This window comes from Rhodococcus sp. 1168 (assembly GCF_002091955.1).
Classification (GTDB): Bacteria; Actinomycetota; Actinomycetes; order Mycobacteriales; family Mycobacteriaceae; genus Rhodococcoides.
The window spans coordinates 57672-113277 of the sequence record NZ_MKKY01000025.1 but is presented as its reverse complement, the minus strand read 5'-3'; the positions used below and the strand labels follow the sequence as shown (position 1 = coordinate 113277).

General features: G+C 63.0%; 57 protein-coding genes (2 of these 57 only partly in view). 26 read left to right on the top strand and 31 right to left on the bottom strand.

The window, feature by feature from the left end; translation table 11 throughout:
- Together BJI47_RS02820 and BJI47_RS02815 are read right to left on the bottom strand one after the other, a co-directional pair.
- Nucleotides 1–332, bottom strand: partial view of an MFS transporter gene (locus BJI47_RS02820; RefSeq protein WP_176224641.1) — the start only. 1255 nt of this gene lie to the left of the window's left edge; the window shows 332 of its 1587 coding nt (coding positions 1–332); it begins with the start codon at nt 330–332; the stop codon falls past the left edge of the window.
- A gap of 44 nt (nt 333–376) precedes the next feature.
- Nucleotides 377–1177: a glutaminyl-peptide cyclotransferase gene (locus tag BJI47_RS02815; protein ID WP_088942322.1), complete on the bottom strand. Its 801-nt coding sequence runs from the start codon at nt 1175–1177 to the stop codon at nt 377–379.
- 44 nt (nt 1178–1221) lie between these two features.
- Between BJI47_RS02815 and BJI47_RS02810 the strand changes: the two genes are divergently transcribed.
- Genes BJI47_RS02810 through BJI47_RS02800 form a run of 3 tightly spaced genes read left to right on the top strand, consistent with a single transcriptional unit; the run spans nt 1222 to nt 5313 of the window.
- On the top strand, nt 1222–2082 hold the full coding sequence (locus tag BJI47_RS02810; protein ID WP_088942285.1) for a DUF3027 domain-containing protein: 861 nt from the start codon (nt 1222–1224) through the stop codon (nt 2080–2082).
- On the top strand, nt 2079–4787 hold the full coding sequence (locus BJI47_RS02805; protein WP_088942284.1) for a sacsin N-terminal ATP-binding-like domain-containing protein: 2709 nt from the start codon (nt 2079–2081) through the stop codon (nt 4785–4787). Before BJI47_RS02810 ends, BJI47_RS02805 begins: the two co-directional genes overlap by 4 nt.
- Nucleotides 4777–5313 (top strand): phosphatase PAP2 family protein, encoded by a 537-nt coding sequence (locus BJI47_RS02800; protein WP_088942283.1) that lies wholly within the window; start codon nt 4777–4779, stop codon nt 5311–5313. The genes BJI47_RS02805 and BJI47_RS02800 overlap by 11 nt, the downstream gene beginning before the upstream one ends.
- Before the next feature lie 238 nt (nt 5314–5551).
- Here the strand turns inward: BJI47_RS02800 and BJI47_RS02795 are convergent, their stop codons facing one another.
- Nucleotides 5552–5800, bottom strand: a complete 249-nt coding sequence (locus tag BJI47_RS02795) for a DUF2530 domain-containing protein (protein WP_088942282.1) — start codon at nt 5798–5800, stop codon at nt 5552–5554.
- Nucleotides 5801–5818: 18 nt separating this feature from the next.
- Here BJI47_RS02795 and BJI47_RS02790 point away from each other — a divergent pair, with 18 nt between their 5' ends.
- Genes BJI47_RS02790 through BJI47_RS02780 form a run of 3 tightly spaced genes read left to right on the top strand, consistent with a single transcriptional unit; the run spans nt 5819 to nt 9067 of the window.
- On the top strand, nt 5819–7270 hold the full coding sequence (locus BJI47_RS02790) for an NCS2 family permease (protein WP_088942281.1): 1452 nt from the start codon (nt 5819–5821) through the stop codon (nt 7268–7270).
- Between the two features lie 52 nt (nt 7271–7322).
- Complete coding sequence (locus BJI47_RS02785) at nt 7323–7751, top strand: MarR family winged helix-turn-helix transcriptional regulator (RefSeq protein WP_088942280.1); 429 nt, start codon at nt 7323–7325, stop codon at nt 7749–7751.
- Nucleotides 7752–7801: 50 nt separating this feature from the next.
- The gene (locus BJI47_RS02780) at nt 7802–9067 is read left to right on the top strand and encodes an MFS transporter (protein ID WP_176224644.1); all 1266 of its coding nucleotides are present in this window, start codon (nt 7802–7804) and stop codon (nt 9065–9067) included.
- On the opposite strand, the gene BJI47_RS02775 is transcribed toward BJI47_RS02780, so the two are convergent.
- Nucleotides 9048–10250 carry a GNAT family N-acetyltransferase gene (locus tag BJI47_RS02775; RefSeq protein ID WP_088942321.1) on the bottom strand — a complete coding sequence of 401 codons (1203 nt, stop codon included), beginning with the start codon at nt 10248–10250 and terminating at the stop codon, nt 9048–9050. The two genes, BJI47_RS02780 and BJI47_RS02775, sit on opposite strands and share 20 nt — an antisense overlap.
- 38 nt (nt 10251–10288) lie before the next feature.
- On the opposite strand from BJI47_RS02775, the gene BJI47_RS02770 reads away from it, so the two are divergent.
- Together BJI47_RS02770 and BJI47_RS02765 are read left to right on the top strand one after the other, a co-directional pair.
- Nucleotides 10289–11092, top strand: coding sequence for an RNA methyltransferase (locus BJI47_RS02770; protein WP_088942278.1), 804 nt, complete (start codon nt 10289–10291; stop codon nt 11090–11092).
- Complete coding sequence (locus tag BJI47_RS02765) at nt 11089–11358, top strand: DUF2537 domain-containing protein (protein ID WP_088942277.1); 270 nt, start codon at nt 11089–11091, stop codon at nt 11356–11358. Before BJI47_RS02770 ends, BJI47_RS02765 begins: the two co-directional genes overlap by 4 nt.
- Here BJI47_RS02765 and BJI47_RS02760 read toward each other — a convergent pair.
- From BJI47_RS02760 to BJI47_RS02745, 4 genes are all read right to left on the bottom strand, one after another.
- On the bottom strand, nt 11315–12007 hold the full coding sequence (locus BJI47_RS02760; RefSeq protein ID WP_368655868.1) for a hypothetical protein: 693 nt from the start codon (nt 12005–12007) through the stop codon (nt 11315–11317). The two genes, BJI47_RS02765 and BJI47_RS02760, sit on opposite strands and share 44 nt — an antisense overlap.
- A 98-nt stretch (nt 12008–12105) precedes the next feature.
- Complete coding sequence (gene sepH / locus BJI47_RS02755; protein ID WP_088942320.1) at nt 12106–12996, bottom strand: septation protein SepH; 891 nt, start codon at nt 12994–12996, stop codon at nt 12106–12108.
- A 297-nt stretch (nt 12997–13293) separates the two neighbouring features.
- On the bottom strand, nt 13294–14415 hold the full coding sequence (serC, locus tag BJI47_RS02750; RefSeq protein WP_088942275.1) for a phosphoserine transaminase: 1122 nt from the start codon (nt 14413–14415) through the stop codon (nt 13294–13296).
- Nucleotides 14416–14474: 59 nt separating this feature from the next.
- On the bottom strand, nt 14475–15593 hold the full coding sequence (locus tag BJI47_RS02745; RefSeq protein ID WP_088942274.1) for a citrate synthase 2: 1119 nt from the start codon (nt 15591–15593) through the stop codon (nt 14475–14477).
- A gap of 141 nt (nt 15594–15734) precedes the next feature.
- On the opposite strand from BJI47_RS02745, the gene pdxH reads away from it, so the two are divergent.
- The 4 genes from pdxH (at nt 15735) to BJI47_RS02725 (ending at nt 19652) form a co-directional block, all read left to right on the top strand.
- Nucleotides 15735–16352 carry a pyridoxamine 5'-phosphate oxidase gene (pdxH, locus tag BJI47_RS02740; RefSeq protein WP_088942319.1) on the top strand — a complete coding sequence of 206 codons (618 nt, stop codon included), beginning with the start codon at nt 15735–15737 and terminating at the stop codon, nt 16350–16352.
- Nucleotides 16353–16411: 59 nt separating this feature from the next.
- Entirely contained in the window at nt 16412–17347 is a 936-nt protein-coding gene (locus tag BJI47_RS02735) for an aldose 1-epimerase family protein (protein ID WP_088942273.1), read from the top strand.
- The gene (locus BJI47_RS02730; protein WP_176224639.1) at nt 17320–18282 is read left to right on the top strand and encodes a carbohydrate kinase; all 963 of its coding nucleotides are present in this window, start codon (nt 17320–17322) and stop codon (nt 18280–18282) included. The genes BJI47_RS02735 and BJI47_RS02730 overlap by 28 nt, the downstream gene beginning before the upstream one ends.
- 71 nt (nt 18283–18353) lie before the next feature.
- Nucleotides 18354–19652, top strand: a complete 1299-nt coding sequence (locus BJI47_RS02725) for a citrate synthase (RefSeq protein ID WP_088942272.1) — start codon at nt 18354–18356, stop codon at nt 19650–19652.
- A gap of 81 nt (nt 19653–19733) precedes the next feature.
- On the opposite strand, the gene BJI47_RS02720 is transcribed toward BJI47_RS02725, so the two are convergent.
- Complete coding sequence (locus BJI47_RS02720; RefSeq protein WP_088942271.1) at nt 19734–20528, bottom strand: carbon-nitrogen hydrolase family protein; 795 nt, start codon at nt 20526–20528, stop codon at nt 19734–19736.
- Between the two features lie 160 nt (nt 20529–20688).
- Between BJI47_RS02720 and BJI47_RS02715 the strand changes: the two genes are divergently transcribed.
- The gene (locus BJI47_RS02715; RefSeq protein ID WP_088942270.1) at nt 20689–21048 is read left to right on the top strand and encodes an FKBP-type peptidyl-prolyl cis-trans isomerase; all 360 of its coding nucleotides are present in this window, start codon (nt 20689–20691) and stop codon (nt 21046–21048) included.
- A 21-nt stretch (nt 21049–21069) separates the two neighbouring features.
- Here the strand turns inward: BJI47_RS02715 and BJI47_RS02710 are convergent, their stop codons facing one another.
- The 4 genes from BJI47_RS02710 to BJI47_RS02695 all read right to left on the bottom strand — a co-directional run bounded on the left by BJI47_RS02710 (nt 21070) and on the right by BJI47_RS02695 (nt 24529).
- Entirely contained in the window at nt 21070–22374 is a 1305-nt protein-coding gene (locus tag BJI47_RS02710; RefSeq protein WP_088942269.1) for a sensor histidine kinase KdpD, read from the bottom strand.
- Nucleotides 22371–23075 (bottom strand): response regulator transcription factor, encoded by a 705-nt coding sequence (locus BJI47_RS02705; protein WP_088942268.1) that lies wholly within the window; start codon nt 23073–23075, stop codon nt 22371–22373. Before BJI47_RS02705 ends, BJI47_RS02710 begins: the two co-directional genes overlap by 4 nt.
- Nucleotides 23076–23088: 13 nt before the next feature.
- Complete coding sequence (locus BJI47_RS02700; protein ID WP_088942267.1) at nt 23089–23295, bottom strand: hypothetical protein; 207 nt, start codon at nt 23293–23295, stop codon at nt 23089–23091.
- 76 nt (nt 23296–23371) lie between these two features.
- Nucleotides 23372–24529 carry a diguanylate cyclase gene (locus tag BJI47_RS02695; protein WP_088942266.1) on the bottom strand — a complete coding sequence of 386 codons (1158 nt, stop codon included), beginning with the start codon at nt 24527–24529 and terminating at the stop codon, nt 23372–23374.
- 105 nt (nt 24530–24634) lie between these two features.
- Here BJI47_RS02695 and BJI47_RS02690 point away from each other — a divergent pair, with 105 nt between their 5' ends.
- Nucleotides 24635–25957 (top strand): deoxyribodipyrimidine photo-lyase, encoded by a 1323-nt coding sequence (locus tag BJI47_RS02690; protein ID WP_088942265.1) that lies wholly within the window; start codon nt 24635–24637, stop codon nt 25955–25957.
- Here BJI47_RS02690 and BJI47_RS02685 read toward each other — a convergent pair.
- The gene (locus BJI47_RS02685; RefSeq protein WP_254900338.1) at nt 25944–26444 is read right to left on the bottom strand and encodes a DMT family transporter; all 501 of its coding nucleotides are present in this window, start codon (nt 26442–26444) and stop codon (nt 25944–25946) included. The two genes, BJI47_RS02690 and BJI47_RS02685, sit on opposite strands and share 14 nt — an antisense overlap.
- Before the next feature lie 107 nt (nt 26445–26551).
- Entirely contained in the window at nt 26552–28408 is a 1857-nt protein-coding gene (locus BJI47_RS02680) for a propionyl-CoA synthetase (protein ID WP_088942264.1), read from the bottom strand.
- Between the two features lie 208 nt (nt 28409–28616).
- Between BJI47_RS02680 and BJI47_RS02675 the strand changes: the two genes are divergently transcribed.
- Nucleotides 28617–29468, top strand: a complete 852-nt coding sequence (locus BJI47_RS02675; protein ID WP_088942317.1) for a DUF559 domain-containing protein — start codon at nt 28617–28619, stop codon at nt 29466–29468.
- Nucleotides 29469–29596: 128 nt separating this feature from the next.
- Here the strand turns inward: BJI47_RS02675 and BJI47_RS02670 are convergent, their stop codons facing one another.
- From BJI47_RS02670 to BJI47_RS02645, 6 genes are read right to left on the bottom strand one after another with little or no spacing between them, the layout of a single operon-like run.
- Entirely contained in the window at nt 29597–31102 is a 1506-nt protein-coding gene (locus BJI47_RS02670) for a carboxyl transferase domain-containing protein (protein WP_088942263.1), read from the bottom strand.
- A 10-nt stretch (nt 31103–31112) separates the two neighbouring features.
- Nucleotides 31113–32306, bottom strand: coding sequence for an ABC transporter permease (locus tag BJI47_RS02665; protein ID WP_088942262.1), 1194 nt, complete (start codon nt 32304–32306; stop codon nt 31113–31115).
- Nucleotides 32303–33196: an ABC transporter ATP-binding protein gene (locus tag BJI47_RS02660; protein WP_088942261.1), complete on the bottom strand. Its 894-nt coding sequence runs from the start codon at nt 33194–33196 to the stop codon at nt 32303–32305. The genes BJI47_RS02665 and BJI47_RS02660 overlap by 4 nt, the downstream gene beginning before the upstream one ends.
- 12 nt (nt 33197–33208) lie before the next feature.
- Entirely contained in the window at nt 33209–33745 is a 537-nt protein-coding gene (locus BJI47_RS02655) for a hypothetical protein (protein WP_088942260.1), read from the bottom strand.
- On the bottom strand, nt 33742–34014 hold the full coding sequence (locus BJI47_RS02650; RefSeq protein WP_088942259.1) for a helix-turn-helix transcriptional regulator: 273 nt from the start codon (nt 34012–34014) through the stop codon (nt 33742–33744). The genes BJI47_RS02655 and BJI47_RS02650 overlap by 4 nt, the downstream gene beginning before the upstream one ends.
- 38 nt (nt 34015–34052) lie before the next feature.
- A complete protein-coding gene (locus tag BJI47_RS02645; protein WP_088942258.1) occupies nt 34053–35687 on the bottom strand; it encodes an ABC-F family ATP-binding cassette domain-containing protein in 1635 nt (544 codons plus the stop codon).
- Nucleotides 35688–35864: 177 nt separating this feature from the next.
- Between BJI47_RS02645 and BJI47_RS02640 the strand changes: the two genes are divergently transcribed.
- From BJI47_RS02640 to BJI47_RS02630, 3 genes are read left to right on the top strand one after another with little or no spacing between them, the layout of a single operon-like run.
- Nucleotides 35865–36713 (top strand): aldo/keto reductase, encoded by an 849-nt coding sequence (locus BJI47_RS02640; RefSeq protein WP_088942257.1) that lies wholly within the window; start codon nt 35865–35867, stop codon nt 36711–36713.
- A 20-nt stretch (nt 36714–36733) separates the two neighbouring features.
- Nucleotides 36734–37576, top strand: coding sequence for a uroporphyrinogen-III synthase (locus BJI47_RS02635; RefSeq protein ID WP_088942256.1), 843 nt, complete (start codon nt 36734–36736; stop codon nt 37574–37576).
- 48 nt (nt 37577–37624) lie between these two features.
- On the top strand, nt 37625–38416 hold the full coding sequence (locus tag BJI47_RS02630) for a 2-keto-4-pentenoate hydratase (RefSeq protein WP_088942255.1): 792 nt from the start codon (nt 37625–37627) through the stop codon (nt 38414–38416).
- A 21-nt stretch (nt 38417–38437) separates the two neighbouring features.
- Here BJI47_RS02630 and BJI47_RS02625 read toward each other — a convergent pair whose 3' ends face one another.
- The 5 genes from BJI47_RS02625 to BJI47_RS02605 all read right to left on the bottom strand — a co-directional run bounded on the left by BJI47_RS02625 (nt 38438) and on the right by BJI47_RS02605 (nt 42534).
- Entirely contained in the window at nt 38438–39274 is an 837-nt protein-coding gene (locus tag BJI47_RS02625) for a mycofactocin-coupled SDR family oxidoreductase (RefSeq protein WP_088942254.1), read from the bottom strand.
- 45 nt (nt 39275–39319) lie between these two features.
- Nucleotides 39320–40063: an SDR family NAD(P)-dependent oxidoreductase gene (locus BJI47_RS02620; RefSeq protein WP_088942253.1), complete on the bottom strand. Its 744-nt coding sequence runs from the start codon at nt 40061–40063 to the stop codon at nt 39320–39322.
- Entirely contained in the window at nt 40060–41001 is a 942-nt protein-coding gene (locus BJI47_RS02615; protein ID WP_088942252.1) for a 3-oxoacyl-ACP reductase, read from the bottom strand. The genes BJI47_RS02620 and BJI47_RS02615 overlap by 4 nt, the downstream gene beginning before the upstream one ends.
- 160 nt (nt 41002–41161) lie before the next feature.
- Nucleotides 41162–41644, bottom strand: a complete 483-nt coding sequence (locus tag BJI47_RS02610; RefSeq protein WP_088942251.1) for a nuclear transport factor 2 family protein — start codon at nt 41642–41644, stop codon at nt 41162–41164.
- Nucleotides 41641–42534: a TIGR03619 family F420-dependent LLM class oxidoreductase gene (locus BJI47_RS02605; RefSeq protein WP_088942250.1), complete on the bottom strand. Its 894-nt coding sequence runs from the start codon at nt 42532–42534 to the stop codon at nt 41641–41643. Before BJI47_RS02605 ends, BJI47_RS02610 begins: the two co-directional genes overlap by 4 nt.
- Nucleotides 42535–42742: 208 nt before the next feature.
- Between BJI47_RS02605 and BJI47_RS02600 the strand changes: the two genes are divergently transcribed.
- Complete coding sequence (locus tag BJI47_RS02600) at nt 42743–43636, top strand: IclR family transcriptional regulator (RefSeq protein WP_254900337.1); 894 nt, start codon at nt 42743–42745, stop codon at nt 43634–43636.
- A 67-nt stretch (nt 43637–43703) separates the two neighbouring features.
- Here the strand turns inward: BJI47_RS02600 and BJI47_RS02595 are convergent, their stop codons facing one another.
- Complete coding sequence (locus tag BJI47_RS02595) at nt 43704–44240, bottom strand: flavin reductase family protein (protein WP_176224638.1); 537 nt, start codon at nt 44238–44240, stop codon at nt 43704–43706.
- Nucleotides 44241–44435: 195 nt separating this feature from the next.
- Between BJI47_RS02595 and BJI47_RS02590 the strand changes: the two genes are divergently transcribed.
- The 4 genes from BJI47_RS02590 to bphC all read left to right on the top strand — a co-directional run bounded on the left by BJI47_RS02590 (nt 44436) and on the right by bphC (nt 49281).
- Entirely contained in the window at nt 44436–45314 is an 879-nt protein-coding gene (locus tag BJI47_RS02590; protein WP_088942314.1) for an alpha/beta fold hydrolase, read from the top strand.
- On the top strand, nt 45311–47026 hold the full coding sequence (locus tag BJI47_RS02585; protein WP_088942249.1) for an FAD-binding protein: 1716 nt from the start codon (nt 45311–45313) through the stop codon (nt 47024–47026). The genes BJI47_RS02590 and BJI47_RS02585 overlap by 4 nt, the downstream gene beginning before the upstream one ends.
- Before the next feature lie 106 nt (nt 47027–47132).
- The gene (locus BJI47_RS02580) at nt 47133–48311 is read left to right on the top strand and encodes an acyl-CoA dehydrogenase family protein (RefSeq protein ID WP_088942248.1); all 1179 of its coding nucleotides are present in this window, start codon (nt 47133–47135) and stop codon (nt 48309–48311) included.
- A gap of 28 nt (nt 48312–48339) precedes the next feature.
- Nucleotides 48340–49281, top strand: a complete 942-nt coding sequence (bphC, locus tag BJI47_RS02575; RefSeq protein WP_088942247.1) for a biphenyl-2,3-diol 1,2-dioxygenase — start codon at nt 48340–48342, stop codon at nt 49279–49281.
- A gap of 80 nt (nt 49282–49361) precedes the next feature.
- On the opposite strand, the gene BJI47_RS02570 is transcribed toward bphC, so the two are convergent.
- Genes BJI47_RS02570 through BJI47_RS02560 form a run of 3 tightly spaced genes read right to left on the bottom strand, consistent with a single transcriptional unit; the run spans nt 49362 to nt 51577 of the window.
- Entirely contained in the window at nt 49362–50153 is a 792-nt protein-coding gene (locus BJI47_RS02570) for an SDR family oxidoreductase (RefSeq protein ID WP_088942246.1), read from the bottom strand.
- 22 nt (nt 50154–50175) lie between these two features.
- Nucleotides 50176–50436: a hypothetical protein gene (locus tag BJI47_RS02565; protein ID WP_088942245.1), complete on the bottom strand. Its 261-nt coding sequence runs from the start codon at nt 50434–50436 to the stop codon at nt 50176–50178.
- A complete protein-coding gene (locus BJI47_RS02560; protein WP_088942244.1) occupies nt 50414–51577 on the bottom strand; it encodes a Rieske 2Fe-2S domain-containing protein in 1164 nt (387 codons plus the stop codon). The genes BJI47_RS02565 and BJI47_RS02560 overlap by 23 nt, the downstream gene beginning before the upstream one ends.
- A 194-nt stretch (nt 51578–51771) precedes the next feature.
- Here BJI47_RS02560 and hsaA point away from each other — a divergent pair, with 194 nt between their 5' ends.
- The gene (hsaA, locus tag BJI47_RS02555; protein WP_088942243.1) at nt 51772–52938 is read left to right on the top strand and encodes a 3-hydroxy-9,10-secoandrosta-1,3,5(10)-triene-9,17-dione monooxygenase oxygenase subunit; all 1167 of its coding nucleotides are present in this window, start codon (nt 51772–51774) and stop codon (nt 52936–52938) included.
- On the opposite strand, the gene BJI47_RS02550 is transcribed toward hsaA, so the two are convergent.
- Nucleotides 52939–54465, bottom strand: a complete 1527-nt coding sequence (locus BJI47_RS02550; RefSeq protein WP_088942313.1) for an FAD-dependent oxidoreductase — start codon at nt 54463–54465, stop codon at nt 52939–52941.
- A gap of 232 nt (nt 54466–54697) precedes the next feature.
- Between BJI47_RS02550 and BJI47_RS02545 the strand changes: the two genes are divergently transcribed.
- A complete protein-coding gene (locus BJI47_RS02545; RefSeq protein WP_176224637.1) occupies nt 54698–55309 on the top strand; it encodes a TetR family transcriptional regulator in 612 nt (203 codons plus the stop codon).
- Between the two features lie 106 nt (nt 55310–55415).
- On the top strand, nt 55416–55606 hold the 5' portion of the coding sequence (locus tag BJI47_RS02540; RefSeq protein ID WP_088942242.1) for a steroid 3-ketoacyl-CoA thiolase. It continues 985 nt past the right edge of the window; only the first 191 of its 1176 coding nucleotides appear in the window; the start codon lies at nt 55416–55418; its stop codon lies off the right edge, out of view.

Genomic DNA, 55606 nt, shown 5'->3' with positions numbered 1-55606 from the left:
GCAGCGTCGGAGGCGAAGTTGGCCATCGTCGCGTACGTCAGCGCGGTGAGTCCCGATTTGTCGGCACCGTCTGCTTTCGCGGCCCGATGGAAAGTCGCGATGCCCTTGTTGGTGAGCTCGCGGCTGCGCATCGCAGCGACGCGAGTAACGGTCAACTTGCGGGGCATGGGCGGCGGCTTCGGACCACGCGGACGATCACCCGGCGGGGAAGTCGACGGGTGAAGAGGGGGCAGCGGGGTTCTGCGGCTGGCGGCGCGCGGAGCCGGCGGATAGTTCTCGAACCCCGGGTGGTCCTCTCCCGGCGGGGTGTCGGAGTCTCGAGGGTCTGTCACGTCGTCAATTCTGTCCTAAAACCGGAGGGTGTGAGTACACCGACTCACTGCACGGGTGTGAACTCCACCTCGAACATGCTCGGCCACAGCTTTCCCGTCACCAGAAAGCGGTCGGTGCCCGGTATCTGGGCGATTCCGTTGAGCACGTCGGCACCGTCGCGCTCACGCTCGGTCATCGAGTTCCACAGCGGTTCGGCGTCGATGATTTCCGACACCGTCCCGGTGGCAGGATCGATCTTCGCTATATCGAACGTGCGCCAGAGGTTGGCGTAGACCGATCCGTCGTCGGCGCATTCGAGTTCGTTCAACGATTCGAGCGGCGTTCCATCGAGCGTAACCTCGACGGTGCCGGTGGCCTCGAACGTGTCCGCATCTCGGAAGGACAGCATCGAGGACCCATCGCTCATCACCAAACCGTCCGCTGCTGCACACAATCCCCAGCCTTCACCGTCGTAGCCGACCTCGCGCTCGCCGGCCAGAGTGGCCTTGTCTCGGGCGAACGCGATTCCGTTCTGCCAGGTGATCTGCCAGACGGTATCGCCCGCGACGGTCAGGCCCTCGCCGAAGTAGTCGGCAGACAGATCCACCCGCCGCAGTTCTTTGCCGGTGTCCAACGACGACACGCGCACGTACGACGATCCCTTGCGGCCGGTGCTCTCGTAGAGCTGACCATCGTCGATCTCCAGGCCCTGGGTGAACGCGGAACGATCGTGCTCGAGTGTCCTGACCACGGAGACCGTCGACCTCGTTGCCGAAGAATCCGCGCTGACCTCGGGTTCCGTCCAGCACCCGGCAAGCAGAATCGGGACCGTGAGGACACCGAGCAGGCGGCGGAGCGAGGCGATCATCTGGCCCATCATGGCAGCCCGAACTGGGCACTCCAGAAGTGATGCGGCAAAATGAACATGTGAGTTTCGCATCTTTCCCAGAGCTCGACCAGATTCGTCCTGTCCTAGCGGAAGCCGCCGAGTTGGCGCGCCGTGCTTTGATCGACCTGGGTGAGGGCGGCGTCGGCGATTATCTCGGTGTCACCGCCGAGGACGACAGTGCAGCGACACATCGCTTCGTCGCCGACCTACCCGGCTATCGCGGATGGCAATGGGCCGTGGTCGTCGCAGCCCCCGCCGACGCAGACAACGCCACCATCAGCGAACTCGTCCTGCTACCGGGCCCCGATGCATTGGTGCCGCCGACCTGGCTGCCGTGGGATGAGCGAATCCGCGCCGGCGATCTGGGGCCGGGTGATCGGCTCCCACCGCGAGCGCACGATTCGCGTCTCGTCCCCGGGTACGTCGCCACCGGCGATCCCCAGATCGACGATGTCGCGTACGAGCTCGGCCTGGGCCGTCCCCTGGTGCCCAGCCGTGAAGGGCGTCTCGACGCGGCCGAGCGCTGGCACGACGGCGATTTCGGTCCGGATAGCGAGATGGCGAAAGTTGCACCGTCGACGTGCGGACTGTGCGGGTTCTATCTCCCGCTCGCTGGGTCGTTGTCGGCGGCGTTCGGCGTCTGCGGCAACGAGTATGCGGCTGACGGCCATGTAGTGCACGTCCAGTACGGCTGCGGAGCGCATTCCGATACCGAGCTTCCCACCGGCGCCGGGTCGCCTGCTTACGACCCGTTCGACGACGCCGCACTCGATGTAACCGCGCAAGCGCCGACTGTCACTACTCTGGCTCCCGAGCCCGAGAACACCTCCTCGTCGGACCATGCGTCCGAGCCGCTGCAGGACGCGCAATCGGACAGTTGAGAGATCCGTACGACACCGAGGCGTTGCGCGCCTCGACTCTGTCTGCCTGGACGGATTCGCCTACTCGGTTGCGCGAAGATGCTGCTACCGAAGCGGATCTGGTTCGCGGGGGATATCGCGACCGTCTGCTGACCGAACTCGCGCAGAATGCGGCCGATGCGGCAGCCCGAGCGGGAGTCGCGGGACGGATGCGGGTCTGGGTGTCCGGGCGTGATCTGCACGTTGCCAATACCGGTGCCCCACTGGATCTCGGCGGAGTCCACGCGCTGACGGCACTACGGGTGTCGGCCAAGACCTCCGGTGTCGGTCGATTCGGAGTGGGTTTCACCGCGGTCCGCTCCGTGAGCGAGGAGATCGAATTTCGTTCCACTGCAGGTGGAGTGCACTTCAGCGGTGCCAGGACCCGCAGCGTCCTCACCGATGCGGGCCTGGACGTACCCGATGCCGGAGTTCCGGTGTTGAGACTTGTCTGGCCTGCCGAAGAACCTCCGGCAGTTGGGTTTTCGTCGGAGATCATCCTGCGGGACGTCGAGGTGCCCGGGTTGCTCGACGCTATGCGCGCCGAGGCGATCGACTTGTTGCTCGAATTGGAATCACTGGTCTCGATCGAGATCGGTGAGGATCGGTTCGAGCGCACGATCGAGGGGGAGGGCCTCGAGACGGTGAAGGTCGGCGATCTCGAGTGGTGGCAGTTCCGCACTGCTCACGCCAGATGGCTCGTCCCTGTCTCCGACGGCGTACCGACGGTGGTGACATCGGATGTCCTTCGTGCTCCTACTCGTTCGGACGAGGAGTTGTCACTGCCTGTGCTCGTCGTCGCGGACGTGCAGATGCAGCCGGACCGGCGACGAGTACTTCCCGGTGCGCACCTGGAGCGCGTCGCCGGGGGGTACGGCGAGATGATCGCTTCTTTTCCCGCCCGGTTCAGAACTCGATTGGTTCCTGTCCCGGGCTTTCCGCGCAGCGAGGTCGACGGGATCTTGCGTGAGCAGGTTCTTCGGGAATCAGTCTCTGCCCGTTGGCTTCCCTCGGTGACCGGCGAGAATCTGATCCCCTCGCGGGCCATGGTGCTGCCTGGACTTACCGACGAGCTCGGTGAGCTTCTTGCCGATGTGTTTCCCGATCTGGTCAGGGCCGCGCTCTCGGGTCCGCGACACACAGGCGCGCTTGCTGCGGTCGACGTACACCGGATCGGCCTTGCCGGACTCGCCGAGATGCTGACGGGTATCGACCGTGAACCTCGTTGGTGGGGGCGGCTGTACGATGCGCTCACCCCGCTGGTCACCGACGGCGTGGCCGCGGAAGAGCTTGCAGCGCTGCCGGTTCCGCTGTCGGACGGTCGGACGATCACCGGTCCCCGTACTGCCGTTCTCGGAGCGGGCGTCAGTGGCGTCGGGTCGGTGCAGTGGGCTCGGCTGGTGCACCCGGATGCGGTGAGCCCACTGTTGTCGAGGTTGGGCGCGGTGGAGGCAACCGCAACCGATCTATTGTCCGACACTGCACTCGAAGCGCTACTCGAGGACCTCGACTGGGACGATTCCGACGCCGTCGGAGATACCGTGACTTCGGTGCTGGCGCTCGCCGCGTCCGCGGGGGAACTGCCTTCCTGGATAGGTTCCCTGCCGCTCGAGGATTCCGATGGTGAGCTTCGCGCCGCCGACGAATTGCTGCTGCCCGACGCCCCGCTTGCAGGCCTGTTGGTAGAGGACTCACCTTTCGGGTTGGTCGCGGATTCCGTCGTCGCGCACTATGGGCCTGCAGCATTGCGCGCGGTGGGAGTGGGCTGGGGATTCGGCACCGTGACCGACGACCTCCCGACTGGTCCGGATCACGATCTCGACGAAGAGGATTCGTGGTGGGCTTCGTTGGCGGAGGACCCGGCGGTGCTCACTGCCGTGCGCGACCTCGATCTGGTCGATGAGCAGCGGTGGCCGGATGCGTTGACGCAATTGATGTCCGATCCGGCGACCCGAGCGGCGGTGCAGGCGCGGGACGGGTATACGGCGTGGTGGCTGCGTACGCACGCCAGAATCGACGGTGAGCGGCTGGGAAGCTATCGAGCGCCCTCGGACTTCACGTTCGCCGGTCTGCTCGATCCACTCGATCACCCGAATGCCGACGATGTGGCGGCGGCTCTGGCACCTGGTTCGTGCGACAGCGCGTGGTTCACCGGCCTGGTTCTCTCGAGACTGGCAGATCCTTCGCGATCGCCGACGCCTGCGGTCATCACGCGAGCTCATCGACTCGTCGCCGACGCTGTCACTTCCGGGCGAGTGGAACTCGACGAGCTGGATGCGCCGACGAAAGTGCGTGCTGTTTCCGGCCGTCTCGTCGATCCGCCCGACGCGATCGTGCTCGACCGTCCATGGTGTGTGGCCGCGGTCCCCGCCGACATTGCGATTCTGTCGTCGATGGATACCGCGTCGTCGTTGGCGTCGATCTTGGACGTGCGCACCGCGTCGGAATCGATCGATGCAGAGGTGGTGGGAATGGGCCGAGTAAGTTCGTGGGACCGTGAGCCCGGAGCGGTACTCGCATGCGCAGAAATGGGCGTCGAGCTGCCGGTCGGGCAGGTAGTCGTGCACCGCGAACTAGTAGTGAGACTCTCCGGGGCGGTCGAGGGTGAGCATCACCTCGCCTGGTGGGTGGCCGTGGACGGAACGACGCATTGCGCGCAGAGTTGGGAGCGACCCCGTGGACGGTGACGTATTGGCGTGGATGGTCGAGCACCGGGTTGCGTGGCTGACCACTCTCTTCTGGATCGTCACTACGCTCGGAAACACAATGGCGATGCTTCTCTTGTCGATCACCGGATGTGCGGTCCTGCTGCGGGCCGGTCGTCGACCGGAAGCAGTCGTGGTGGGAGGCACCATGCTCACTGGCTGGGGGTTGATGAGCCTTCTCAAGCTGATCTTCGGGCGCGAGCGGCCACCGATACCGGAAAGGCTCGTCGAGATCTCGACGCACTCGTTTCCTTCGGGGCACGCGATGATGTCGGCGATCCTCGCCACGACGGTGACCGCGGTGTTGCTGCGGTCGACCGCGTTATGGCTCAGAAGTCCGGTGGTTCTCGCGTTACCAGCGGTTGCATCCCTGGCGATCGGCTTCTCGCGGATCTATCTCGGCGCGCATTGGACGACGGACGTCCTGGCGGGATGGTGCTTCGGTATCGCGTGGGGGTTGCTGTGGATCTATGCGCTCACCGTGCGAAGTCGCTCCGCTGTGCGATGACGAGGAGTTCATCGCGCATCGAAGGGCTGCTGACAGCGTGTGCGCGTGCGTAGAGGGCGCGTAGCGAGCGAGCGCGGGTACGACGATTGCGGTACTGCGTGACGAGCTTCATGACCTAGCCTTCGGGTAATTCATGGGATGAATCAACTGACATAACCCATACTCCCCGTAAACCAGGTGTTACTCAACCCTAATAAAGGTGAGTTTCCGCACGTCAGGCCGCTATGCGTGACTGCGGTTACGTGAGGCCGCGTTGAGCGGTCCTACTGCCGCGACGAGCGGCAGCTCTCTGTATGAGGAACAGTGCGAAACCGGCCACACCGACGGCGACGCCGGTCCAGCAGGTCGGCAGCGCATCCGCCCACCGATCACCACTGACGAGCACAACTACGGTAGCAACAAGCCAGGCGAGAATGCCGACCGCGATGACGGGCGCGGGATCTGTGAGCCGTACGCTCAGCGCGGGGGTTTCCGGCTTACTATCCACGAAATGTAGGTTACTCCCATGGCGTCGCCCAAAATTCTGGACAACTACTTCAAAATCACCGAACGTGGATCGACGGTAAGTTCGGAAGTGCGCGGCGGCGTCGTCACCTTCGTGGCGATGGCGTACATCGTCGTCCTCAATCCGCTGATCCTCGGCAGCTTCTCGGCGGACGACGCTGCGGCCAAGGCCGATGTCCTCGGTAATATCCTGCCCGTCGCGCAGGTCGCCGCGGTGACGGCGCTCGTTGCCGGGTTCATGAGCATCTTGTTCGGCATTGTTGCCAACTATCCCTTCGGTATCGCCGCCGGACTCGGGATCAACACGCTTCTCGCGGTCACGATCGCCCCACAGGTGACGTGGCCGGAGGCCATGGGGCTCGTCGTCATCGACGGCATCATCATCGTGTTGCTGGCGCTGACGGGCTTTCGTACTGCGGTGTTCAACGCTATTCCGTCCGAATTGAAAGCGGCGATCGCGGCTGGCATCGGTACGTTCATCGCCTTCATCGGACTCGTCGACGCCGGTTTCGTACGACGCATCCCCGACGCCGCAGGCACCTCGGTCCCGGTCGGCCTCGGTATCGACGGCTCCATCGCCTCGTGGCCGACGGCGATTTTCGTGTTCGGGCTGCTGTTGATGGGCGTTCTCGTGGTACGCAAGGTACGCGGAGGACTGCTGATCGGCATCGTCGTCACCACAGTGCTCGCGGCCGTCGTCGAAGCCTTCACCGACATCGGGCCGTCGAACGGAGTGGATCCGAAAGGCTGGAATCTCAGCGTTCCGATTCTGCCCGATCAGCTCATCCAGACACCGAACCTTTCCTTGGTCGGCGACGTAGACCTGTTCGGTGCGTTCACCCGGATCGGCGTCCTCGCAGCGAGTCTGCTGGTGTTCACACTCGTTCTGGCGAACTTCTTCGACGCGATGGGCACGATGACCGGGCTCGGTAAAGAAGGCGAGCTGATGGATGACAAGGATCAGCTCCCCGGGATCGGCAAAGCGCTCGTCGTCGAGGGGGCCGGCGCGATCGTTGGCGGCGGCGCATCGGCGTCGTCGAACACGGTGTTCGTCGAATCGGCCTCCGGAATCGCCGAGGGTGCGCGAACAGGTCTGGCCAATGTCGTGACCGGTCTACTCTTCCTGGCCGCCATGTTCCTGACGCCGCTCACCGCTATCGTTCCCATCGAGGCTGCTTCTCCGGCACTGGTCATCGTCGGTGCCTTGATGATCGGACAGGTTCGCGAGATCGACTTCTCCAAGTTCGAATTCGCGCTGCCTGCGTTCCTGACCATCGTTGTCATGCCGTTCACGTACTCGATCGCGAACGGCATCGGAGTCGGGTTCATCACCTGGGTGGTGCTCGCAGTGGGGCGTGGCAAGGCGAAGACGGTTCATCCCCTGCTTTGGGTCGTAGCCTTGATGTTCGTCCTATATTTCGTCGTCGGACCGATCACTGACGCGGTTACGTAGGCCATAACGCGCACCAGGGCGTAGTCTCTGCGCTGTGACGTCGGGAAACAGCGTGAAAGACAACCGTGAATTGGCAAGCGATCTATCGCTGGCCGTGGTGCGATTGACTCGCCACCTGAGGGGGAGACGTGTCGACTCGCAAGTGTCGCTGACTCAGCTGTCGGCCCTTGCGACCTTGAGCCGTGAGGGTGACATGACGCCGGGGGCACTGGCGGCCCGTGAACGAGTGCAGCCACCATCGATGACACGCGTGATCGCGTCGCTTGCGGAACTCGGACTCGTGGATCGCACTCCGCATCCCACCGATGGGCGGCAGGTGATCGTGTCGCTGTCCCCGTCCGGCCACACCCTGATCGCCGACGAGGCCAGTGCGCGTGAGGCATGGATGACCTCTCAGTTGGCCGGCTTGAACGAGACTCAGCTCGTAGTGCTCCGCGATGCGGTCGATATCATCGGCGCGCTGGTCAACGACTCCGATTAGGTAGTTCGTTACCTGAGGTTAGTATTTGTGGAGTGCCCGCTGCTTCCCCGATGTTCGCTGCATTGCGAACCCGCAACTACAGGTTGTGGGCGTCCGGACAGATAGTTTCACTGGTCGGAACGTGGATGCAGAGGGTGGCGCAGGACTGGCTCGTTCTGACACTGTCGGGCGGCAACGGCGTCGCTGTCGGCATCGTGATGGCCCTCCAGTTCGGACCGACACTGGTGCTGTCGGTGTGGGGCGGGGTCCTGGCAGATCGGTACGACAAACGAACACTGCTGATGATCACCCAGGCCTTCGCGGCGGTCTGCGGGCTCGTGCTCGGGCTCCTCGACGTCGGCAATCTCGTCGAACTGTGGCACGTGTACGTCATCGCGTTCGTTCTCGGGTGTTCTTCCGCCATCGATGCCCCGGTGCGTCAGTCCTTCACCATCGATATGGTCGGCAAACAGGCGCTGGCAAACGCAATTGCGTTGAACTCCATGACATTCAACATGGCACGCATCATCGGACCGGGTCTGTCGGGTGTACTCATCACGTTCATCGGTACCGGGTGGGTGTTCCTGATCAACGCCGCATCGTTCGCGGCGGTATTCGGCGCTCTCGTCGCGATGCGATCTGCCGACCTCTTCCACGTCGAACGAGCCGCCCGCGCGAAAGGTCAAGTGAGGGAAGGTTTCCGTTACGTGTGGGGGCGAGAGGACCTGCGCGTTCTCCTGGCAACGGTGTTCATGGTGTCCACGTTCGGATTGAACTTTCCGCTCAGCCTGGCAGTGTTGGCTCGCAACACCTTCGGCAGCGGTGCCGCCGCATACGGGTTACTGTCGACGACATTGGCCGTCGGAACGCTTGCAGGCGCGACCCTTGCGGCCCGCCGATCCGGCACGCCCCGCCTACGGTTGTTCATCGGTGCCGTCATCGCTTTCGGAGTGTTCGAAATACTCGTCGGACTGATGCCGAACTACACACTCGTTGCGATTTTGCTCGTCCCGACCGGAGCGCTGACTTTGACGTTCACCACCTCGGCGATGAACATTCTGCAGATGTCGGTGCCGTCGGAGATGCGAGGACGCGTCATGGGCATCTACATGCTCTGCTTCCTCGGCGGCACACCGATCGGTAGCCCCGTGTTGGGCTGGCTCGCCGATGTCCTCGACCCGAGAGCCCCATTGCTGTTCGGCGGCGCCGTGTCGCTGGTCTCGGGCGTCGGGGCGGCCGTCTACCTGATGAAGCACAACGATGTGCGCCTTCGGATCGACCCGTGGCGGCAAAACGAGAGTCGCCGCCACATGAGGTCTAGAACCCCCAGCCCATGACCGACGCACGGTCGGTCGAGAAGGCAAGATCCACCGTGTGCAACGCGTCCGAATCCCGGCTCCACAGGCGATTCGAGGCCGCGAATCTACTGGCACGGTGAGTGCCGAAGTACAGACTGCTCAGCACATCGAGCTTCATCGACGCGTCGGCGGGCGCATCGGTTCGAGTGACGGTGGCTCTTCCCGCACTGATCGTGACGTCGAAGGTTCCGCCGGCCCCGAGGAACGGATCGAAGACGTCGAGCACGAACTGCGCGTCGACGGCGTAGGTACGGGCTTCGAGGGCAGCTTCGACGTTCATGACACGGCTCCACAACGCGTCGTGATGACCGGTGCTCTTCGGTAGGCGATTGTTGGTCAGCAGGAACGGCAACGGCTCGTCCGGGGCCTGGCTGACCTCGATGGTGTCGACGAGATCGATCCCGACGAGCACCTGCCACATCTGGGCGTACGCGTCGTCGGTGACGGCAATGAACTCCTGGACGACGACCTTGGCGTCGCCGGATATGTTTCGGCGGTAGGCGACGTAACCGTCCGGATGAACCATGAAGAAGAGCGCGGTCAATCCTTCTCGACCGTTTTCGCGGTCGGCGAAGAAACGCTCCCAGCGGATCGGCGGCTTCGGTTGTGCACCTGCCGTTTTGCGCTGCCAGCGATGGTAGATCTCGGGAAGCAGAGTCGACGCCTCGGTGGACTCCACCAATCGGACGTCGGTCACCGCGGGTACATCTGGATGGAATTGCGCGAAGCGGCGATCGAGCACCACCCGGTGTTCCTCGGTGGCAGGCCCGTATCCGAAGCGTCGGTAGATCGTGGCCTCGCTCGCCGTCAGCAACGACAGGGGGGCGCCTGCCGCTTCGAGATTGCGATGCTGTTCGGTGAACATGCGCCGGAGGATTCCGCGTCGGCGATGTGTCGGTGCGACGGACACCCACGACACGCCCGACGCCTCCACCTGAGCGCCGCCCGGGACAGTCACGGACATGGGGAAGTGCATCGCCACCCCGACGGGCGTGCTTCCATCCCACGCCATAACGACGTGACGGGAACTGGTGAGAATCTGCGTCTCGGCAAGATCCTCGGCATTTTGGTGTTCACCGAATGCATGCGCGTCCAGAAGCGCCACGGCATCCCAGTCGTCGTCGGTTGCCGTCCTGACAGTGATCGTGCCCTCGGTATTCATCGCACTCGACCTTTCCATACAGATGCCAAGATGGACACGTGGTAAACGTAATCGACATCGACGACCCTGCCGATCCGCGACTCGACGACTTTCGCGATCTCAATTCCTCCGACCGTAGACCGGACCTCCCCGACGGGAAGGGGCTGGTGATTGCCGAGGGTGTTCTGGTGACCGAGCGGTTGTTGACCTCGCGGTTCCCCACGATCAGCCTGCTCGGCGTCGACCGCAGGCTCGTAGAACTGGGTTCACGCCTCGACGGGGTGGATGTGCCGTTCTATCGGACCAGTGCCGAGGTGATGGCCGAAGTCGTCGGATTTCACCTGAACCGTGGTGTGCTCTCCGTGGCGAGTCGGCCCCCGGAACTCGACATCGCCGACGTGGTCCGCGATGCCAGGACTGTCGTCGTGCTCGAGGGCGTCAACGACCACGAGAATCTCGGCGCTATGTTCCGTAACGCCGCAGGCCTCGGCGTGGACGCCGTGCTTTTTGGGGCGGCTTGCGCCGACCCCCTCTATCGTCGTTCCGTACGGGTGTCAATGGGACACGTACTTCGGGTTCCTTTCACGCGCGTTCCGGACTGGCCGCGGGGCTTGAAGATGCTGCGCGACAGCGGCTTTCAGATCATCTCGTTGACGCCGAATCCGTCGGCGATTCCTCTTGCCGAGGCGATGACGGGGGAGAAGGTGGCGTTGCTGCTCGGCGCCGAGGGGCCGGGGCTGACCGAACATGCGATGCGCGCTACCGACGTTCGCGCGAGAATTCCGATGGCGCCCGATACCGACTCGCTCAATGTGGCCACCGCCGCTGCGATGGCTTTCTACGAACGGGTGCGCGTGCAGTGACCGAGCACGTCGCCTATACCGGCGTTCCGGTTGCGCTCTTCGCAGCTGTTCTCGTCGGAGCCGCGCTGACAGCGTTCGGGCTCGAGCTCGCAGCCGTCAACGTCTTCTTGGCAGTGGGGATCAACTTGATCGTCGTCGGTGGAGCTGCGCCGACCGTGTTGCGCTTTCGGCACACGCCGCTGTGGCGCTGGCTCGTGTACGGAACCTGTGCCGGTGCCGTCCTCAGCTTCGTGGTTCTAGGGATTTCCGTTTCAACCACCGCATGAACGAGCGATCCGGCATCGGCTCGGGTGGCGTCGCTTCGGGTGGGGTCCGTTCGACCCGTCGGGGTTCCTGACCGGGCACATACATGGTGAAACCACACACCTGCAACGAGATCGGATCGAACTCGTCACCGCGTGGCGCGCCGGTGTAGCGGTAGCCAAGCCATTCGGAGTTGGCTGCTTCGGCAAATTCCTGTGGGTGGAACGGAAGCGAGAGTGGGTCCGGCATGACACCGGACGGATAGATCAACGGGTGCTCCCCGGCCCAGAACTCTCGCTCCCACACCAGCGGCAGACCGGAGTCCTCGTAGATGTAGATCGGAGTCGCGCTGAACGAACGTCGTAGTGTGCCGCGTTCCCAATATGCGAAGGCACCCCACGCCGTCTCCGGGTCCGTCATCACGAGATACGTGTGCTCGGACGCCAAAGGACGAATCCAGGGCTCGGGCAAAGACGACGGAGTGGCGACGGCCAAATCGGCCGAACAAACAACCGTAACGCCCGGATACGCCCCGATGTAGACCTCGTCGGGGCCGACCCCGGCCGCGGCCGACACCGGGGAAAGCTGGGTCGGAACGGCTACGCAATCGGGGAACAGGCGCCCGGCCAGCGCCGACGCAGTATCCCAGTCCGATGTCGTAGCGGATCTCAAGACTGCGATCGGGTCAGGAGTATCGACGTACCAGACAGTTGATGCTTTGGCCCCCACTCCTGGCACCCTTCTCGATCGAACGTCAACCCATCAACATGTCAATTGTGTCCGCTGCTGCGGACACCCAGCAGAACGTCCTCCCACGAGGGCATTGCGGGCTTACCCTTCTTGTCTTTCTTCGGCACAGGAGACTCGTGCTGCTTCGACTCGGCGACAGTGGGCACCGGGGGCTCGGCCACCTCTGATGCGGCGCGCTCCGGAACAGCGATCTCTTGCGCCGGGTTCTCCGGTGCGGGGTTCTCGATCTCACTGTCCGCGGTGGTGCCGTAGTACTCGTCGAAGGATTCCTCGGAAGTCTCTTCTTCGATTGCCAGCGAGCGCACCGGAGCGAGTCCGCGCAACTGCCGCCCGAAGTCCGGGTCGATCAGCTCCGCTGCCGCATCATCGAGTGCAGTGATGGTGCCACCGTGGCCGTCGGGAAGGTATTGCCAATGCGCCTTGTTGGTCGTCCGGCCCGCCTGCCACTTCAGCTGAGCTACCCACTTGTTGTCCTCGTCGCGCCACGCGTCCCACGTTGCTTCGCCGAGGTGGTGGCCGCGAGCGCGAAACGCGAGTGCGACGATCTCGGCCAGAGTTTGGACGGCAGGGCCGTCGTGACGAAGAGGGTGGCCGGCTTGCGCCATGCTGGATGCCTGGGACCGTTCGAGAAGTACCGGATGGGCGAAGACCTCTACCCGGCTCAATGCCATTCCCGATTCTTCTGCAACCTGCTCGACGGTAGCCCCGCCGCGGATACGAGCCTGGATCTCCCTGGGCCTGAGCACACTGTCCATTTGGATCTCAATCTGTCCTAGTCGAGCGATGTCGCCGCGAGAGGCCGCGCGGAGCTTGTCGTCGGCTGGAAGCCGGAATCTGTCGCCGGTGGTTGGATCTGCGCAAATGACGTGCTGACCGTCGGGTTCGAGACCGACCACACGTAGATCTCGCACCTTGACCTCCTCATCGCGCCGACTCGCGATATCGTCCAGTTCGACAGTAATCCAATCGTGATCGACGATGTGTCTCCGACACGCGTGCGGCATCACCGATGCTCGTGAGTCATGAGCGTAGTCATTGCATGGTCCTGCTGTGGTGCTTCGGCGAAGGGGCCATCAAAGGTGTTGGCGCCCTTGGCTATCGACTCTCGGTGAAACGCGCAACGGGCGCTCCCTCCGAGGTCGTTACGCTTGCGAAACGTATCCGCAAGCGCAAGCCTCTTCGGCAGCGCCCGAGCTGTGAGCGTTCTGCTAGCTCAGTGTGGAAACGACCCAATCGATGCTCTTGGTCAGTGCCGTGATGTCGTCCGGTTCGATGGCCGGGAACATCCCGACGCGCAACTGGTTGCGTCCGAGCTTGCGGTAAGGCTCGGTGTCGACGACGCCGTTGGCGCGAAGAACCTTGGCCACCTGAGCAGCGTCGACCTTTTCGTCGAAGTCGATGGTGCCCACGACCTGGCTTCGGTGTGCCGGGTTCGACACGAACGGAGTGGCGAAATCGCTCTTCTCGGCCCAGTCGTACAAGCGTGACGACGAGTCCGCTGTGCGCTTGGTTGCCCAGTCCAGACCACCCTGGCTGTTGAGCCACTCGATCTGATTGGCGAACATCAGGAGCGTCGCCACTGCCGGGGTGTTGTAGGTCTGGTCCTTGCTGCTGTTGTCGATCGCAATCGGCAACGACAGGAAGTCCGGAACCCAACGGCCCGAAGTCTGGATTTCACTGACGCGCTCGAGTGCAGCCGGGCTCATCAGGGCAACCCACAGGCCACCGTCGGCGGCGAAGCACTTCTGCGGAGCGAAGTAGTAGACGTCGGAGTCGGCAACGTTGACCGGCAGACCGCCCGCACCCGACGTCGCATCGATCGCGATGAGTGCATTCTCGGAACCGGCAGGCCGGCTCACCGGGATCGCGACGCCCGTCGACGTCTCGTTGTGCGCCCAGCCGATCAGGTCGACCGACGGATCCGACGTGGGCTCGGGAGCACTGCCTGGCTCTGCCTTGACGACGATCGGATCGCCGATGAACGGGTTGTTCTTGGCGACCGAGGCGAACTTCGAGCTGAACTCGCCGTTGGTGAGGTGCAGGGACTTCTCGCGGATGAGTCCGAAGGCCGCGGCATCCCAGAACGCGGTGGTGCCACCGTTGCCGAGAACTACCTCGTAGCCGTCGGGCAGCGTGAACAGGTCCCGCAGGCCACTACGCACCCGCGCAACGACGTCCTTGACGGGTTTCTGGCGGTGGCTGGTGCCGAAGACGGATGCGCCGACGTCGACCAAGGACTGCAGCTGCTCAGGGCGAACCTTGGAGGGTCCGCAACCGAACCGTCCGTCGGCGGGCAGAAGTTCGGTGGGAATGATCGGCAATTCGGCCATTGAGTAGCGCATCCTAGCGTCGAGGGGATATGGCACCTACAGGGTAGTCGGACCCGGTCTCAGGCGATTCGGCCCCACCCGTCGACGGATTCGGGGGTGCGGGGCGCAGGCCCGGTGTATATGGCGGCGGGGCGGACGAGCTTGCCGAGTCGTTTCTGTTCCATGATGTGTGCGCACCAGCCGGCGGTCCGGCCACAGGTGAACATCGCGGGCATCATGTGCGGGGGAACCTCGGCGAAATCGAGGATGACCGCGGCCCAGAACTCGACGTTGGTTTCGATTGCGCGGTCGGGGCGACGCTCACGCAGTTCGGCGAGTGCGGCCTGCTCCAGTGCGGCAGCGGCCTCGTAACGGGGTGCACCGAGTCGCTTCGCGGTCGCGCGCAGCACCCGGGCGCGGGGATCCTCGGCGCGGTAGACACGGTGTCCGAAGCCCATGAGCTTTTCTTTGCGATCGAGGATTCCCTTGACGAGTCCGCGGGGATCGTCGGACTTCTCGACCTCTTCGATCATCGGCAGTACTCGGGCCGGTGCGCCACCGTGCAACGGGCCGGACATGGCGCCGATCGCTCCGGAGAGGGCCGCGGCGACGTCGGCGCCGGTGGAGGCGATGACCCTCGCGGTGAACGTCGAAGCATTCATACCGTGCTCGGCCGCGGAGACCCAGTAGGCGTCGATAGCCTCGGTGTGTGCCGGGTCCGGGTCACCCTTCCAGCGAGTCATGAAGCGTGCAGTGACGGTTTCACACTGATCGATCTGTTTCTGCGGCACAGCAGGCTGGTGGATTCCGCGAGCGGACTGTGCAACGTAGGACAGTGCCATCACGGACGCGCGGGCGAGCTGGTCGCGGGCGGTGGCGTCGTCGATGTCCAGTAGCGGCTCATAGCCCCAGATCGGTGCGAGCATCGCAAGCCCTGCTTGGACGTCCACGCGGACGTCGCCGGTGTGGACCGGGAGCGGAAAAGGCTCGGCGGGCGGCAGCCCGGAGCCGAATGTGCCGTCGACGAGCAGTGCCCATACGTTGCCGAACGTCACACGCTTGGATACGAGGTCTTCGATATCGACGCCGCGATAACGCAGTGCACCACCGTCTTTGTCCGGTTCGGCGATGTCGGTGGTGAAGGCGACGACGCCCTCGAGGCCACTGACGAAATCTTCGGGGACCTGTTGAACAGCCATTGCCTGGACTCTCCTCGTAACCGTAATGCCCGGCTCCAGCCGGGCCGCGTCCGGGCTTTTCTCTCCAGGGAGAACTTTAGCCGGTCGTACTCGGGAGTAGCGTCTGGGTTCGTGCCGAACCGAGAACCACACCTTGCCGATTTGCGTGTCGACTACGGCACCGACACCGATCTGGACGTCGCCCGACTGCGCAGCGGTTGGCTGCCGGTGGCACAGGAGTGGTTGAGCGAGGCCATCGATGCCGACATTCCCGAACCGAACGCACTGGTCCTCGCCACCGTCGATGCCGCGGGGCATCCGTCGACGCGCACGGTCCTGTGCAAGGGCCTCGACGTGGACGGCGTCGTTTTCTATACCAATTACGACTCCGACAAAGGCAGGCAACTCACCCACACGCCCTACGCATCCGTGACGTTCCCGTGGATCGGTATCGGGCGTCAGCTGACCATTCGCGGCGCGGTCGAGCGGGTGCCCGCCGAGGACACGGCCGAGTACTTCGCATCACGGCCGCGAGGATCGCAGCTGGGTGCGTGGGCATCGCAACAGTCGCGCCCGGTGAGTTCGAGGGCAGAGCTCGAGCAGGCGCTCGAGGATGCGGACCGAAGGTTCGACGGCCAGGTGGTGCCCGTTCCTCCGCACTGGGGTGGGTTCCGAGTACTGCCCGATACCGTCGAGTTCTGGCAGGGGCGAACAAACCGTCTGCACAACCGAATTCGGTACACGGTCGCGACGTCGGGAGTCGAGCGACTACAGCCGTGACCTGCCTTCATTCGCTATAGAGTCGCCCAACAGGACTCCGAGCGTGGACAATGACACCCATGCCTGACGAACGAAGCGCCAGCAAGACCTACCGGCTGGTCAGTGGGAAGTATCGAGCCGAGATCGTATCCACGGGTGCAGGCCTGCGCATGCTCGAATTCGACGGCTCCCCGCTGACCGAGACCTATGCAGCGGGGAAGAAGCCCCCGCTGTCGGCCGGGCTGGTCCTCGCGCCCTGGCCCAACCGAGTCGCCGACGGCAAATTCACCTTCGGTGGCATCGAGCATCAGCTCGAGATCACCGAGCCCTCGCGCAACAACGCCAGTCACGGGTTCGTGCGACGCGTCGAGTGGACCGTGGTCGATCGGACGGACGCCCGCGTCGTACAGACGGTGGACATCGGTGAGCAGAAGGGGTGGCCGTATCCGTTGACGTTGACCGTTGCGCACGAGCTGACACCCGACGGACTGGTCATCACTGCCGCCGCGGAGAACGTCGGAAGCACTGCGGCACCGTTCGGTATGGGTTTTCACACCTTCGTTCGCGTCGGGGATGTTCCGTTGGACGAATGCACCCTCGAGTTCTCGGCGGGCACCAGATTACAGCTCGATCCGAAGCGGATGCTGCCCAACGGCCCTTCCGTGGAGACCGCCGGAACGGAATACGACTTTCGAACGCCGAAGTCGTTGAAGGGCGTCTGGCTGGATACCCCCTTCAGTGCCGAACTGCCCGACGTCGACAGCCACGCCCAGCACATTCTTCGGGCACCGGACGGGACCGCGACCGTGCTGTGGACCGACCGTGAATTCGACTGGGTGCAGGTCTTCACTGCTGATCCTGCGCACGATCAGGCATATCCGGATCGGGGTCGGGCATTGGCGATCGAGCCGATGACGTGCCCGCCCGACGCCTTGAACTCCGAGATCGATCTGCTGGTTCTGCAACCGGGACAGTCATGGTCCGGGACATGGGGAATGGAGCATCGGTCGGCGTGACGATTCTTGTCTGTGGCGAAGCGCTCGTCGACCTCGTGCCCGTGCACGAGGGCCCGTTGTTGTCGCCGAAGCTCGGCGGGGGACCGTTCAATGTCGCGGTCACTCTCGGTCGGCTCGGTTCCTCGGTCGCCTTTCTGTCACGGGTGTCGACCGATCCGTTCGGTGAGCAGATTCTCGGCAGCCTGCGCGACGCCGGTGTCGACACGTCCTGGGTGCAGCGAGGCGCGGAACCGACGACGTTGGCGATGACGACACTCGCCGACGACGGGAGTGCGCAGTACTCGTTCTATGCCGACGGCACGGCCGACCGTCTCGTGGTTGATCCTGGCCAACTCCCCGACGAGATCACCGCACTGTCTTTCGGCACGTTGTCGTTGCTGTACGAACCGGGGGCTTCGGTGTACGCCGGGTTGCTTCACCGGGCGCACACCGCCGGGAAGTTGACGATGCTCGACCCGAACATCAGGCCTGCGGCCATCGACAGTCCGAGCGGGGACATCACCGCCGACGGTTTCCGGTCGAGATTCAAAACGTGGCTGCCTGCCGTCGACATATTGAAGGTCTCGGAAGACGATTCCCACTGGCTGGGATCGGGTGCGGAGGGCACTTCGGTCGACGACTGGCTTGCGAGCGGTGTCACCGCGGTGGTGATGACTCGCGGCGGCGACGGCATATCGGTGTTCACCGCGAGTGGCGAGATCTGCGTGCCCGGCGTCGCAGTGGACGTAGTCGATACCATCGGCGCAGGTGACACCGTTCATGGAGCGTTACTCCGCTTCCTGGAAGAGGAGAACATTCTCACATCTCGCGCACTCGGTGAGATGATCGAGGAAGAGTGGGAGCGAGCATTGAGGTTCGCCGCACGGGCCGCAGCCATCACGGTTTCGCGTCCGGGTGCAGACCCTCCGTGGGCGTCCGAGGCGCCGAGAGACTAGTTTCTCTATCGACTGAAGATTATGTCCGATCTAAGTACTTGTCCGTTACCAGAGTTCGAGAGGGACCATTCGTGCCCGCTGAGAATGAAGCAAAAGCCACCCTCACCTATCCCGGTGGCGAACACGTCATGTCCATTGCCAAGGCAAGTGAGGGCAACGACGGGATCGAACTGGGAAAGTTGCTGGCTACCACCGGCTACACGACGCTCGACGGTGGTTTCGTCAACACTGCGTCGACGAAGTCGGCCATCACCTACATCGATGGTGACAAGGGAATCCTGCGTTATCGCGGGTACCCGATCGAACAGCTTGCCGGTAAGTCTTCGTTCATCGAGGTCAGCTACTTGCTGATCTACGGCGAGCTGCCCACGGATGATCAGCTCGAGATCTTCACCGACAAGATCCGTCGACACACGCTGCTGCACGAGGACCTCAAACGGTTCTTCGACGGTTTCCCGCGCAACGCGCACCCGATGCCGGTGTTGTCGAGTGCGGTCAACGCGCTGTCGGCGTACTACCAGGATTCGCTGGATCCCGACGACCCCGAGCAGGTCGAATTGTCGACGATCCGCTTGCTGGCCAAGCTGCCCACCATCGCGGCGTATGCCTACAAGAAGTCCGTCGGTCAGCCGTTCCTGTACCCGGACAACTCCAAGAGCCTCGTAGAGAACTTCCTGCGTATGACGTTCGGCTTCCCGGCCGAGCCGTACGAGGTCGATCCCGAAATCGTCAAGGCACTCGACATGCTTCTCATCCTGCATGCCGATCACGAGCAGAACTGTTCGACGTCGACGGTTCGTCTCGTCGGTTCCTCGGATGCGAATCTGTTCACGTCCATCTCCGGTGGCATCAACGCGCTGTGGGGCCCGCTGCACGGCGGCGCCAACCAGGCAGTCCTCGAGATGCTCGACAAGATCAAGGCCGAGGGCGGCGACGCAACCGACTTCGTCAATCGCGTCAAGAACAAGGAAGACGGCGTGAAGCTCATGGGCTTCGGGCATCGCGTCTACAAGAGCTTCGATCCGCGCGCGACGCTGGTCAAGGAAACTGCGCACACGATCCTTTCGAAGCTGGGTAACGGTGACGAACTCCTCGACATCGCGCTCAAGTTGGAAGAGACCGCTTTGACCGACGACTACTTCGTCGAGCGCAAGCTCTACCCGAACGTGGACTTCTACACCGGACTGATCTACCGCGCGATGGGCTTCCCGCCGCGCATGTTCACGGTGTTGTTCGCCATGGGCCGACTTCCCGGTTGGATTGCGCACTGGCGCGAAATGCACGAGGACCCGACCACCAAGATCGGACGTCCGCGTCAGATCTACACCGGTTACACCGAGCGGGACTACAAGGATCTCGGCTCCCGCTAGTCGGCAGAACCTTCGTGAAAGCCGCCGCCTCCGAAAGGAGTCGGCGGCTTTCGTCGTATCCGGCGAGGCAAGAGCCGAGGGCTAGAACTGCCGACGGTTCGCCAGTACCGGCAGCTTCGCGCGGATCGATGCTACGAGTGCGGCATCGATGTCGACGGTGAGCAGGCCAGGCGTCGCGTCGAGTTCACCGAGGATCTCACCGGTTGGGGAACTGACGACGCTGTGACCGACGCCCAGTGGGGCCGCACCCCCGTCGTTGTCGGGTTCGGCCTGATCGCAGGCGGCGACGAAGGCGGTGGAGTCGAGCGCCCGCGCTCGTGCCAGCAGCGACCATTGTTCGACCTTGCCAGGACCGGAACCCCAGGATGCGGGCACGACGATCAGTTCCGCACCCAGATCTCCAAGTCGCTGGAACAGTGCCGGGAACCGCAGGTCGTAGCAGGTAGCGAACCCGACGGCGACGTCGTCGATTGTGAGAACCAGTGGATCCGACCCTGGTGCGACGGTGTCGGATTCGGCGAAACCGAAGGCGTCGAACAGGTGGATCTTGTCGTAGTGCGCGTCCGTGCTGGGGCCGGTGATCAGCAGGGTGTTACCGACTCTGCCGTTGTCGGCCGGGGTGAACATCCCTGCCACGACAGTGATGCCGATCCGCTGCGCGATCTCGCGGACCGCGTCGGCCCACGGGCCGTCCAGGGGTTCGGCGACGCCTCGAATCGGGCCGGAGAAGCATCGCATCATGGCTTCGGGGAACACGACGAGCGATGATCCGGCTGCGGCTGCGGCGCGGGTCTGTGTCTCGATGATCTTCAGGTTGTCGGCCGGTTCGGTACCGCTGGTGACTTGCGCGAGGCTGATCCGGATTGTTCTGCTCATCTTCGATCTCCTGATTCTCGTATCTCGAGTGCTCTCCGCAATCGTATGCAATCGCGTTGTTGGCTTACCGTTATCCGACGCCAATCCGCTGACCTGCGAGAATAGAGCAAATCTCATACCTGCTCCGATCCGCTGACCTGCACAACGTAAAGTCGAGCGAATGACGAAACCAGTGATCGAGTTTCAGGCTGGACCTCCCCCCACCGATCTGGTCGTGGTGGACCTGGTCGAAGGTGACGGTGCGGAGGCTGTTGCAGGTGGCAATGTGGAAGTTCACTACATCGGCGTCGAGTTCGACTCCGGTGAAGAGTTCGACTCCTCGTGGAGTCGCGGAGAGTCGATTCAGTTCCCGCTGCGCGGACTGATCCAGGGCTGGCAGGACGGAATCCCCGGCATGAAGGTCGGCGGCCGACGTCAGCTGACCATCCCACCCGAGCTTGCATACGGTCCCGCAGGTGCAGGCCACCGCCTCTCCGGCAAGACCCTCGTGTTCGTGATCGACCTGCTCGACGTCAAATAGGCCTTTCGGGCCCGTCGACGTTCACGCCAGGGTCTGGTCTTCGAGTTCGAGAACCAACCTGGCGCCGCCCAGAGGGCTGTCGGTGAAGTAAGCGTGGCCACCGTGCAGCTCGGCCTGCTGCTCGACGAGCGCCAGGCCGAGTCCGGAACCACCCTTGGCTGCGGAAGCACCGCGGTAGAAGCGTTCGAAGACCGAACTCCGCTCCTCCTCCGGCAGGCCCGTTCCGTTGTCGTCGACGATGACGGTGACGCGGGTGCCGTCCCGTTCGATCGCGATCGTCACCGCGTCAGCGCCGCCGTGGCGAACCGCGTTGGTCAGTGCATTGCCCATCGCCAGCCGAACTCCGGTGGGGAGAGCGCGCATCGACACCGACGGTTCGGACTCGATGTGCACCGCCAATCCCGGATATTGCCGCATGGCGTCCTGGGCGGCGATGTCGCAGATCTCCACCACATCGGTCTCGACGCGGTCGCTGTCGCTGGACAACTCGCCCGAAGCCAGTCGTTCGAGTGCAGCGAGTGTAGTTTCCACCCGGCCCTGGGTGCGTTCGAGGTCGTTCAGGATCTCCTGGCGCTGAGCCGGTGCGAGATCGAGTGTGCTGAGCACCTCGATATCGGTGCGCATCGCGGTCAGCGGAGTACGTAGCTCGTGCGCAGATACGGCCGCGAAGTCGCGGGCTGTGGACAGTGCGGCATTCGTTCGGTCCTGGGCGTCGTTGACGCGTTGCAGCATTCCGCCGATGGCGACGGCGAGTTCGTCGGCTTCGCGTACCCCGGTCTTCGTGTCGGGTGGCATCGGTGGTTGTGCGCTGACCTGGCGGGTCAGCTCGACCAGCGGTCGGACCGCGCGTCCACCGAACAGCCATCCGAGTCCGGTCGAGACGGCGATCGCGCCGAGACCGACGAAGATGACTTGCTTCTGCTGCTCGTCGGTGACTTGCTGGGCTTCGATGGCGGGCACCCCGATAGCGATCGAGATATCCGGCAGGGACACAGTTTTGGTCGTGTAGACCCGAAATCGCTGACCGTTCACATCGACGGTGGCCGAGCCTTCGCCTAGATCTGGAAGTTGGATGGGTGTCGAGGCGCGAACGATATCGCCGGTTCGGATCGTCACGGCGAACGCCGCGGACAGTTGGTCGAGGAATGTTTCGAGTACAGCAGCATTGGGGATGAGCGCCTGAGACGCCGTCGTCAACCGCTCGTCGAGCTGATTGACGTTGTTGCGTGAAATGGCAACCGAGGTCACCACTGCGAGGGCTGCGACGACGAGGGTGGCGCCCAGTGCCGTTGCTGCGGCGACGCGCGCTCGCAAGGAGAACCTCATGAGGGCACCCGAAGAACGAAACCGACGCCGCGAACCGTGTGCAGCACCCGAGGCGCGCCTCCGACCTCCAGCTTGCGACGCAGGTATCCGACAAAGACGTCGACCACATTGGTGTCGGCCACGAAGTCGTAGCCCCATACGAGTTCGAGCAACCGCTCGCGCGTGAGCACTACCCCTTTGTTTCGAGCAAGAATGGCCAGCAACTCGAATTCCCTCTTGGTGAGGTCGAGTTCGCGGCCGCCACTGTGCGCGCGGTACCCGGGCAGATCGATGGACAGTGCACCGATCGAGATCTCCGACGTCGATGCAGGGGCGGGCGGGGGTGCACTGGCTCGTCTTCGCAACATGGCGTTGATGCGGGCGACGAGTTCGGCAAGGACGAAAGGTTTGGTCAGATAGTCATCGGCGCCGGATTCGAGACCGGATATTCGATCGTCGACCGACGCGCGCGCACTCAGCACGCAGATCGGCACATCGTTGCCCATCGCACGCAGGGCCTTCACGACACTCGCGCCGTCGAGAATCGGCATGTTGATGTCCAGGACGACGACGTCCGGCAACCGACTCGAGACCACGGTCAGGGCGGCCGCGCCGTCGGCGGCGGTGATCACCGTGAAGCCGGAGAGCTGAAGTCCTCGTTGGAGCGAGGACAGGACGTCGTCGTCGTCGTCGACTACTAGCACTGTCGCAGATTCGGGCACTGCCCCATTGTGCCTAGGCTGCCCAGCTGTCGACGGTCAACTGGCGGTCTTCGGGCGTTTTCGCGAAGAACTCCTCGAGCGCGCTTCGGCGGCCGAGGTCGTTGTCGAGCGACCACGCGACGGCGGGCGCCTGCGCGTACAGGGCCTGGTAGTACTTCTCGAAGGTGCAGGTGCTGTCGACCAAGGACTGTGCGCCGGGGAATCTCGGTGTAGTTCTCATAGAAGAGTTCCTCTCTTGGGGTATTTCCTAAGGTAGGAGGAGTTCTTTCAGCCTCTGTGAATATCGAGTGTGAGTTCTATGAGAATCGTTCGGCCAGGTCTGTGACGTCGACTACATTGCCTACGTGGGTTCGGTCGCCCCCCGCTTTCTTGGCGGTGTACATCGCTTCGTCTGCAGTGGCTATGAGCCGGTTCAACAACAGCGTCGGGTCGGTTGCGTGTGAGCTCGGCAACGGCACCGACAGCGATATCCCGACGCTTGCGGTCACCGGTGGCTGCGAGCTGACGCGCACGACCGTCCGGAGGAGTTCGGCTTGTCGAGTCAGGTCCAACGATCGCCCCGCGACCAGACGTTCCAGCACTACGAACTCCTCTCCGCCCACGCGGGCGACCGAGGCGTCGGGCATTGCCTCACTCAATGCCCGCGACACCGCCACCAGTACTGCGTCGCCGGCTTCGTGGCCGTGGGTATCGTTGACCGATTTGAACCCGTCCAAATCGAGAAGATAGACGACGACAATCGTGCCGTCCTCCGATCCCGGCCGTCGGATTTCACGATGAAGCCCGCGTCGGTTGAGCGTGCCGGTCAACGAATCGAATTCGGAGGCCTCGGCGTCGACGGTCAGGATGCCCATCAACATCAGAGTCATGACCGGTACCGTGCTGATCACGGCCAGGACGGTGGTGGCGATCGCGATTACTTGGATGAGCGCAGTGCCGTCGGTGATCTCTCGGACCGCGATGATCGTCACGACCGCGACGGCCGAGGCCATGGCAAATGCAAAGACGCGGGAACCGTGAAAGAACACGACATACCCGAGGATGGCTGCGTACGAGGAGCAGGCCGCCAACCCGAGAAGTGGGCCAGGCATCGTGAGCGCTGCCTCGCCCAGAAAGATGCAGCTGGTGGTGACGAAGCACAGCGACAGTCGAACGTCGAGCCAGGGCTGGGCCCGCCAGAGCAGAACGGCCCAGCCGGCGTCGACGGTGGCGATGACAATTGCCATCGCCATCAGATGCGGTTCGCTGGGGGCACTTTCCCCCAACCGGAACAGTAGGGGCTGCACGCCGATGACGAGCAACGTGACGACAACCGCGACCCGGGTGCTTCGCATGAGACCGCGGTCGACGAGGTAGTCGGTGAACATGTCGTATCGGTGCACCGTCCGCCAGATCCGAACCGACTCTGCGCGTGCCCGTGCGATCGGGGTGGCAGATCTGCGTCTCTCCGGCATGAAGATCGAAAGTCCATTCTCATCCAGCGGACCGGATGGTCGGTTACTCCAAGATTCTTCCACGATCCAGGATTGTGCGGAGCGGGGATGGGTAAGACTGAATTTATGACACTCGTGTGGTTCCGCCGTGACCTTCGACTGGGCGACCTGCCGACCATCACGGCCGCAGCGGACTCGGGTGATCCGGTGCTCGGGCTTTTCGTGCTGGACGATCGGTTGTTGAAAGCTTCCGGCGGGCCGCGTCGGGACTTTCTGTTCCGCAGCTTGGCCGCTCTCGACGAGCAGATGGGTGGCCGACTACTCGTCGTCCACGGCGATCCCGAGACCGTGGTGCCGAAAGTTGCCCACGCGATCGACGCCGAGTGTGTCCATGTCAGTGCCGACTACGGTCCCTACGGACGTGAGCGGGACGAACGCGTCGGGAAGCAGGTGTCGTTGGTGGCGACGGGATCGCCGTATGCGGTGTCACCCGGACGGGTTGTCAAGAGCGACGGCGAGCCGTACAAGGTCTTCACGCCATACTTTCGGCAATGGCTGGACCATGGCTGGCGAGGACCTGCAGATACCTCGACGTTCGACTGGATCGACCCCGCCGATGTATCGGGTCCGCGGAGGGTACAGATTCCCACCGAAGAGGACAGCTCGGATTTCGCTGCGGGTGAGAAGGCCGCGTCGACCCAGTGGAGTGAGTTCCTCGAGCAGGTGACGGGATACGACGACGATCGCAACCGTCCCGACCTCGATGCAACGAGTCGAATGTCGGTCTACCTCAAATACGGCAACATCCACCCGCGGACCATGTTGAAAGACCTGGGCGCACTACGCAGTGCGGGTTCGGCCGCGTATCGACGACAGATCGCATGGCGAGATTTCTACGCGGACATACTGTTTCAGCGACCCGACAGTGCGCGTGAGAACTATGTGAAGAAGTTCGACAAGATCGAACTCGACTCCGGAAAACAGGCCGACGAGGTGTTCGCGGCGTGGTGCGAAGGACGTACCGGATTCCCGATCGTCGACGCCGGTATGAGGCAGTTGAATTCCGAGAAGTGGATGCACAATCGCGTACGGATGATCGTCGCGTCGTTCCTCGTCAAGGACCTTCATCTTCCGTGGTGGAGAGGTGCACGCTACTTCATGAACACCCTGGTCGACGGCGATCTTGCCAGCAATCAGCACGGGTGGCAGTGGACCGCGGGAACAGGCACCGATGCCTCGCCGTACTTTCGGGTGTTCAACCCGGTCACTCAGGGCGAGAAGTTCGATCCGACCGGAGACTACGTACGGCGCTGGGTGCCTGAACTGCGTGGGGAGGAAGGGAAAGCCGTTCACACCTTGAAGTTCGGACGCCCAGCGGCTTACCCGGAACCGATCGTCGACCACAAGCACGAACGTGAGGTTGCCATCGCGCGGTTCAAGGCGCTCTAGCGTTGGAGGTGCTTCGACGTCGACGCGAGACACCGACCCCGACGAGGCAGATTGCCCCACCCACCACTGCGAGGTAGTGCGGATTCTCGCCGAGCAGAAGCCACGCCAACGCGATGGTGATCGGTGGTACCGCGTACCTGGTGACTCCGAGGTTGCCTGCGTCCATGCGGGTCAGCGCGTATGCCCAGGTGCTGAAGGCCAATGCCGTCGGTACCAACCCGAGATAGAGCAGACCGCCGACAGCGGCTCCCGACGCATCGGCGAGGTCGCCGATCAGCGCAGGCGCGAAGGGGAGTGTGCACAGAATTCCGATCGCGCAAGCCATCCACGTCACCTGCAGGCCAGGCACCGTGCGCAGTACCGGCTTCTGGCTCAGTACACCGATCGCATACGTCACTGCTGACACCAGACACAATGCGATGCCGAAGAACCCGGCGTCGGTCTTCGTCGTATCGCTCGTGGTGAGAGCGGTAGTGACCCCGACCATGACGGCACCCGTGAACGCAATGGCAGCACCGATGACGAGCCATCGGGGAAAGCCCTCGTCGAGGAGCAGGCCCGCAAACAGTGCAACCAGAATCGGTCACCTCGCCGTCAGTGTCGGAGGAGCTTCTCCAGCGCATCCAGTACCGCCGGATCCTCGATGGTCGAGGGCACGCCGTACTCGTCCCCGGCGACGATCTGACGCATCGTCTTACGCAGTATCTTTCCCGACCGTGTCTTCGGGAGCGCGCCGACAATGGTGACGTCACGGAATGTCGCGAGCGCCCCGATCTGCTCTCGCACCATGGCTACCAGTTCGGCGCGGAGTTGGTCCTCGGTGATCTGCTCGCCTGCTTTGAGGACTACGTAACCGCTCGGGCGTTGGCCTTTGAGGTCGTCGTGAATACCGATGACCGCGCACTCGGCGACCGCCGGATGCCCTGCGAGCACCGCCTCCATCGCGCCTGTCGACAACCGATGACCGGCCACATTGATGACGTCGTCACTGCGGCCGAGCACGTAGACGTACCCGTCGGAATCGATGTACCCGGAGTCTCCGGTGAGGTAGTACCCTGGGAACGTTTCGAGATACGAACGGCGGAAACGTGATTCGTCGTTCCACAACCCGACCAGGGTGCCCGGTGGTAACGGCAGTTCGATGACGATATTGCCTTCGTCCCCTGCCGCGACGGGGTTGCCGACGGCGTCGAGAATACCGACACGAAAGCCGGGCACCGGCACTGTCGGTGAACCGGACTTGATCGGAAGTGGTTCCAAGCCGAGCAGATTGGCGCAGATCGCCCACCCGGTCTCGGTCTGCCACCAATGGTCCACGACAGGAATGTTCAGGATGCGGCAGGCCCATTCGTACGTGTCCGGGTCGAGCCGCTCACCCGCGACAAACAACGTCTTCAACGAAGAGACGTCGTACTTGCTCAGCTCCGACGCCTGCGGGTCCACCTTGCGGATCGCGCGCAGGGCAGTGGGCGCCGTGAAAAGCGCCCGGACACCATGATCGGCAACGACGCGCCAAAAAGCACCGGCGTCCGGCGTCCCGACGGGTTTGCCCTCGTACAGAACTGTCGTCGCGCCGGCGAAGAGGGGGCCGTAGACGATGTAGGAGTGTCCGACGACCCAGCCGACATCGGAGGCCGTCCACATGATCTGGCCTGCCCCGACGTCGTAGATGTTGCTCATCGACCATGTCAAGGCGACGGCGTGCCCGCCGTTGTCGCGGACGACGCCCTTCGGTTTCCCGGTGGTGCCGGAGGTGTAGAGGATGTACAGCGGATCGGTCGCCTGCACCGGAATCGGGTCGGCGGCGGTGGCGCCGGCGATCTCGGTGTCCCAGTCGAGCCAGCTGTGTTCGGTCGGTATCCCGTCGCGAGTTTTGACGATGACCTTCGGCGCTGCGGCCGTGGACATGTCGAGTGCCTTGGCGATGAGGGGGAGGTACTCGATGACGCGGGCCGGTTCGAAACCGCCGCTCGCCGTCACCAGCAGGGTGGGTTCCGCGTCGTCGATGCGTGCGGCAAGCTCCTTGGCGGCGAACCCACCGAAGACAACCGAGTGCACGGCGCCGATGCGTGCGCAAGCCAGCATCGCGACCACGGCCTCGGGGATCATCGGCATGTAGATCACGACACGATCGCCGAGCCGCACGCCTTGCGCCAGCAGGACGCCGGCGAACCGTGATACCTCGCCGAGTAGTTCGGCATAGCTGTAGGTGCGCTGCACACCGATCATCGCGGAGTCGTAGATCAGCGCAGCCCGGTCGCCGTGGCCTGCGTGAACGTGACGGTCGAGTGCGTTGTAGCAGGTGTTGAGGGTGCCGTCGGCGAACCATCGCTCACCGTCGAAAGCCGTCGTCGGGGCGCTGTCCCAGTCGACGGCCTGCGCGGCGTCGAGCCAGAATTCCTCGCGTCGGTCGATGCTGTTGTCGAATGCTGTCCGGTATTCGCCGCTCATGTGGCAACCCTAGTTGGGCGTCGGTTGCATGTGGGTACTTCTCCGGGGTCGCCGAAAAATGCACACTATCGGCGCGGATCGCCGGAATCCCGTCGGATCGGGCCGATAGTGTGCGCTGAGGTACCCGAAACTGTGGATGGATAGCAGTTGTCCACAGTTTCGAGATCGCCTCTACCGCGAAGCGGTCCCGTCGGCAACGGTGTACGCCATGGGGGTTCGTACATCAGCACAACTGATCGCGGCGGGGGCGAGCCGCGGGAATATCGCCTCTCGCGTCCGCTCGGGGAAGTTGATCAGAGTTTTACCGCAGGTCTACGACGACGAGAAGCCTGACTATCTGGGCCTGTGCACAGCCGTGACGCTGTGGAAACCGGGTGCGGTGATCAGCCACTTGACCGCGGCGTGGCTGTGGGGGCTCATCGAGTACGAGCCTGCGCATGTCGAGGCGACCGTAGACCCGTCGGGTCAGGTTCGCTGCCCCGACTGGATTCGGCTCTATCGACGCACACTCCCGACGGTCACGGCATATCGGGGGTTGCGGGTCGTCACGATCGAGCAGACCTTCCTGGACGTGTCGGCGACGCTGCCGAAGCCCCAGTTGGAACAGTTCTTCGACGCTGCGATCGACATGCACATTCCTTGGGGCAGAGTGGCCGAATTCTGCGAGACCACGGGTGGAATGAACGGTATGACTGCGCTGCGAGAACAGCTTCGACGGTGCTGCCCGGGTACCCGTTCGGAACCTGAGCGGCGCGTGGCCAGGGCATTGACGGCACGCAACTTTCGTATGGAGATCAATGCGAAAGTCGGCCGGTTCTATGGTGACCTCGTGGACTTCCGTGCTCGCGTCATCGTGGAGATCGACGGGCGCGCATTTCACATCGATCCGGCGACGTTCACCAGCGATCGTCGACGGCAGAACACATTGGTACTGGACGGGTGGCTGGTGCTGCGGTATTCGGCGGCGACGGTGATGTCGGATCTCGACGGTGTGGTTGAGGAGATCATGACGGTCGTGCGGAGGAGACGAAAGTCGATCAATTCTCCACCGCCGGCCTGAGTGCACACTATTGGCGCGGATCGCCGGAATCCCGTCGAATCGGGCCAATAGTGTGCACACAGCAGTGCTGATTCGCCCCCAACCGTCAGGGCGGCGTCATAGTCGGTGCCGCCGGCGGCCGAGACGTTCTAGCGCTGGTCCCGAAGGCCTAAGGTCCGATAGCGGCTCAGCCGAGTGGTCAGCCGCGCGCCCGGATCCTGGTGACTCAGACCTTGTAGTTCGCGCGCGATGGCGCCGGCGACGCGTAGCGAGAAGTCGACTGGTTCTGCGGCCGCGTCGGGACTTTCGGGGACGATGGCGTCGACGATTCCCGCACGGAGGAGATCGACGGATCGGATGCCCTGCGACTCGGCCATGTCGGCGGCATGGCTGGTGTCGCGGTGCACGATGGCACTTGCACCTTCCGGCGGCAGTGGTGCGAGCCAGGCGTTCTCCGCACACAGTGTGCGGTCCGCGGGTAGCAGTGCCAGGGCACCACCACCGGTGCCTTGGCCCAGAAGTATGGACACTGTGGGCGTGTCGAGGGTGACGAGATCGGATATGCAGCGGGCGATCTCGGGAGCGAGGCCACCTTCCTCCGCCTCTTTCGACAGCGCTGCACCGAACGTATCGATCACCAGAACCAGCGGAATCGAGAGTTCTTCGGCGAGCCGCATGCCGCGTCGGGCTTCGCGGAGCGCGCCCGGGCCCATCGTGGCCGTGACGCTGTGGCTGCTGCGATCGTTGCCGAAGAGGACACATGCGATTCCTCGAAATCGGCAGAGTGACAAAAGAATCGTGCCGTCGGATTCGCCTTGGCCGGTGCCGCTCAACGGGACTTGTTCGGTGGCTGCATGCTCCAGCAATTCGCGAACTCCGGGGCGGTCTGGTCGGCGGGAGGAGATCACCGACTGCCACGCCGTGCGCTCTTCGATGTCCGCGACCAGTGGCGCAGGTTCGAGTGTGAGCGCCGGTGCGGCATCACCTCCGACGACGCGCAGGATCCGCACGAGCAGATGGCGTAGATTCGCCACCGGCACGACGCCGTCGATGACTCCGTGCCGATACAGGTTCTCCGCCGTCTGGACGCCCTCGGGAAAAGGTTTGTCGTAGAGCGCCTGATACACGCGTGGTCCGAGAAATCCGATGAGTGCTTCGGGTTCGGCAACCGTCACGTGCGCCAACGAACCCCATGATGCGAATACTCCACCCGTCGTCGGGTTTCGCAGATAGACCAGATACGGCAATCCCACCTGCTTGTGCATGGTGACGGCGGCTGCGATCTTGACCATCTGCACGAAGGCGAGGGTGCCCTCCTGCATCCGAGTGCCGCCGGACGTCGGCGACGCGATCAGCGGCAGATTTTCGGCGGTGGCACGTTCGATTGCAACGACGATTCGTTCGGCAGCTGCCACACCGATGGACCCCGCCAAGAAGCCGAACTCGCACGCGATGACCGCTACCCGACGGCCGTCGATCGTGCCGGAGCCGGTCAGGACCGATTCGTCGACGCCGCTCTTGTCTCGGGCTGCCGCGAGATCGGCTGCGTAGGCGGGGCCGGGGGAGACGTCGAGCGGAGTGGTGTCCCAGGAGACGAACGATCCGCCGTCGAGAACTGCATCGAGTATCTCGGCGGCGGACGTTCGTGTGCTCATGGTGGGAAGCTTAGCGAGCGAACGCTTCCTTCCACGTAACGGTCTTGCCGATGCGCAGGATGGAACGCTGGTAGATCTTCGCGGCGACGACGGCGAGGGCCGCGGTGGTCGCGAGCATGATCAGCGCGGTTCCGACAATTTGGTAGATCGGCGCGACTCCGGCGGCGATGCGTAGCGGCATCATGACTGCGGAGAACGGTGGGATCCAACTGAGCACACTGCTCAGGGTGCTCTCCGGATCGCCGACGGAATAGAAGGCGGAGAAGAACATTGCCATGATCAGCAGTAGCAGAGGCATGGTCGTGGAGTTGACGTCCTCCTGCCGCGAGACCATGGACCCGCCCGCTGCATAGAGCACTGCGAAGAAGGCGAAGCCGAGGATGAACCAGCCGAGCGTACCGGCGAACACGCTGATCGCGGCACCGGTGACGGTCAGAACTCCGGTGGCGAGGCCGGTGCCGACTCCCGCGACTCCGTACATGGCCAGTTGAAGGATTCCGACGGCGCCGATGCCGATTATCTTGCCCCACAGCAGTTGTAGTGGACGAACGGTCGACAGGAGCAGTTCGACGACACGCGAGGACTTCTCCTCGACGACGCCCATCGCGACGTACATGCCGAAGCCGATGATCTGCGCGTAGAGGATGAACACTGCGGACAGTGCCAGTGCAGTGCGTTGTCCTGCTTCGGGATCGGGCGGATCGATGGCGTCGACGGTGACGGTCGCCGCGGTGGTGGCGGCAGCCAACGCGGCGCGATCGGCACCCTGCGCTTCGAGCGCGGTATCGGTCGCCTGCGTCTGGACGCTGCTTTCGATGATGGCCCGCAGTGTTCCGGTCAGTTCGGAATCGGTGATCGCGGTGTAGGCCCCTGCATTCTCGGGCACCAGTGCCACGGCAACCTCGCCCGATTCGACGTCACCACGCGCGGCAGCGGCGTCGGAGAGTTCGCGGACCTCGACTGGATTGCCGACGGCATCCCCGGTGGCCTGCAGTACCGACGCTATCGACTGATCGCCGACGACGCCGATGACGTCCCGGTCGTCGTCGCCGCCGGAGAAGACAGAGAAGGCGATGATGCCGCCGACGATGGCGGCGAGGATGATGATGTTGCTGATGACGAAGCTCTTCTTCATCACCTGTACCGCGAACTCGCGCTTGGCGATCAAACGTACAGCTCGTGTCGAGGTCAGTTTTTCGCTCATGCCACTACCGCCTCTCGAAACAGATCACTGAGCGATGGTTTGTGGACGGAGAATTCGTGTACCGGGCCGGTGGCCAATGCGGCATGCAGGACGTCCTGATCGGAGGCGCCTTGCTTCAGGCTGAGCACGAAGTGTCCGTCGCGGTGACTCAGGGTGGTGACTCCGGCAATGCTGTCGGCCCATCCTTGCGTGGCTGCCGGTACATGCACCTGCAGCTGTGCGTCGCCGGATCCGCGGAGCTCGTCGACGGTTCCGACTGCCCGCATCGACCCGGCGGCGATGATGCCGACGCGATCGCACAATCGCTGTACCAAATCGAGTTGATGGCTCGAGAAAATGACGGGGACTCCTGCGGCGGCTTTCTCGCGTAGTACCTCGCTCATGACGTCGACGGCTACTGGATCCAATCCGGAGAATGGTTCGTCGAGAACGAGAACAGCGGGGTCGTGTACGAGGGCTGCGGCGAGCTGCACGCGTTGTTGATTGCCCAGGCTCAGTGCGTCGACGGTATCGCCGAGTCGTGAGGATATTCCGAGTCGCTCGGTCCAGCGCTGTACCGCATCCTTGGCAACGGGAGCCGAGAGGCCATGCAGCTCAGCGAGATACGCGAGCTGGGGGCCGACCTTCATCTTGGGATAGAGCCCACGTTCCTCGGGCATGTAGCCGATCGTGCGACGTACTTCGAGGTCCACGGGTTTTCCGCCGAGCAGGACCTGTCCGGAGTCGGCGGACAGTACGCCGAGCGCGATGCGCATGGTGGTGGTTTTACCGGCACCGTTACTGCCCACGAAGCCGAACAGTTCACCAGGGCGGACGTCGAAGCTCAGTGCGTCGAGGGCGATCGTGTCGCCGTAACGTTTGGAGATGGAGTCGATCGTGAGGGTACTCATGGTCCCTTTCGGTCAGAGGTCTTCCGGATCGGGGTCGGGGGTTATCCACGCAAGAATCAAAGCGGGAGAGCAGATTCCGGCCAGCAATGCGGTCAGCGTCCAGAGTGCTCCGGCGTAGGCGAGACGATCGTTCTCGATCCAGGTCGAGAGGAAGATCGACGCCATGACCGCCACCAGCACCAGGCTCTGGGTCACCGTCAGCCCGATCGATCGAGCTTCGTTGCGCTGCTGGACTTCCCACTCGTCGAGTGCGCCCACGGGAGCGTCACTGTGTCGGCCGGACACCGTCTGCAGCATCGTCCACAGGACGAGGAACGCCGCCGTGGCCGGCAGCCAGGCGATGGGGGCGTACTGCCAGAACAGGGAAAGGACCGAGATCACCAGTAGCGTGAAGAGGACGGCAACGACGGCAACTCCGAGGACGCGTCGACGACGCTGGGTGCGCCACGTCGGGAGCCAGTTGCGCGTCTTGGCATCGTTCTCGAGAAAGCGTCTGGTTCGAAATGTTTGGTAGCGGGTCAAAATGTCCGCGGCGTCGGGTGTGGTCATGGGTTCTTCTCCCTTCGGTACAACTCTGCGGAGAGCGGTCCGAACTCTTCTCGCGAGAACACTGCTTCCACGGGTAGGTGGAAGACGTCGCAAATGCGCAATGCGAGATCGAGACTCGGGTAGTGGTCACCACGTTCGAGGGCGCCCACAGTCTGAGGGTTCACTTCGACGAGTTCGGCAAGTTGCGCGCGGCTCATCTTTCGTTCTGCCCGCAGAACTCCCACCCGGTTGTAAATCGGGAGCGTGTTCCCACGCTTTATGGGGCTCATGCATCAAAGTGTTGTGTAAACCCAACGATTCGTCAACCCTACATTTCTGACAACTTTCCGTCGGACATCACCCAGCGTCGCGTACTGCGCACCGTGGAGAGCATCCGTCGATCATGCGTGACCAGCAGCAATGTTCCTTCGAAGTTCTCCATCGCCCGCTCGAGTTGCTCGATCGCCGGGAGGTCCAGATGGTTCGTCGGCTCGTCGAGTACCAGGAGATTGACCCCTCGCGCCTGCAACAAGGCCAGGGCGGCACGGGTTCGTTCACCCGGAGACAATGATCCTGCGGGCCTCAGTGCGTCGTCCCCACGGAGACCGAATTTTGCCAACAGAGTGCGGACTTCAGCGTCCGGCCAATCGGGAACTGCAGCACTCAACGAGTCCGACACCGTCGCGACACCAGTGAAAAGCTCACGTGCCTGGTCGATTTCGCCGATCGCGACACCCGAACCCAGTGATGCGGTGCCCTCGTCCGGCACCAGCTTGCCCAGCAACACCGACAGCAACGTCGTCTTACCCGACCCGTTCTCGCCGGTGATCAGAATGCGATCACCCCACTCGATCTGCGTCGTCACCGGTCCGAAAGTGAACGCCGGCCGAGTAACCACCGCACCGCTCAGAACCGAAACGACGGTGCCGCTGCGCGGAGCGCTCGCGATCTCCATCCGTAGTTCCCACTCCTTACGCGGTTCCTCGACGACTTCGAGCCGCTCGATTCTGCGTTGGGTCTGCCGAGCCTTCGCCGCCTGCTTCTCGGTCGATTCGGCACGAGTCTTGCGCGCGATCTTGTCGTTGTCGGGCGCTTTGCGACGAGCGTTGCGAACCCCGGACTCCATCCAGTTGCGCTGCATCTGGGCGCGAGATTCCAGCGAGGACTTGGTGTCGGCGAACTCGTCGTACTTCTCGCGCGCATGCTGCCGGGCGATCTCACGCTCGGCCAGATACGACTGATAGCTGCCGTCGTAGACGTCGATTCGGTGCTGCGCCCGATCCAGTTCGACGATGCCGGTGACCGTGCGCTCCAGGAACTCACGATCGTGACTGACGACGACGATCGCTGCACGGGTGTCGACGACGAAACGTTCCAACTGCTCCAACCCGGCGAGGTCGAGATCGTTGGTCGGCTCGTCGAGTAGCAGGATGTCGTAACGCGCCAGCAGGATCGCCGCCAACCCGGCCCGGGCCGCCTGCCCACCGGAGAGCGAGGTCATCAAGACTTCTCCACCGGTGTCGAGACCCAATTCTGCCAAGACCTTCTCGGTGCGCTCGGCCAGATCGGCACCGCCGAGCGCGAGCCACCGCTCCAGTGCCGGGGTGTACAGATCCTCGCCCTCGCCGGATCCGAGGGCTTCCGCCGCAGCATTCATCGACTCCTCGGCCAGAGTGACACCCGTCCGGCGGCCGAGGAATTCGACAACCTTCTCACCGGGAACACGCTCGGGTTCCTGCGCGAGATAGCCGACAGTGGCATCGGGCGGCGAAGTGTAGATATCGCCCTCGGAATCTGCAGTTCCGACGCCGGCCAACAGCGTCAACAAGGTCGACTTACCGGCCCCGTTGGCACCGACAAGTCCGATGACGTCCCCTTCGGTGACGGTGAGGAAAAGGCCGGAGAAAAGCGTTCGATCGCCGTGGAAAGCCGCAAGATCGTCCACGCGCAAGGTTGCAGTCACGCTGCAAGTATCCCGTGGGTCGTTCCGCAGGCTCCACTCCCGGTATCTCGTGGGTCGTTCCGCAGGCTCCACTCCCGGTATCTCGTGGGTCGTTCCGCAGGCTCCACTCCCGGTATCCCCGAGCCTCGGGAACAGGCCCTCGGGAACAGACTCATCCAGTCACCCGTTGGCATTCGTATGACCTTTTCTTCCGAGACCAGTACCGTCCCGACAATCGTGCTCAACGACGGGCATGCAATTCCGCAGCTCGGATTCGGCGTGTGGCAGGTTCCGGACGACGGTGCCCAAGCCGCCGTGGCCGAGGCGCTGAAGGTCGGTTACCGCAGCATCGACACCGCGAAGGTGTACGAAAACGAAACCGGCACGGGTAAGGCCATCGCGGAGTCCGGCATCGCCCGCGACGAGCTGTTCATCACCACCAAGCTGTGGAACGACGACCAGGGATACGACTCGACGCTGAAGGCGTTCGACGCCAGTATGGCCAGGCTCGGGCTCGATTACCTGGACCTGTACCTCATCCATTGGCAGCAGCTCGATCGCAACAAGTACATCGAGACGTTCAAGGCATTCCAGGCGCTGAAGGCAGACGGCCGTATCGGCTCCATCGGCGTCTCGAACTTCACCATCCCGACGCTCGAGAGGTTGATCGAGGAGGTCGGGGAGACCCCGTCGGTGAACCAGATCGAGGTTCATCCGCACTTCGTGCAGACCGAACTGCGCGCCTTCCATACCGAGAAGGGCATCGCTACCGAGGCGTGGAGCCCGCTGGGTTCCGGAACCGTCCTGGACGACCCGGCGCTCGCCCCGATCGCCGAGGCCCATGGGGCAACCCCAGCTCAGGTCGTACTTCGTTGGCACATCCAGCATGGCAACGTGGTGATCCCCAAGTCGGTGACCCCGAAGCGGATCGCGAGTAACTTCGACGTGTTCGGCTTCGAGCTGACCAACGACGAGGTTGCACAGATCACTGCACTCGACACCGTCGACGGACGTACCGGCCCCGATCCGGACAAGTTCAGCAGCTAGTTCGCCACTAGGGTGGCCCCATGGCCTTCCCGCTCGCAGGCAAGACGATCGCCCTCACGGCCGAGCGCCGGGCAGAAGAGTTCGCGGTGATGCTCGAGCGTCGCGGTGCGGCCACGGTGCACGTACCCGCGATTCACGTGCTGCCGTTGCTCGACGATTCCGAGCTGCGTGAGGTGACAGCGGGCATCATCGGGCAGCCACCGGAAATGGTGGTGATCAGTACGGCCGTCGGTTTTCGTGGATGGCTCGATGCGGCCAAGGGGTGGAACACCGAAGACGAGCTTGTCGAAGCACTCAGGGCCTCGCGCATCATTGCGCGAGGCCCTAAGGCGCGGGGCGCTATCCGCGGCGTCGGGCTTCGTGAGGAATGGTCGCCGACCACCGAAGCCTCACAGGAAGTAGCCGACCACCTCGAAGCCGAAGGTATTGCCGGCGTCGATGTCGCAGTCCAACTGCACGGCACCATCACCGAATGGGAACCGACGATTGATTTGAGCGAATCACTCACCCGCCTCGGCGCGAAAGTGCGTCCCATACCCGTCTACCGCTGGATCCGACCAGTGGATCAGCGCCCACTGGTGAACTTGTTGGGCAGGATCGTCGATCACGAAGTCGACGCCGTCACCTTCACCAGTGCCCCGGCCGTCGCGTCGCTGCTGTCGACGGCGAAGGACAATGGAATGCTCGAGCAGTTCCTTGCGGCGCTGAAGGGCCCGGTCGCCGCGATCTGTGTCGGCCCGGTCACCTCCGCGCCCCTGGACGTACTCGGTGTCCCGACGCGGATGCCGGACCGCGCGCGGCTGGGCAGTCTTGCCAAGTTCGTGATCGAGGAGCTGAGTGACCAGGCGCCCCGTCCCGCCTGATGAGACAGATGCTGGGACATGTGGAGTTGTGCGCATAACGTCACGGGCATGACTACGATCGAACCTCATACGATCAGCGCAGCTGCTGACCGCCTTGCGACTGCGACTGCGACTTCCACCCCGTGTTCACCCGTCCGGGACCTCATCGGCAGTGAGGACGTGGACGCCGCTTACCTGGTCCAGACGCGCAATATCGAGGCGCTTGTCGCGTCCGGTCGCACCGTCGTAGGGCGAAAGATCGGTCTGACTTCTCCCGCTGTGCAGAAGCAGATGAGTGTCGATCAACCTGATTTCGGTGTTCTTCTCGACGACATGGATTGCACGCAGGACGACGCGGTCGATTTCGGCCGACTACTGCAGCCGCGGATCGAAGCCGAGATCGCCTTCACCGTTTCCCGCGACATCGAAGAGCCCATCGATGCCGATTCCGCTCCGGACTACGTGAGCAAGGTTTTCGCGGCATTCGAAATCGTCGACAGCCGAGTGGTCGACTGGGACATCAGCTTGGCCGATACCGTCGCGGACAACGCTTCTTCCGGTCTGTACGTTCTCGGAGATTCCCTCGACCGCAATGACGCCCCGAATCTCGAAGAGGTCGAGATGACGCTGTACGCCGATGGGGAGCAGGTCTCGACGGGAAAGGGATCCGATTGTCTCGGGAGCCCCTGGGCAGCATTTGCGTGGTTGGCGAACACCAGCTTGTCCTACGGTTCACCGCTGCGTGCGGGAGAAGTCGTTCTATCCGGTGCCCTCGGCCCGATGGTCTCGGTGACAGCAGGATCGACCTACTTAGCTTCCATTACCGGAATCGGCGACGTCACAGCGGTATTCACTGCGTGACGTCACCGACTCGGGTGTGCGTCAGCCGGTGACGCGCGCGGCGTTTCCGGCGTCGACCGGAAGCACCGTGCCGCTGATATGTGCACTGGCTTCTGCGGCGAAGAACAGAACGACGCGGGTGATCTCCTCTGCGTCGAGCCACGGAACCGGCTGCGCATGCAGGGTCTGCAAGATGGGCGCGACGTCGTCTGCGGTCGGCTTGTCCAGGTCCGGCCGCATCATCGCGTACAGGGAATCATTGTGAATCATGGGAGTCGAAATGTTTCCCGGTGCAATCGTATTCACTGTGATTCCGTGGGGGGCCAGGTCGAGTGCGGCACTCTTGCTGAGGCCGATGACGCCCCACTTCGATGCTGCGTAGGCGGCCATGTTGGTGTTTCCGGCGCGTCCGAGCATGGACGAGATGGTGATGATGCGGCCGTATCCGCGACTGATCATTCCGGGTGCGACGGCACCGACGGTGTTGAAGACTCCGGTCAGGTTGGAGCCGATCGTTTCTGCCCACTGAGCTTCGGACATCGACTGCACCGGTGCGGCAACCGATACGCCGGCATTCGCGACAGCAATGTCGATACGGCCCAGTTCGGATTCGGCACGCTCCACGAGGGAGTTCATCGCCTGTCGGTCGTTGGTGTCGAAGGTGGCACTGATCGCCTTGCGTCCAGTGGCCTGTACTAGCCGGACCGTCTCGTCGAGATCCTCCTGTGTGGCAAGCGGATACCGCACGACGTCGCGGTCCTCGCAACGATCGCACAGCACTACGTCGGCGCCTAGCTCAGCGAAAGCTATTGCGTGAGAGCGTCCTTGGCCTCGTGCTGCGCCGGTGATCAGGGCGACTTTGCCGTCGAAACGTTCCATATGTAATTCTCCTCTTGGTTGGTCTACCTCGGTGGCCGATCACCGTCAGCGCAGTTTGTTGCTTCCGCCGTCGGCCATCAGTGTCTGTCCGGTCATATACTTGGAATCTTCGGAGGCCAGAAACACTGCTACTGGAGCGATATCGGTCTCGGGATCTCCGATTCGCTGTAGCGGGACCTTAGCGGCACTCGCTGCGGCGCGCTCCGGGTGGGCAGCCTGCCACGCACGCACACCCTCGGTTGCGGCGAAGGGGCAGAGCACGTTGACTCTGATGCCGTCGACAGCCCACTCGTTGGCGGCTACGCGGCTGAGCCCTCGAATTGCTTCTTTCGCTGCGGCATAGGAGGCCTGAGTGGGCATTCCGTCCAACCCTGAACCGGAGGCGAAGTTGATCACCGATCCGGAGGAGGCTTTCAGGTGGGGGTAGCAGGCCTGCATGAGGTGGACCGTGGGGTAGAAGCCGGTGTTGAACGACAGATCGAACATCTCACCAGTCGTATCGACAAGCAGTGCCTGCCGTGACGCGTGAGCGTTGTTGACCAGTACGTCGACGGATCCGAAGACGGCGACAGCAGCGTCGCAGATCGTCTGTGCCGAGTCGGGAAGCGATATGTCGATGCACAGGAACTCTGCGTTCGGTCCCAGTTCGGTACTGAGTGCGGCTCCCTTTTCTTCGTCGATGTCGACGAAGAACACATTGGCACCTTCGCGGGCGAAGACGGTGGTGATCGCGCGGCCGATGCCGCCTGCGCCGCCCGTGATGATTGCCGTTTTCCCTTGAAGTCTCATCGGATGCCCATCGAATCGACGGCTGCGAGTGCGGTCTTCTCGAGTTCTGCCACGCTGTATGCGGAGTAGGTCTCGTATTGGCCGCGACCGGAGAAGTACGGTGTCAGATTGTCCGAGAGCTCATCGATGGTGAATTTCGAACCTGTGGTTTGGAACGTGTTCTCGACCTTCGGTGCTGCCATCAGGGCGACCATTCTGCCGTAGACGACGAAGACCTGTCCGGTGATTTCTTCCGAAGCTTCGCTGGCGAGGTAGTGGACGAGAGTGGCGACCCGGTCGGGGGAGAGCGGATCCTCGATCGCTTCCGGATCGGTGTTCTCCCCGAATGCCTGAGCGGTCATCGCGGTACGCGCACGAGGACAGATTGCATTCGCCCGAACGCCGTAGCGCGAGAGTCCCTGAGAGGTCGAGAGCGTGAGAGCGACGATCCCGGCCTTGGCTGCCGAGTAGTTCGGTTGGCCGGCGGAGCCGAAGAGGAAGGCCTCCGAAGAGGTGTTGATGACCCGACCGTAGATCGGGCCGCCGACCTCCTTGGAAAGTGCTCGCCAATGAACTGCAGCGGCATGTGAGGTGGCCGCGTGCCCCTTGAGGTGCACCCGAATCACATCGTCCCAATCTGATTCGGTCAGGTTGAAGATCATCTTGTCGCGAATGATCCCGGCGTTGTTGACCAGAATGTCCATCGAACCGAACTTCTCTTTCGCCGACTGCACGAGTCGTTCGCCAAGAGACCAGTCGGACACGTCACCGAGAACCGCGATCGCTTGTCCGCCCGCGGCGATGATTTCGTCGGCGACGGATTGCGCATTGTCACCGATGTCGTTGACGACTACTGCAGCTCCCGCAGCGCTGAGGGCCATTGCTTCTGCACGACCGAGTCCGGCACCTGCGCCGGTCACGATTGCTGTTCTTCCGGTCAATTCGAGTGCTGTGCTCACGAAAAGCCTCCATTTCAAAATTAGAGTTAATTCTATTTCTAGCGCATATGGCCTGAATGTGCACGGTTTCGACAACCGAGACGGACAGTGACGGAACCGGGCAATCTCCCTGACTGCTACATTGCCCGGCCCCGTCCTGATCGGCCAGAAACTGTCGTGGTCAGTCCCGAACGCCCATCGCCAACAGTTCCCGAGCTTCCGCGCGGCCGTCCAGCAAGCGGTTCGTCCGTCGCGTCACCTTCCACTGTCCGTCGATCTTGGACAATTCCCACCGGTTCGCGGTGATGCGAGCGACTCGGTAAGCGTCACCGTCGTGCAGGATCAACTGCGATTTGCACGTCACGACGGCCTGGTGTCCGTCCAATTGCACGTGTCCGGGTTCGAGCAGGTGAGCGCAGCCACCATTGATGTAGCCCTGATGCGCGCGGGAGCGAACCATGGCCGAAATCTCGGCCTGGCCGTTCAGTACGCCGGTGTCGACGTCGTACACCCCGTCTTCGGTCCACAGACGCGCAACTGCCTCGACCGATCCGCTGTCGACGGCAGGACCGTAGGTGGCCAGCAACTTCGTGATCGCGAGCGTGTCCTCGAGGGCGCTCACTCGATCGAGGAGGTTCTGCAGCAGCTTGTCGGTGTCGGTCATGGTGTTGCTCCGATCTGGTTCGAATGGAAATCCACGCCCAGCTCGTCGCCGATGTCGCGGAGGGTGGAGAGTTGATCGCAGTAGTGCTCGACACTCGTTGCGTGGATTGCGGCGCTCACGATGGTGGCACCGGCCTGGCGTCGCCGCTCGAGTGAGTCGGCGACTGCGGCTCTGTTGCCGAGTGGGTCCACCGGCGCGCCTGCGCTCAAGACCACTTCGAAATCGGCTCGCTGTTCACCTTTTGCCAGTATGCGTTCGAGATCGCCGAGTGCGAGGCCGAACGGAACCCAGCCATCGCCTTGGGTTCGCGCTCGTCGAAGTGAGCGGGGGGTTCGGCCGCCGATCCACAGGGGTACCCGTGTCTGAACCGCATGGGGCTTCACCACGAGGTTCGCGAAATCGTAGTGAGTGCCGTGATACTCCGGATTCGATTGCGACAGCGATGCCCGCAGTGCTGCGAGTGCATCGTCTGCCAGGGCTCCGCGGCCCTCGAACTCGGCGCCGAGTAGGTCGAATTCCTCTCGGAGACTGCCGACTCCGAGACCGAGTATCAGCCGGCCGCCGCTGACCATGTCGAGTGTGCCGTAGCGCTTGGCAATCGCGAGCGGGTGGTGATAGCCGAGAACCAGAACCTGGGTGGCCAGTTTGATCCGGTCGGTGTACGCGGCGAGGAAGCCGAGGGTGGCAAGTGGATCCCAGTAGGTCGCCCCGCGCTCGGCGGCGACATCTACCGGTACGGCGATGTGCTCACTGCAGGTGAGGTGGTGAAAGCCGAGTTGGTCGGCCTGGCGCGCAATGCGAACCAGCTCCGCGATCCCGGCGCTGGCCTCCCAGTCCGCGGCGCTGCTCGGGTGTTGAACGACGATCGGGGACGTTATGCCAATGTGCATCGGTGACGCTCCGAGGTTGGACGAGAAGGGTGCATACCCTCATCTGTAGTACCTCTGGCGATCGGATGCGTCGGTAGTTCCCGTTCACCGGACTCCGCCTCGTGGAGGGGGGAGCTGACCCGCTTTGCGGTCCGAAGCCGAGCTGATACCATTTCAAGAATTCATTTCAATTTTACCGGCAGACCACTGCCGATTGCGGAGGCACCGGATGAACTCGGTCGGTCCAGACAGCTCGACGCCCGGTGCTTCGGAGAAGAAGGACGTACCGCCTTCGATGGTGGAACGGATGACCTTGATCCTCGACGCGTTCGACGGTCGCGCTTCTCGCCTCACGCTGGAAGAGGTGGCCTGCCGTACGAGGCTACCCAGGTCCACTGTGTATCGAATTCTCGACCAGTTGGTACGGCTGAACTGGGTGGACCACGCCAGTTTCGGTTATTGCCTCGGCCGCCGTTCGATCGGCCTCGGCGGAAGCGAGAGCAACCACAGTCAGGTCAGAGCAGCCGCCGCACCCGTCTTGCACAACTTGCATTTGCGCACCGGACTGGTCGTGCATCTCACTGTCCTCGACGGTGGCATGAGCGTGTACCTCGACAAGCTCGGCGGCCGCGGCGCGAACGGCATCCCGACCAGGGTCGGTGGACGTGTACCCGCCCACACGACAGCGAGCGGAAAAGCGATGCTTGCGTGGTTGGACCCGGAGGAAGTGGATCGGCTGCTCGGGGAACGTCTCGACCGCAGTACCGACACAACTATTTCCGACATCACCACGTTGCACCGAGAACTCAACCGCATTCGTCAGCGCCGCGGTTTGGCGTTCGAGCGGGGTGAATCCGTCCGCGGGATCGGGTGCGTCGGAGCTGCTGTCCGAACGGTAGAAGGGCCGGTAGCCGGAATCTCGCTTTCCGGCGACGCGGCAACCGTCCAGCTGGAACGGGTTGCTCCACTCGTCGTCGACGCGGTGCGCGAAGTCACCAAGGCCATGTTTCCCGCACTCGAAAACTCTCGCCGACGTTCTCTCGTTCCGCACACCCACGAAGGATCCTGGTCGACCGAAACGTTGGACCAGCTGCTGTCGGTTCAGTCGGGGCACTGGCTCTGATGTACGAGCGTCGAACTTCGATCGACGCTCGTACATCAGAGCGCTGACTCGGCATCGACGTCGCGGCTCAGTTGTTCGAAACAACGGCCGCGTCGGCGAGACCGAAGGCTCCGCGGTAGAAGACCATCGGGCGCTGCTCGTCGAGGGCTTCGAGGCCGATGACTCGTCCGATGACAACGTCATGGTCACCGGCGCGGTGGACAGTCTCCACTTCGCAATGCACGCGCGCCAACACATCCGGCAAGGCAGGAGTTCCCCAGGCAGATCGGGTCCAGCCCAGACCCTCGAACTTCGTTCCTCGACTGGAACCGAAGCGAGAGCACATGTCCCCCTGGTCCTCGCGCAGCACGTTGACGGTGAAGCGGCCGATCTCTCGGATGCGCGGCCAGGCACGGCCACGGTGATCGGCGCAGAACAGAATCAGCGGAGGTTCGAGTGAAACCGACGCGAACGACTGACAGCAGAACCCGATCGGCCCTTCATCCGAGAGACCTGTGATCACGGTGACGCCACTGGCGAAGTGGCTCATGGCGTGGCGCATCTCGTGCGGCGTCGGTGCAGTGTTGACGGTGGTGAGGACGGATTCCATCGACTCGATCGACATCGCGCACCTTTCGGTTTCGTTGTGTCGCCGAGGAATTCGGCGATCGGGCTCCAGGTTAGGCAGCGCCGTGCAAACTCCGGAATCGTCGTCTCGTTCAGTGGAATCGGTCGGTCACGCCGCTCGCGCAGATCGGGTGGTCTCGCTGACCGGGATGAGGGGCGATCCAGCGGCCTGCTGGTGGCAACGTGTGCTCACATGACCAATGTCTCGAGTGTCCAGGAAGGCTCGAAAAAGGAGCTCCGCACCGATCTCGGCGTACTTCGGTACTACGAAGCCGGCGACGGCCCACCCCTGGTGCTGCTGCACGGATCGGGCCCCGGTGTCACGGGGTGGCGGAACTTCCGCGGCAACATCGATGTGTTCGCCGAACATTTCCACACCTACGTACTCGAGTTTCCGGGGTTCGGCGTCAGCGATGACTTCGGTGGACACCCGATGGTCACCGCCATGGATGCAGTTGTGCGATTCCTCGACGGTCTCGGCCTCGACAGAGTTGCTCTGCTGGGCAACTCGATGGGCGGGATAGTCGCGACACGATTCGCGATGGAATTCCCCGAGCGAGTCTCGAAGCTGGTCACCATCGGTGGCATCGGAAGAAATATCTTCAGCCCCGGACCGGGTGAAGGTATCAAACTGCTGATGGAGTTCACCGATGATCCGACCCGGGATCGCCTCGTCTCTTGGTTGCATTCGATGGTCTACGACCCGGCCATGGTCACCGAGGAACTGATCGAGGAACGATGGACGCAGGCTACGGATCCGGAGACACTCGCGAGCGCCCGAAAGATGTACAGCAGCGCGGCGTTTGCCGCGAATGCGGCAGCGGCTGCGAAATCTTCGGAGGCGCCGTACTGGGCGCAGCTACACCGCGTGCAAGCACCTACCCTGCTGACCTGGGGTCGAGACGATCGCGTGAGTCCGATGGACATGGCGCTGCTGCCGATGCGTCTGATCCCCAATGCCGAATTACATGTATTCCCGAAGTGTGGTCACTGGGCGATGATCGAACAGAAAGCCGCCTTCGAGAGTGCAGTTATCGCTTTTCTTCTGAGAGAGGACGCCGTCCAAAAATGAGTATCGATTCGGAACAGTTCGACGAAACAGTCGATTTCCTCATCGTGGGGAGCGGCGGCGGAGGCATGGCCGCCGCAGCAACTGCAGCCAATCGCGGGCTCGACACCCTCGTCATCGAAAAGGGTGTGACATTCGGCGGCTCCACTGCAATATCCGGTGGCGGAATTTGGATTCCGAATGCTCCCACGCTCGTGGACAAGGGGGTCGTCGACTCTCGCGAGTCGATTCGTACCTACCTGGACAGCATCACCGAGGGCACGGTCGAGGCAGAGCGTCTGGATGCGTTCGTCGACAGGGGTCCGGCGTTGATGCAACTGCTGGACAAAAGTCCGCACATGAAGCTGTACTGGGTGAAGGGCTACTCCGACTATCACCCCGAGAACGAAGGCGGCAGCGCGCTGGGCCGCACTATCGAATGCCGGCCGTTCGATACCCGTGCACTCGGCGACGACGAGAAGTTCCAGCGGCCCAACAGCATGAAGGGCCCGCTCGGACTCTGGGTCACCTCGAAGGACTACCACGACCTCGCGATGGTCAAGCGGACGTGGAAGGGTCGTCGAGCATCGCTGGTCGCGGCATGGCGGGTGGCGTCGAACGTCGTACGGCGACGCCACATGGCGACCGGTGGACGCGCTCTCGTGGCGCGACTGCGGATGGTGCTCAAAGATGCCGGGGTTCCGGTGTGGCTGCAGACCTCGATGAGCGAGCTCATCGTCGATGACGCCGGCGTGGTTCGTGGTGTGGTGGCCCAGCGCGGCGACAAGACGATTCGCATCGCGGCTCGAAAAGGAGTCCTCCTCGCTACCGGCGGATTCGAGCACAACTTGGAGATGCGTTCGCGCTACCTCCCCGAGAATGGAGTTGCGGACATCAGTTCCGGTGCTCGCGAGAACACCGGTGACGGAATCAATGCCGGGCTGAGCATCGGCGCCGACGTCGCACTGATGGACGACGCCTGGTGGATGCCGTCGGTTCTGCACCCGATGGGCGCGGTCATCCCGTTGGTGTCCGAGCGCTGCATCCCGCCGTCGGTGATCGTCGACAGTAAGGGACAGCGTTTCACCAACGAATCCTCTCCCTACGTGAACTTCGTTCACGACCAGCTCGAAGGTGGTCACATTCCGGCTTGGTTCGTGATGGATACCAAAGCCCGCTCGCGTTACCCGTTTGCGCAGGTTCTGCCCGGAGTGCCTTTCCCCCAGGGTTTCTACGACTCAGGGGTCGTCCACAAGGCCGACACTCTCGCCGAACTTGCCGCGAAGATCGACGTCCCTGCCGACGCGCTTGCCGCCACCATCACCCGATTCAACGGGTATGCACGGTCGGGGAAGGACGAAGAGTTCGGTCGAGGTGACAGCGCCTACGACCGCTACTACGGCGATCCCACCATGAAGAACCCGTGCCTCGACGAGATCGACCGCGGCCCTTTCTATGCAGTTCGTTGTGAGCCCGGTGACCTGGGAACGAAGGGCGGGCTCAGCACCGACGCCCATGCCCGGGTCCTTCGGGCCGACGGTTCCGCGATCGAGGGCCTCTATGCGACCGGTAATACCTCCGCGTCGGTGATGGGGAACGAGTACGCAGGAGCGGGCGCCACAATCGGACCCGCGATGGTGTTCGGGTACATCGCAGCCGAGCACGCTGCCGATACACAGGGCTCGGTTTCGTCGATCGATCCAGCAGATTCGAACGGGCGCGCGAAGCACGCCTGATCCGCTCCGGAGGAACCGATCCTCCGCGGTGGAAAAAGCAGTACAACGGAGAAGACGACCGCCTGCGCACATCGGCCGGGCACCGAAGTAGAAAGCCGAGATCATCATGGGTCAGGTTCTTGACAGGATCGAACAGTTCGCCGAGGAGATTCGTGCAGAGGGTGTCGAGGGGGACAAGCTGATGCGCTTGTCCGATGTCTCGGCGAAGCGACTGCGGGACGCCGGAGTCATCCGCATGCTTGCGCCGAAGGAATACGGCGGCTTCGAGTCTCATCCTCGCGAATTCGCAGAGACGACAATGGGTATCGGTGCCATGGACGGTGCCGCAGGCTGGGTCAGTGGAATCGTAGGCGTCCATCCGTGGGAGCTGGCCTTCTTCGATCGCAAAGCCCAGGACGAGGTGTGGGGCGAAGACCCCGATATGTGGATGGCCTCGCCGTACGCACCGTTGGGAGTAGCGACACCCACCGACGGTGGCTACATCCTCAACGGGCGGTGGTCGTTCTCCTCGGGCACCGACCATTGCGGTTGGATCATGATCGGTGCTGCACTCGGTGACGCCGAGGGCAACCGCGTGATGCCTCCGACGTTGCTGCACGTGTTGCTTCCACGCTCGGATTACGAGATCGATCCGGACAGCTGGGACGTGGTCGGACTGCGCGGAACGGGCTCCAAGGACCTCATCGTCAAGAATGCGTTCATTCCGGACTACCGCACTCTGCGTGCTGAGAAAGTCATGAACGGGATGGCGGCGAAGGAGTTCGGGCGCGAGCAGACTCTCTACAACTTCCCGTTCTCGTGCATTTTCCCGCTCGGGATCACCTCGTCACTGATCGGTATCGCTGAAGGCGCCCTCGGATGCCATCTGGATGCGCAGCGCCAGCGGGTGACGGTGTCGGGTACCGCGATCAAGGATGATCCGTACGTGTTGTACGCAATCGGTGACGCCGCGGCAGAGATTGCCGCCTCCCGTGCCGCGATCCTGGAGACTGTCGATCGCTTCTGGGACATGACCGAGAAGAAGCAGGAGATCACGTTCGAGATGCGCGCGATCGGCCGTCGCACGCAGACTGCTGCCGCGTGGCGTGCCGTGCGTGCAGTGGACGAAATCTTTGCCCGCTCAGGCGGAGGGGCGCTGAAGCTGAGCACTCCGATGCAGCGATTCTGGCGTGACGCACATGCGGGACTCTCCCATGCGATCCACGTTCCCGGTTCCATTTTCCATTCCTCGGCTCTGACACAGCTCGGCGGTGAGCCGCAAGGCATCCACCGCTCGATGATCTGACAAGCCTCCTCGACGAAAGGTACTTACGATGACGGAAATACGCGGTCTGGGCTATCTCAGAATTCAGACGCAGGATGTGCCCCGCTGGCGCGAACTCGTTGTCGACGGGCTGGGAATGGCCGTCGGATCGGGACCGGAGGCCGACGGCCTCTACTTGCGCGTCGACGAGCGTCGATCCAGGCTCATCGTGTTGCCCGGTGACACCGACAAGGCTCTGGCCGTGGGCTGGGAGGTCCGTGATCAGTTCGCTCTCCAGCGCGTACGTGAAGCGGTGGAGAAGTCGGGACGAGCTGTCGAGGTCCTGTCGGAGGAAGAATCGCTCTACCGCGATGCCGAGCAAGTGATCGCATTCGACGACCCGTCGGGTACCCGTGTCGAGGTGTTCTTCGGAGCGGTTCTCGATCACAGTCCGGTGGTAACCCCGCACGGTGGACGGTTCGTCACCGGGCCGCAGGGACTCGGCCATGTCGTTCTGCCGACACCGGCAATCGACGAGACATACACGTTCTATACCGACGTGTTGGGATTCCTTCCGCGTGGAGCCATCCGCGTCGGTCCTCCCGGGGCCGGACCTGCACGGCGAGTGCGGTTCATGGGTGTCAACGAGCGGCATCACAGCTTGGCATTGTGCCCGGCCCCGCACAGCCAGGATCCAGGCATGGTGCATCTGATGACCGAGGTCGATACTCTCGACGCGGTGGGTCAGGCTCTCGATCGGGTAGCGAAGCTGGGATTCTCCATCTCCTCTACGCTCGGTCGCCACACGAACGACAAGATGGTCTCGTTCTACGTCCGCGCACCGGGTGGATGGGATCTCGAGTTCGGCACCGAGGGCAAGCTCGTCGACGAGAGGTACTACTCGTCGGAGGAAATCACCGCTGACAGCTACTGGGGACACGACTGGTCCGGGTCGGAGATGCTCGCAGCATTCGCGCCGACTCCACCCGCTGAGGCAGTCCAAGGAAACTAAGGGCGCCCAACTAAAAGCGCTGCGCATTCATATGAATGCGCAGCGCTTTCGGCGTATCGGGAGGCTTTTGCCGAAGTGAATCAGCTTCGGTTGAGGAGCTTCCGCATACCTATTGCAGCATTTTCGACGATCTCTCCGCGCGGGAAGCCGCTGCGGGTCTGCGCGGCCTCGTAGTGTCCGCCGGCGACCCAGACAGGTCCGTCGGTGATGTGCTCGAGCCCTTCATGAGCTACATCTGCAGGCTCGGATACACGCATTCCGGGTATGTCGAAGTTCAACCCGGCGCGTGCCATCGCTGGGGTCCGTGTGACCCCTAGAACCAGGTCGACGACATGCACGCCGAACGGTGCCATTTCGAGCCACAGGCCCTCGGCGAAGATGCGTCCGAAGGCCTTCGAGGCCGCGTACACACTCTGGTGCTCGGCGCCCATGTAACCGGCCATCGAGCCGACCAGGATGATGCCGCCGCGCCCGCGCTCGCGCATCGCAGCACCGAAATAGTGCGACAAATGCAGTTGCGAGGTGATGTTGAGGTCGATCACTTGCTGGAAGCCGGACAGATCACCGGTGACGAACTCATGTCCGTAGCTGTTGGCGCCTGCGTTGAAGATCAACAAGCCGACTTCGAGGTCCGCGGTCGCCGTGCGAATGCTCTCGATTGCATCGGCGGTGAGCAGATCGAGTGCCAGCGTCCGCACCTCGACGCCGTTCGCGCGAGCGAGAGTTGCTGTCTCCTCGAGCGGACCGGGCTTGCGGGCAATGAGAACAAGGTTGAAACCGGCCTTGCTCAACTGGTCGGCAAACTCCGATCCGACGCCTTCGGAACCGCCGGCGATGACGGCCCAGGGGCCGTACTGGTCGATATCGATCATGAAAGAGCCTTTCCTCGATGCGTCAATCGACAACGATCGGCGTCGGAACCGGATCGCTGTCGGTGACGACGACGTCGCCGCGTAGTGCGGCTTCGACGATGTTTTTTTTCAGTGCGTGACAGCCCCGATTGGGTGCGCCGAGCCGGCCGTCGACCGGCGCGTCGCTGTCTATTTCATGGCAAAGCTCGCGAGCCGCTGCGTCCCACTGGATCGAGGTGTGTTCCCAGCTGTTCTTCGCAACGAGTACCCGCGCACTGCACTCACTGCACTGAAGCGGTTGCATTCTGACCCTCCAGCTTCCGAGCGATGTTGTCTTCGACCTCTTTCTTCCACGCCTCGGACGGACGAGCGGTGTCCAGCTCGAACTCGAATCGTTCCGTCATCTGCGGAGTCACGTCGGCAACGTCGACGTAGAACTGCTCGTACCACCGGCGAAGCTGGTAGACGGGTCCGTCTTCTTCGCAGAGCAGTGGGTTGTCGATACGTGTCTTGTTCTTCCAGATCTCGATGTCCTGTTCGAAGCCCTTGGCGATGAACGTTCCGAAATTCCTGGCCATCTCGTCGGCAGCATCACCCTTGACCGTCTCCGACTTCTTGACGATCATGCCGTACTGCAGAACGAACTTGTTGGCGCTGACCGGGTAGTGGCAGTTGATCAGGACCGACTCGACGTCGTGCGTCTCGTACGAGTACGTCAGATCGTCGATCATGAACGAAGGTCCGAAGTATGTGGCATCCGAGCGGTTGCCGATCATCTTGGGCTGGCCCGGCACGTCCGGACGCATGTCCTTTCGCGCCTCCCCGTTCATGAACTGACTGGCTACGTGGCCTTCGAACACGTTCTTGAAGTTCGTGGGGAAGGTGTAGTGGACGTAGAAGAAGTGCGCCATGTCGACGATGTTGTCGACGACCTCGCGGCAATTGGTGTCCACCACGGTGCTGTACCAAACCCAGTCGGACCAGCCGTCATCGAGTGCACCTTCGATGCGGGGAATGGTCACGTCTGCCGGCGGGGCATTGCCCTCGGGATCGTTCCACACGAAGAGCATGCCGTCCTGGTCGAGGACATGCCACGAACGTGTACGAGCCAGCGGGGGTACGCGGCGCGCGTAAGGAATGCTCTTGCACTTGCCGTTGCTTCCCCAACGCCAATCGTGGAACGGGCAGGCGATCTCGTCACCCTTGACCGTTCCCTGAGTGAGGTCGCCACCCATGTGGCGGCAGTATCCGTCGAGGACGGCGAGCTTGCCCGAGCTGTCGGCGAAGACGACGAGCTTGGTCCCGAAGGCCTCGATGGAGTGGGGCTTGCCGTCCTTGAAGTCAGCCGACAAACCGATGCAGTGCCAACCGCGAGCGAATCGCGTTGGGGACGCTCCGGCGTCGATCTCTCGTACTTCGTCGCTCGTGTTCTGTTGGATGGTCACAGTGGTCCCGTCCTGTCTCTCGAAAAGTCAAACGGCGAGCTGGTCGTTGCCGTATCAGGGGTCACGCTAGGTGACCTCCGACACCGACATACCGGAATTCTCACTGGACGGGACTCGACGGAAGGCCGGTGTCCTCACTCTCGATGAGTGAGGCACCCGCTCGCCGGGCGCGGAAACGGAATATCGTTCGGAGTATGACAACCGACGTCCTCAGTGCTGTCCGCGATCTACTGCCGACTATTGCCGAAGCGGCAGCCAAGGTCGATGAAACCGGACGTGTGTCGGACCAGATGATCCACGAGCTGGGGAAGGCCGGAGTCTTCCGGCTGCTTCAACCCAAGCGCTACGGCGGGACCGAATCCGATCCGGCTCGATTCTTCGACGCGGTTCGAATGATCTCGGGTGCCTGTGGATCCACCGGTTGGGTGACTTCCGTATTGGGGGTCCACCCGTGGCATCTCGCACTCTTCGACGATCGAGCGCAGAGCGATGTGTGGGAACGCGACAACGACACGCTCGTGTCTTCCGCGTATGCACCGGTCGGACGGCTGCACCCTGTCGAAGGCGGGTACCGCCTCAGCGGGGAATGGCACTTCTCCTCCGGGTGTGACCATGCGGCGTGGGCGCTGCTGGGCGCAATCGTGGTGGGCGAGGAGGGGCGTCCCCTGGACTTCCTCACCGTCCTGGTCCCGCGCTCGGACTATCGCATCCGGGATGTTTGGGACGTGATGGGAATGCGAGGCACTGCCAGCAACGAGATCAGTATCGTCGATTGCTTCGTCCCCGAGTATCGGACCAAGAGCAACTACGAAACAGCGCACCTTCGTGGTGCGGGCCAGAAAGTGAACCGGGGACCGCTGTACCGGCTTCCGTTCGCCACGATCTTCACCACTGCGGTCGCGTCGCCAGGAGTCGGAATCGTGGCGGGGTGCTACGAACGTTATTTGGCCAACATGCGCGAGCGAGTGCGTCTGAGCCTCGGTGGCGGGAAGTTCGTGCACGATCAATTCGCGCAGGTCGCCATCGCGCGCGCATCGTCGGAGATCGATGCCGCGATACTGCAGTTGGAGCGCAACGTTCGAGAACTGTGGGAGTTGGCGCTCGAAGGCGAGGAACTACCGATGTCGATGCGGCTGCGTGCGCGACGTGATCAAGTGCGAGCGACCGAGCGTGCGGTCGAGGCGATGGACCTGTTGTTCAAGTCGGCAGGGGGCCACTCGTTGTTCCGCGGAAATGTGATCGAACGGGCGTGGCGCGATGTCCACGCCGGGAGCGTCCACGTAGCCAACGAGGCCGAACGGGCCTTGGCATTGTTCGGCCAAGGCGCGTTCGGCCTCCCGGTAGAGGACAATTTGGTCTGATCAGGACAGCATGGCGCGAACTGCTCGGTAGGCGAAGACCATGGCGGTGCCGAGCGGCACGCCCGGGCCTGGGTACTTGGACCCACTGAGAGAGGCACTGGTGTTGCCGGCTGCATAGAGGCCGGCGATCGGTGTGTCGTCCTCACGGAGTACCCGAGCGTCGACGTCGGTGCGCACACCGCTCTTGGTTCCCAGGTCGCTCAACACGATTCGTGCGGCGACGTACGGCCCCTTCTTCAGCGGCGTCAAGGCCGCGTTGGGCAGTTCGGGAACGGGTCGGCAGAAGAACTTGTCGTATGGGTCTTCGCCGCGATGGAACTGCTCGTCGGTACCGGTACTCGCGTATTCGTTGAACTGCTCGACGGTGTTGCGGAGAACCTCTGGGGCAACCTCGATCAGTGCTGCCAGTTCTTCGATCGTGTCGGCCATGACCCACGTACCGGCCTCGAGATGAGCGTCCGCGGCTACCGACGGAATCGAAATGGTCGGAATGACAGGTCCGCTGTCGGTCGCCTCGAATACGAGGTAAGACCGCTCGCTGCCGTGCTCGATCATTGCCCGACCGAACTGGTCGTACGGAAGCGACTCGTTCAGGTAGCGCTTGCCTGCGTCGTCGACGAGCAGTCCGCCACGGACACCGACCATGAATGCCGCCGACCCATCCGGCAATGCGACACCGGGGCAGTACCACGCCTGCCCTGCCAAAGTGGTGTCTGCGCCGATCCGGACTGCAGCCTGAATTGCATCGCCGGTATTCGAGCCTTGCGGTGCCATGCTCCACCGCGCGAGACCCGGCATCGACTCTGCATCTCGCAGTGGCTGATCCTTTTCGATGCCGCCAGCGGCGATCAGGACGCCGCGACGCGCGAGGATGCGCAATGTCTTTCCATCAGGTCCGGTCGCCATGGCGCCGACTACTACCTCGTTCTCGACGATCAGCTCCGTCAATGCAGTCTCGGTCAGCACACGAGAGTTGCCCGTGCTTTCCAGAGCCAGCAACAGGCGAGAGATCAGTGCGCGTCCACCGCCGAGCTTGCCGGCGGGGTGCGGCGCTCCTTCACGATCTGCATCGAGTTCGGGGCGGACACGCTCGAGCAGATCACCGACAGCGGAGGGCTCGATGTCGAGAGCATTGATCGCTCGTCCGGAATCCATGCGACCGGGCGCGCGGAAGTAGTCCGGGAACGGACGCCATTCGAATTCGATATTCGGGTTCTTCTCGAGCAGATCGACGACGGCGGGTGCCGTCGAGACGAATGCCTCTTGCCGATCGACTTCGTAATCGCCGACGACGGCACGAAGGTACTCGCGTGCCTTCGCCGTCGAATCTCCGATGTTCGCGCGGTCCTGCACCGCGGTGCCGGGTAGCCATACGGCGCCGCCGGAATAGGCGGACGTGCCACCGAGTAGTGGTGTCTTTTCCAGGACCAGCGTGTCCAGACCGGCTTCTGCCGCGGCAAATGCGCCGGTCAGAGCGCCGCCGCCGGAACCGATGACCAGGACATCGCACTCGATCGACTCGTGCATGGTGGTGTTCTCCGTTTCGAAGTGCCCGCGGTGATGATGCGTGTACGTCGACATGCGGGCGGGTCGAGTACACGAAGATGCGGTGGACTACGCAACAGTACTTTCGGCGGCTGCGTGCCGTGGGTCTCACTGAGCGGGCAAAAGTCGAAGAATCCGAAGTGAGGTGCCAAGATCGAGCGAACCTACCGTTACGTAGGCCCAGCGTGAGAAGTCTTGGGAGGGATGGACGAGAGTGCCGAGAATTGCCGAAGTTCGCGACGCCGCAGAGCCGAGCTCGGTTGAGCAGCACGCTCGGCACGTCCGCATGATCCAGGCAGCGGCGGCACTCGGTGCCGAGAAGGAACTTGCGCGCGTCCAGATGCACGACGTGGCCAAGGCTGCGGGGGTTGCTATCGGGACGCTGTACCGATACTTCCCGTCGAAGACTCATCTCTTCGTCGCGGTGATGGTCGATCAGATCGACCGTATGGGTTCTGGCTTCACCAAAGGATCATCTGCCGCGGCGCGGCCCAGCGACGCGGTGTACGACGTACTGGTGCGCGCAACGCGCGGGTTGTTGCGCCGGCCGCTGCTATCGACGGCCATGATTCAGTCCACGACAGCCTCCAACGTCGTGGCTGTGCCCGATGCGGCGAAGGTCGATCTGGCGTTCCGTCAGCTCCTACTCGAGGCGGCCGGAATCGAAACACCCACCGAATCGGATCTGACGGCGCTTCGTTTGGTCGTGCAACTGTGGTTCGGTGTCATTCAGTCCTGTCTGAACGGGCGCGTGTCGTTCCTCGACGCGGAGCACGACATTCGCCGAGGATGCGATCTGCTTCTCGTCGACCTGTCGCCCCGCTGAACAGTGCAACCGTAGTGCTCGAGCGCAGTGCATTTTCGATAAAATAGAATACGTTTCAGAAAATCGACGTCGCCCCGCGCGGCGGTAATTGACTCGAGGAGTCGACATGCTTGCTCAGAACACCCCGGTGATCGTCGAGGCGGCCAGAACACCTATCGGACGTCGCCGAGGGGCCCTGTCGGGCGTGCATCCCGCCACGCTCCTCGGAGCGGCGCAGCGCGCAGTTCTCGACCGATCTGCCGTTCCGGCAGCGAGCGTTGGACAGGTCGTCGGCGGTTGCGTCACCCAAGCGGGCGA

What these genes read in the sequence shown, in the direction of transcription:
- BJI47_RS02775 (WP_088942321.1), bottom strand. Translation starts at nt 10,250, where the DNA reads ATGAATACCGAGGGCACGATCACTGTCAGGACGGCAACCGACGACGAC.
- BJI47_RS02610 (WP_088942251.1), bottom strand. Translation starts at nt 41,644, where the DNA reads ATGACCGACACCGACAAGCTGCTGCAGAACCTCCTCGATCGAGTGAGC.
- hsaA (WP_088942243.1), top strand. Translation starts at nt 51,772, where the DNA reads ATGACAACCGACGTCCTCAGTGCTGTCCGCGATCTACTGCCGACTATT.
- BJI47_RS02640 (WP_088942257.1), top strand. Translation starts at nt 35,865, where the DNA reads ATGACCTTTTCTTCCGAGACCAGTACCGTCCCGACAATCGTGCTCAAC.
- BJI47_RS02565 (WP_088942245.1), bottom strand. Translation starts at nt 50,436, where the DNA reads ATGCAACCGCTTCAGTGCAGTGAGTGCAGTGCGCGGGTACTCGTTGCG.
- BJI47_RS02660 (WP_088942261.1), bottom strand. Translation starts at nt 33,196, where the DNA reads ATGAGTACCCTCACGATCGACTCCATCTCCAAACGTTACGGCGACACG.
- BJI47_RS02585 (WP_088942249.1), top strand. Translation starts at nt 45,311, where the DNA reads ATGAGTATCGATTCGGAACAGTTCGACGAAACAGTCGATTTCCTCATC.
- BJI47_RS02605 (WP_088942250.1), bottom strand. Translation starts at nt 42,534, where the DNA reads ATGCACATTGGCATAACGTCCCCGATCGTCGTTCAACACCCGAGCAGC.
- BJI47_RS02620 (WP_088942253.1), bottom strand. Translation starts at nt 40,063, where the DNA reads ATGAGACTTCAAGGGAAAACGGCAATCATCACGGGCGGCGCAGGCGGC.
- BJI47_RS02655 (WP_088942260.1), bottom strand. Translation starts at nt 33,745, where the DNA reads ATGACCACACCCGACGCCGCGGACATTTTGACCCGCTACCAAACATTT.
- BJI47_RS02695 (WP_088942266.1), bottom strand. Translation starts at nt 24,529, where the DNA reads ATGCCGGAGAGACGCAGATCTGCCACCCCGATCGCACGGGCACGCGCA.
- BJI47_RS02790 (WP_088942281.1), top strand. Translation starts at nt 5,819, where the DNA reads ATGGCGTCGCCCAAAATTCTGGACAACTACTTCAAAATCACCGAACGT.
- BJI47_RS02720 (WP_088942271.1), bottom strand. Translation starts at nt 20,528, where the DNA reads ATGAGCAGAACAATCCGGATCAGCCTCGCGCAAGTCACCAGCGGTACC.
- bphC (WP_088942247.1), top strand. Translation starts at nt 48,340, where the DNA reads ATGACGGAAATACGCGGTCTGGGCTATCTCAGAATTCAGACGCAGGAT.
- BJI47_RS02700 (WP_088942267.1), bottom strand. Translation starts at nt 23,295, where the DNA reads ATGAGAACTACACCGAGATTCCCCGGCGCACAGTCCTTGGTCGACAGC.
- BJI47_RS02550 (WP_088942313.1), bottom strand. Translation starts at nt 54,465, where the DNA reads ATGCACGAGTCGATCGAGTGCGATGTCCTGGTCATCGGTTCCGGCGGC.
- BJI47_RS02665 (WP_088942262.1), bottom strand. Translation starts at nt 32,306, where the DNA reads ATGAGCGAAAAACTGACCTCGACACGAGCTGTACGTTTGATCGCCAAG.
- BJI47_RS02635 (WP_088942256.1), top strand. Translation starts at nt 36,734, where the DNA reads ATGGCCTTCCCGCTCGCAGGCAAGACGATCGCCCTCACGGCCGAGCGC.
- BJI47_RS02595 (WP_176224638.1), bottom strand. Translation starts at nt 44,240, where the DNA reads ATGTCGATCGAGTCGATGGAATCCGTCCTCACCACCGTCAACACTGCA.
- BJI47_RS02810 (WP_088942285.1), top strand. Translation starts at nt 1,222, where the DNA reads ATGCGGCAAAATGAACATGTGAGTTTCGCATCTTTCCCAGAGCTCGAC.
- BJI47_RS02650 (WP_088942259.1), bottom strand. Translation starts at nt 34,014, where the DNA reads ATGAGCCCCATAAAGCGTGGGAACACGCTCCCGATTTACAACCGGGTG.
- BJI47_RS02630 (WP_088942255.1), top strand. Translation starts at nt 37,625, where the DNA reads ATGACTACGATCGAACCTCATACGATCAGCGCAGCTGCTGACCGCCTT.
- BJI47_RS02745 (WP_088942274.1), bottom strand. Translation starts at nt 15,593, where the DNA reads ATGGCTGTTCAACAGGTCCCCGAAGATTTCGTCAGTGGCCTCGAGGGC.
- BJI47_RS02715 (WP_088942270.1), top strand. Translation starts at nt 20,689, where the DNA reads ATGACGAAACCAGTGATCGAGTTTCAGGCTGGACCTCCCCCCACCGAT.
- BJI47_RS02730 (WP_176224639.1), top strand. Translation starts at nt 17,320, where the DNA reads ATGGGGAATGGAGCATCGGTCGGCGTGACGATTCTTGTCTGTGGCGAA.
- BJI47_RS02625 (WP_088942254.1), bottom strand. Translation starts at nt 39,274, where the DNA reads ATGGAACGTTTCGACGGCAAAGTCGCCCTGATCACCGGCGCAGCACGA.
- BJI47_RS02570 (WP_088942246.1), bottom strand. Translation starts at nt 50,153, where the DNA reads ATGATCGATATCGACCAGTACGGCCCCTGGGCCGTCATCGCCGGCGGT.
- BJI47_RS02735 (WP_088942273.1), top strand. Translation starts at nt 16,412, where the DNA reads ATGCCTGACGAACGAAGCGCCAGCAAGACCTACCGGCTGGTCAGTGGG.
- BJI47_RS02675 (WP_088942317.1), top strand. Translation starts at nt 28,617, where the DNA reads ATGGGGGTTCGTACATCAGCACAACTGATCGCGGCGGGGGCGAGCCGC.
- BJI47_RS02780 (WP_176224644.1), top strand. Translation starts at nt 7,802, where the DNA reads ATGTTCGCTGCATTGCGAACCCGCAACTACAGGTTGTGGGCGTCCGGA.
- BJI47_RS02680 (WP_088942264.1), bottom strand. Translation starts at nt 28,408, where the DNA reads ATGAGCGGCGAATACCGGACAGCATTCGACAACAGCATCGACCGACGC.
- BJI47_RS02690 (WP_088942265.1), top strand. Translation starts at nt 24,635, where the DNA reads ATGACACTCGTGTGGTTCCGCCGTGACCTTCGACTGGGCGACCTGCCG.
- serC (WP_088942275.1), bottom strand. Translation starts at nt 14,415, where the DNA reads ATGGCCGAATTGCCGATCATTCCCACCGAACTTCTGCCCGCCGACGGA.
- BJI47_RS02590 (WP_088942314.1), top strand. Translation starts at nt 44,436, where the DNA reads ATGACCAATGTCTCGAGTGTCCAGGAAGGCTCGAAAAAGGAGCTCCGC.
- BJI47_RS02580 (WP_088942248.1), top strand. Translation starts at nt 47,133, where the DNA reads ATGGGTCAGGTTCTTGACAGGATCGAACAGTTCGCCGAGGAGATTCGT.
- BJI47_RS02670 (WP_088942263.1), bottom strand. Translation starts at nt 31,102, where the DNA reads ATGAGCACACGAACGTCCGCCGCCGAGATACTCGATGCAGTTCTCGAC.
- BJI47_RS02710 (WP_088942269.1), bottom strand. Translation starts at nt 22,374, where the DNA reads ATGAGGTTCTCCTTGCGAGCGCGCGTCGCCGCAGCAACGGCACTGGGC.
- BJI47_RS02685 (WP_254900338.1), bottom strand. Translation starts at nt 26,444, where the DNA reads ATGGTCGGGGTCACTACCGCTCTCACCACGAGCGATACGACGAAGACC.
- BJI47_RS02600 (WP_254900337.1), top strand. Translation starts at nt 42,743, where the DNA reads ATGAACTCGGTCGGTCCAGACAGCTCGACGCCCGGTGCTTCGGAGAAG.